51 protein-coding genes and 1 pseudogene (1 of these 52 only partly in view) are annotated in these 56,421 nt (G+C 72.8%); 30 read left to right on the forward strand and 22 right to left on the reverse strand.

Annotated features, from left to right (window positions below; genetic code table 11):
- Both PU704_RS12210 and PU704_RS12215 read left to right on the forward strand, forming a co-directional pair.
- Window positions 1-368: superoxide dismutase (locus tag PU704_RS12210; RefSeq protein WP_277551536.1), on the forward strand; the 368-nt coding region annotated here is incomplete at its 5' end.
- 317 nt (window positions 369-685) lie between these two features.
- Window positions 686-1,207, forward strand: a complete 522-nt coding sequence (locus tag PU704_RS12215) for a hypothetical protein (protein WP_277551537.1) — start codon at window positions 686-688, stop codon at window positions 1,205-1,207.
- Between the two features lie 9 nt (window positions 1,208-1,216).
- Here PU704_RS12215 and PU704_RS12220 read toward each other — a convergent pair whose 3' ends face one another.
- Genes PU704_RS12220 through PU704_RS12240 form a run of 5 tightly spaced genes read right to left on the reverse strand, consistent with a single transcriptional unit; the run spans window position 1,217 to window position 7,101 of the window.
- Window positions 1,217-2,386: a cysteine desulfurase family protein gene (locus PU704_RS12220; RefSeq protein WP_277551538.1), complete on the reverse strand. Its 1,170-nt coding sequence runs from the start codon at window positions 2,384-2,386 to the stop codon at window positions 1,217-1,219.
- Between the two features lie 2 nt (window positions 2,387-2,388).
- Window positions 2,389-3,300 carry a carboxylating nicotinate-nucleotide diphosphorylase gene (gene nadC, locus PU704_RS12225; RefSeq protein WP_277551540.1) on the reverse strand — a complete coding sequence of 304 codons (912 nt, stop codon included), beginning with the start codon at window positions 3,298-3,300 and terminating at the stop codon, window positions 2,389-2,391.
- Window positions 3,294-5,105 (reverse strand): L-aspartate oxidase, encoded by a 1,812-nt coding sequence (locus PU704_RS12230; RefSeq protein WP_277551541.1) that lies wholly within the window; start codon window positions 5,103-5,105, stop codon window positions 3,294-3,296. Before PU704_RS12230 ends, nadC begins: the two co-directional genes overlap by 7 nt.
- Window positions 5,102-6,397, reverse strand: coding sequence for a quinolinate synthase NadA (gene nadA, locus PU704_RS12235; RefSeq protein WP_075871854.1), 1,296 nt, complete (start codon window positions 6,395-6,397; stop codon window positions 5,102-5,104). The genes PU704_RS12230 and nadA overlap by 4 nt, the downstream gene beginning before the upstream one ends.
- The gene (locus tag PU704_RS12240) at window positions 6,394-7,101 is read right to left on the reverse strand and encodes an NUDIX hydrolase (protein WP_158041212.1); all 708 of its coding nucleotides are present in this window, start codon (window positions 7,099-7,101) and stop codon (window positions 6,394-6,396) included. The genes nadA and PU704_RS12240 overlap by 4 nt, the downstream gene beginning before the upstream one ends.
- Before the next feature lie 266 nt (window positions 7,102-7,367).
- Here PU704_RS12240 and PU704_RS12245 point away from each other — a divergent pair, with 266 nt between their 5' ends.
- Window positions 7,368-8,012, forward strand: a complete 645-nt coding sequence (locus tag PU704_RS12245) for a DUF6318 family protein (RefSeq protein ID WP_139318487.1) — start codon at window positions 7,368-7,370, stop codon at window positions 8,010-8,012.
- Between the two features lie 187 nt (window positions 8,013-8,199).
- Window positions 8,200-9,096 carry a PKD domain-containing protein gene (locus PU704_RS12250; protein ID WP_255396187.1) on the forward strand — a complete coding sequence of 299 codons (897 nt, stop codon included), beginning with the start codon at window positions 8,200-8,202 and terminating at the stop codon, window positions 9,094-9,096.
- A 63-nt stretch (window positions 9,097-9,159) separates the two neighbouring features.
- Here PU704_RS12250 and PU704_RS12255 read toward each other — a convergent pair whose 3' ends face one another.
- Window positions 9,160-9,915 carry a FadR/GntR family transcriptional regulator gene (locus PU704_RS12255; RefSeq protein ID WP_075871853.1) on the reverse strand — a complete coding sequence of 252 codons (756 nt, stop codon included), beginning with the start codon at window positions 9,913-9,915 and terminating at the stop codon, window positions 9,160-9,162.
- A 107-nt stretch (window positions 9,916-10,022) separates the two neighbouring features.
- On the opposite strand from PU704_RS12255, the gene PU704_RS12260 reads away from it, so the two are divergent.
- From PU704_RS12260 to PU704_RS12290, 7 genes are all read left to right on the forward strand, one after another.
- On the forward strand, window positions 10,023-10,934 hold the full coding sequence (locus PU704_RS12260) for a proline iminopeptidase-family hydrolase (RefSeq protein ID WP_075871852.1): 912 nt from the start codon (window positions 10,023-10,025) through the stop codon (window positions 10,932-10,934).
- A gap of 81 nt (window positions 10,935-11,015) precedes the next feature.
- Complete coding sequence (locus PU704_RS12265; RefSeq protein WP_277551543.1) at window positions 11,016-12,428, forward strand: APC family permease; 1,413 nt, start codon at window positions 11,016-11,018, stop codon at window positions 12,426-12,428.
- 41 nt (window positions 12,429-12,469) lie between these two features.
- Entirely contained in the window at window positions 12,470-13,390 is a 921-nt protein-coding gene (locus PU704_RS12270; RefSeq protein ID WP_277551544.1) for an acetamidase/formamidase family protein, read from the forward strand.
- A 237-nt stretch (window positions 13,391-13,627) separates the two neighbouring features.
- Entirely contained in the window at window positions 13,628-14,008 is a 381-nt protein-coding gene (locus tag PU704_RS12275) for a hypothetical protein (RefSeq protein WP_277551545.1), read from the forward strand.
- 26 nt (window positions 14,009-14,034) lie between these two features.
- Complete coding sequence (locus tag PU704_RS12280; RefSeq protein WP_277551546.1) at window positions 14,035-15,393, forward strand: M4 family metallopeptidase; 1,359 nt, start codon at window positions 14,035-14,037, stop codon at window positions 15,391-15,393.
- Window positions 15,394-15,469: 76 nt separating this feature from the next.
- On the forward strand, window positions 15,470-15,802 hold the full coding sequence (locus tag PU704_RS12285; protein ID WP_139318485.1) for a protealysin inhibitor emfourin: 333 nt from the start codon (window positions 15,470-15,472) through the stop codon (window positions 15,800-15,802).
- 92 nt (window positions 15,803-15,894) lie between these two features.
- A complete protein-coding gene (locus tag PU704_RS12290) occupies window positions 15,895-16,764 on the forward strand; it encodes a fructosamine kinase family protein (RefSeq protein WP_277551547.1) in 870 nt (289 codons plus the stop codon).
- 279 nt (window positions 16,765-17,043) lie between these two features.
- Here the strand turns inward: PU704_RS12290 and PU704_RS12295 are convergent, their stop codons facing one another.
- Window positions 17,044-17,568 (reverse strand): VOC family protein, encoded by a 525-nt coding sequence (locus PU704_RS12295; protein WP_277551548.1) that lies wholly within the window; start codon window positions 17,566-17,568, stop codon window positions 17,044-17,046.
- Window positions 17,569-17,648: 80 nt separating this feature from the next.
- Here PU704_RS12295 and PU704_RS12300 point away from each other — a divergent pair, with 80 nt between their 5' ends.
- The 6 genes from PU704_RS12300 (at window position 17,649) to PU704_RS12325 (ending at window position 21,900) form a co-directional block, all read left to right on the forward strand.
- Entirely contained in the window at window positions 17,649-18,464 is an 816-nt protein-coding gene (locus tag PU704_RS12300) for a helix-turn-helix domain-containing protein (RefSeq protein WP_277551549.1), read from the forward strand.
- Window positions 18,465-18,601: 137 nt separating this feature from the next.
- The gene (locus PU704_RS12305; protein ID WP_047802338.1) at window positions 18,602-19,699 is read left to right on the forward strand and encodes an alkene reductase; all 1,098 of its coding nucleotides are present in this window, start codon (window positions 18,602-18,604) and stop codon (window positions 19,697-19,699) included.
- Window positions 19,700-19,976: 277 nt separating this feature from the next.
- Window positions 19,977-20,228 (forward strand): DUF3253 domain-containing protein, encoded by a 252-nt coding sequence (locus PU704_RS12310; RefSeq protein WP_222844982.1) that lies wholly within the window; start codon window positions 19,977-19,979, stop codon window positions 20,226-20,228.
- A gap of 34 nt (window positions 20,229-20,262) precedes the next feature.
- Complete coding sequence (locus tag PU704_RS12315) at window positions 20,263-20,991, forward strand: hypothetical protein (RefSeq protein WP_277551550.1); 729 nt, start codon at window positions 20,263-20,265, stop codon at window positions 20,989-20,991.
- Window positions 20,992-21,000: 9 nt separating this feature from the next.
- Window positions 21,001-21,516, forward strand: a complete 516-nt coding sequence (locus PU704_RS12320) for a methylated-DNA--[protein]-cysteine S-methyltransferase (RefSeq protein WP_047802336.1) — start codon at window positions 21,001-21,003, stop codon at window positions 21,514-21,516.
- 33 nt (window positions 21,517-21,549) lie between these two features.
- Window positions 21,550-21,900 carry a cupin domain-containing protein gene (locus tag PU704_RS12325; RefSeq protein ID WP_047802335.1) on the forward strand — a complete coding sequence of 117 codons (351 nt, stop codon included), beginning with the start codon at window positions 21,550-21,552 and terminating at the stop codon, window positions 21,898-21,900.
- Window positions 21,901-21,941: 41 nt separating this feature from the next.
- Here PU704_RS12325 and PU704_RS12330 read toward each other — a convergent pair whose 3' ends face one another.
- Window positions 21,942-23,009, reverse strand: coding sequence for a spore photoproduct lyase family protein (locus PU704_RS12330; RefSeq protein ID WP_277551551.1), 1,068 nt, complete (start codon window positions 23,007-23,009; stop codon window positions 21,942-21,944).
- A 187-nt stretch (window positions 23,010-23,196) separates the two neighbouring features.
- Here PU704_RS12330 and PU704_RS12335 point away from each other — a divergent pair, with 187 nt between their 5' ends.
- Window positions 23,197-24,696 (forward strand): FAD-dependent oxidoreductase, encoded by a 1,500-nt coding sequence (locus PU704_RS12335; protein ID WP_277551552.1) that lies wholly within the window; start codon window positions 23,197-23,199, stop codon window positions 24,694-24,696.
- A gap of 98 nt (window positions 24,697-24,794) precedes the next feature.
- Here the strand turns inward: PU704_RS12335 and PU704_RS12340 are convergent, their stop codons facing one another.
- Entirely contained in the window at window positions 24,795-25,016 is a 222-nt protein-coding gene (locus tag PU704_RS12340; protein WP_047802332.1) for a hypothetical protein, read from the reverse strand.
- A 334-nt stretch (window positions 25,017-25,350) separates the two neighbouring features.
- On the opposite strand from PU704_RS12340, the gene PU704_RS12345 reads away from it, so the two are divergent.
- Window positions 25,351-26,259 carry a PIG-L deacetylase family protein gene (locus PU704_RS12345; RefSeq protein WP_277551553.1) on the forward strand — a complete coding sequence of 303 codons (909 nt, stop codon included), beginning with the start codon at window positions 25,351-25,353 and terminating at the stop codon, window positions 26,257-26,259.
- A gap of 35 nt (window positions 26,260-26,294) precedes the next feature.
- Here PU704_RS12345 and PU704_RS12350 read toward each other — a convergent pair whose 3' ends face one another.
- From PU704_RS12350 to PU704_RS12380, 7 genes are all read right to left on the reverse strand, one after another.
- Window positions 26,295-27,650 carry a glucose-6-phosphate dehydrogenase gene (locus tag PU704_RS12350; protein WP_277551554.1) on the reverse strand — a complete coding sequence of 452 codons (1,356 nt, stop codon included), beginning with the start codon at window positions 27,648-27,650 and terminating at the stop codon, window positions 26,295-26,297.
- Between the two features lie 28 nt (window positions 27,651-27,678).
- The gene (locus tag PU704_RS12355) at window positions 27,679-29,214 is read right to left on the reverse strand and encodes an AMP-binding protein (protein WP_277551555.1); all 1,536 of its coding nucleotides are present in this window, start codon (window positions 29,212-29,214) and stop codon (window positions 27,679-27,681) included.
- Between the two features lie 31 nt (window positions 29,215-29,245).
- Window positions 29,246-29,698, reverse strand: coding sequence for a MaoC family dehydratase (locus tag PU704_RS12360; protein ID WP_047802328.1), 453 nt, complete (start codon window positions 29,696-29,698; stop codon window positions 29,246-29,248).
- Window positions 29,699-29,806: 108 nt separating this feature from the next.
- On the reverse strand, window positions 29,807-30,565 hold the full coding sequence (gene fabG / locus PU704_RS12365; protein ID WP_047802327.1) for a 3-oxoacyl-ACP reductase FabG: 759 nt from the start codon (window positions 30,563-30,565) through the stop codon (window positions 29,807-29,809).
- Window positions 30,566-30,701: 136 nt separating this feature from the next.
- On the reverse strand, window positions 30,702-31,094 hold the full coding sequence (locus PU704_RS12370; protein WP_277551556.1) for an SDR family oxidoreductase: 393 nt from the start codon (window positions 31,092-31,094) through the stop codon (window positions 30,702-30,704).
- The gene (locus PU704_RS12375) at window positions 31,091-32,305 is read right to left on the reverse strand and encodes an acetyl-CoA C-acetyltransferase (protein WP_277551557.1); all 1,215 of its coding nucleotides are present in this window, start codon (window positions 32,303-32,305) and stop codon (window positions 31,091-31,093) included. Before PU704_RS12375 ends, PU704_RS12370 begins: the two co-directional genes overlap by 4 nt.
- 39 nt (window positions 32,306-32,344) lie before the next feature.
- Window positions 32,345-33,559, reverse strand: coding sequence for an acyl-CoA dehydrogenase family protein (locus PU704_RS12380; RefSeq protein ID WP_047802325.1), 1,215 nt, complete (start codon window positions 33,557-33,559; stop codon window positions 32,345-32,347).
- Window positions 33,560-33,709: 150 nt separating this feature from the next.
- On the opposite strand from PU704_RS12380, the gene PU704_RS12385 reads away from it, so the two are divergent.
- Both PU704_RS12385 and PU704_RS12390 read left to right on the forward strand, forming a co-directional pair.
- Complete coding sequence (locus tag PU704_RS12385; RefSeq protein WP_083665031.1) at window positions 33,710-34,981, forward strand: PucR family transcriptional regulator; 1,272 nt, start codon at window positions 33,710-33,712, stop codon at window positions 34,979-34,981.
- An 8-nt stretch (window positions 34,982-34,989) separates the two neighbouring features.
- Window positions 34,990-36,918: a glycoside hydrolase family 15 protein gene (locus tag PU704_RS12390; RefSeq protein ID WP_277551558.1), complete on the forward strand. Its 1,929-nt coding sequence runs from the start codon at window positions 34,990-34,992 to the stop codon at window positions 36,916-36,918.
- 62 nt (window positions 36,919-36,980) lie between these two features.
- Here PU704_RS12390 and PU704_RS12395 read toward each other — a convergent pair whose 3' ends face one another.
- Complete coding sequence (locus PU704_RS12395; protein WP_277551559.1) at window positions 36,981-37,865, reverse strand: tryptophan-rich sensory protein; 885 nt, start codon at window positions 37,863-37,865, stop codon at window positions 36,981-36,983.
- Between the two features lie 109 nt (window positions 37,866-37,974).
- Between PU704_RS12395 and PU704_RS12400 the strand changes: the two genes are divergently transcribed.
- Window positions 37,975-39,258 carry a saccharopine dehydrogenase NADP-binding domain-containing protein gene (locus tag PU704_RS12400; RefSeq protein WP_277551560.1) on the forward strand — a complete coding sequence of 428 codons (1,284 nt, stop codon included), beginning with the start codon at window positions 37,975-37,977 and terminating at the stop codon, window positions 39,256-39,258.
- A gap of 128 nt (window positions 39,259-39,386) precedes the next feature.
- Here PU704_RS12400 and PU704_RS12405 read toward each other — a convergent pair whose 3' ends face one another.
- Together PU704_RS12405 and PU704_RS12410 are read right to left on the reverse strand one after the other, a co-directional pair.
- On the reverse strand, window positions 39,387-40,562 hold the full coding sequence (locus PU704_RS12405) for a zinc-dependent alcohol dehydrogenase (protein WP_075871837.1): 1,176 nt from the start codon (window positions 40,560-40,562) through the stop codon (window positions 39,387-39,389).
- Window positions 40,563-40,640: 78 nt separating this feature from the next.
- Entirely contained in the window at window positions 40,641-41,390 is a 750-nt protein-coding gene (locus PU704_RS12410) for a hypothetical protein (protein ID WP_277551561.1), read from the reverse strand.
- 237 nt (window positions 41,391-41,627) lie between these two features.
- Between PU704_RS12410 and PU704_RS12415 the strand changes: the two genes are divergently transcribed.
- The 5 genes and pseudogenes from PU704_RS12415 to PU704_RS12435 form a co-directional block, all read left to right on the forward strand.
- Window positions 41,628-43,691, forward strand: a complete 2,064-nt coding sequence (locus tag PU704_RS12415; protein ID WP_277551563.1) for a primary-amine oxidase — start codon at window positions 41,628-41,630, stop codon at window positions 43,689-43,691.
- A gap of 3 nt (window positions 43,692-43,694) precedes the next feature.
- A complete protein-coding gene (locus PU704_RS12420; RefSeq protein ID WP_277551565.1) occupies window positions 43,695-45,311 on the forward strand; it encodes an APC family permease in 1,617 nt (538 codons plus the stop codon).
- Complete coding sequence (locus PU704_RS12425; RefSeq protein WP_047802319.1) at window positions 45,308-45,796, forward strand: hypothetical protein; 489 nt, start codon at window positions 45,308-45,310, stop codon at window positions 45,794-45,796. The genes PU704_RS12420 and PU704_RS12425 overlap by 4 nt, the downstream gene beginning before the upstream one ends.
- 81 nt (window positions 45,797-45,877) lie before the next feature.
- The gene (locus PU704_RS12430; protein WP_277551566.1) at window positions 45,878-46,843 is read left to right on the forward strand and encodes an AraC-like ligand-binding domain-containing protein; all 966 of its coding nucleotides are present in this window, start codon (window positions 45,878-45,880) and stop codon (window positions 46,841-46,843) included.
- Window positions 46,844-46,873: 30 nt separating this feature from the next.
- Window positions 46,874-47,179 (forward strand): annotated as a pseudogene (locus tag PU704_RS12435) (NAD-dependent dehydratase); the annotation flags it as partial.
- A 13-nt stretch (window positions 47,180-47,192) separates the two neighbouring features.
- Here PU704_RS12435 and PU704_RS12440 read toward each other — a convergent pair.
- From PU704_RS12440 to PU704_RS12450, 3 genes are all read right to left on the reverse strand, one after another.
- Window positions 47,193-48,494, reverse strand: a complete 1,302-nt coding sequence (locus PU704_RS12440) for an Nramp family divalent metal transporter (RefSeq protein WP_047802316.1) — start codon at window positions 48,492-48,494, stop codon at window positions 47,193-47,195.
- Window positions 48,495-48,687: 193 nt separating this feature from the next.
- Window positions 48,688-50,472, reverse strand: a complete 1,785-nt coding sequence (locus tag PU704_RS12445; protein WP_075871834.1) for an N-acetylglutaminylglutamine amidotransferase — start codon at window positions 50,470-50,472, stop codon at window positions 48,688-48,690.
- A 74-nt stretch (window positions 50,473-50,546) separates the two neighbouring features.
- Window positions 50,547-51,236 carry a TetR/AcrR family transcriptional regulator gene (locus PU704_RS12450; RefSeq protein WP_277551567.1) on the reverse strand — a complete coding sequence of 230 codons (690 nt, stop codon included), beginning with the start codon at window positions 51,234-51,236 and terminating at the stop codon, window positions 50,547-50,549.
- Between the two features lie 152 nt (window positions 51,237-51,388).
- Between PU704_RS12450 and PU704_RS12455 the strand changes: the two genes are divergently transcribed.
- The 3 genes in view from PU704_RS12455 to uca are tightly spaced (at most 31 nt apart) and all read left to right on the forward strand, a layout consistent with a single transcriptional unit that may run on beyond the window.
- On the forward strand, window positions 51,389-52,240 hold the full coding sequence (locus tag PU704_RS12455; RefSeq protein WP_047802313.1) for an urea amidolyase associated protein UAAP1: 852 nt from the start codon (window positions 51,389-51,391) through the stop codon (window positions 52,238-52,240).
- A 31-nt stretch (window positions 52,241-52,271) separates the two neighbouring features.
- Window positions 52,272-52,967, forward strand: a complete 696-nt coding sequence (locus PU704_RS12460; RefSeq protein WP_082157231.1) for an urea amidolyase associated protein UAAP2 — start codon at window positions 52,272-52,274, stop codon at window positions 52,965-52,967.
- 2 nt (window positions 52,968-52,969) lie between these two features.
- On the forward strand, window positions 52,970-56,421 hold the 5' portion of the coding sequence (gene uca, locus PU704_RS12465; protein WP_277551568.1) for an urea carboxylase. 310 nt of this gene lie beyond the right edge of the window; only the first 3,452 of its 3,762 coding nucleotides appear in the window; it begins with the start codon at window positions 52,970-52,972; its stop codon lies off the right edge, out of view.

Here is a 56,421-nt window from a genome sequence, read left to right on the forward strand (position 1 = left end):
CCCCGGAGGGCGGCGACAAGCCGACCGGTGAGCTGGCCGCGGCGATCGACGACCACTTCGGGTCCTTCGACGCCTTCCGCGCCCACTTCACCTCCGCGGCGACCACGATCCAGGGCTCCGGCTGGGCGATCCTCGCCTTCGAGCCCATCGGCGGCAACCTCGTCATCGAGCAGATGTACGACCAGCAGAACGGCGTGCCCGTCGCCACGATCCCGCTGCTGCAGCTGGACATGTGGGAGCACGCCTTCTACCTCGACTACCAGAACGTCAAGGCCGACTACGTCAAGGCCTTCTGGAACATCGTGAACTGGGCCGACGTCCAGCAGCGCTTCGAGAAGGCGCGCACCGGAGGCACGTCGATCGTCTGATCCCCACCCCGCTCGGTCGGCGCGGAGCGCGCCGCCCACCGCGAGCAGGACCCCCGGACCGCACGGTCCGGGGGTCCTGTGCTGTCTGCGCGGCCCCGGCCGGGCCCACGGACCCCGGCCGGGCTCCGCCTCTCCCGCCGGAGGCGGCGCCCCGCGGCCGGTCGTCCCCGGGCGCGGCCGCACGGCCGGGCATGTCGTCCCATGTCATGGCGGGGTCACAGGTCGATCACGGAACTCGATCCACCCCCGCCCATCCATTAGCGTTCGGAAAGGCGCCGGGGGAGCGGCGCCGGGGACCAGGGGAGACGGGGCGGCACATGCAGAAGGTCATCGCGGTACTGGCGGCCCTGGCGGGGGTGGCCCTCGGGGCGGCGGCGCCGCCGTGGGCGGACGCGGGACTGCGCGAGGACGGCACGGGGTTCGTGACCGGGAACGCCGTCCGGGCCGCGCTGGGCTGGGACGACGCGGCCCTGCGGGCCGAAGCCCCGTCGCTGGAGTTCGTCGCCGAGTCCGAGTCGGTCACCGGCATCTCCTGGTCGTGCGTCCACACCGGGACGGCGGAGGTCGTCCCGCAGCGGACGGACCTGGTCGTCACCGAGTCCCGGGCGGTCACGAGCCGGCCGCAGACCACGTGGTGGGGGACGGTCACCGGCTTCCGGCTGCAGGGCTTCGACGGCCGCGGCGCCTCGAGTGCCGTGCCCGAGGGGCCGGCTCCCGGCTCCTGTCCCACGGGTCCGTGGTCACCGGTCGAGGGCAGCACGCGGACCGTGGAGACGACCGGCGAACCGGTGCTCATGGTGCGCCACGACGGGGCGCAGCACCCGGTGCCGGTGGGCTGAGCCGCGGGCTCAGCCGTGCGGGGAGCCCAGTCGTCGCACGACGTCCCGCGTGGCCGCGACGATCCCGTCCACCTGCTCCGGCGTGATGTCGGCGGAGAGGGTGAAGCGCACCGCGGTGGTGGCGACCTCCGGCGGGTAGCCCATCGCCGTGAGCACGTGCGAGGGCGCGGTGTCCCCGGCCGAGCAGGCCGACCCCGAGGAGACGAGCAGCCCCCGCGACTCCAGGTCCACCAGGACCGTCTCGCCGTTGACCCCGGGGAAGCAGAAGGACACGTGCCCGGGCAGCCGGGACTCCGGGTGCTCCCGCGGGTCGGGGCCGGTCAGCAGGGCCGTGGGCACCTCGGCCAGGACCCCGGTGATCAGCCGGTCCCGCAGCCCGGCCAGGCGCACCGCCTTCGCCGGCCGCTCCTCGGCGGACAGCCGCAGGGCCGTGGCGAGACCGACGGCGCCCGCCACGTCGGAGGTGCCCGAACGCCGGCCGCGCTCGTGCCCGCCTCCGCTCATCAGGGGGCGCAGGGGCGTGCCCCGGCGCACGTAGAGCGCTCCGACGCCCTTCGGCGCCCCGATCTTGTGCCCCGCGAGGCTCAGCGCCGCCACGTCGAGCGCTTGTACGTCCAGCTCCAGCGACCCGGCCGCCTGGACCGCATCCGTATGGAACGGGACTCCCCGTGCCCGAGCCACCGCAGCCAGCTCGGCGACCGCCTGGACCGCACCCGTCTCGTTGTTCGCATACATCACGGATACCACCGCCGTGCCCGGACGAACAGCCCCGGCCAGGTCGGCGGGGTCGACGAGGCCCTCGGCCGAGACGCCCAGCTCGGTCACCTCGAAGCCGTCCCAGCGGGCCAGGTCGCGCCCGGAGTCCAGCACGGCGTGGTGCTCCACGGCGCTCGTCACCACGTGGGTCGTCGAGGCGTCCCGGTCCCGGCGGGCCAGGGCGATGCCCTTGACCGCCAGGTTGTCCGCCTCGGTCCCCCCTGAGGTGAGGACCACCTCCGCGGGCCGGCAGTTGAGCACCTCGGCCACGGCCTGCCGAGCCGCGTCCAGCCCGGCCCGTGCCCGGCGGCCCACCTCGTGGTGGCTGGAGGCGTTGCCGAACTCCTGGGTGAGGTAGGGCCACATGGCCTCCAGGACCTCACGCCGCACGGGAGTGGTCGCGGCCGCGTCGAGGTACAGCACGGTCAGCCCTCCCGGACGTCCAGGACGACGTCGAGGCCCAGGTCCAGATTGCGGGCCGAGTGGGTGAGCGCGCCCACCGAGATGACGTCGACCCCGGTGGCGGCGATCTCCCCGACGGTCTCCAGACTCACCCCGCCGGAGGCCTCCACCGTCGCGCGGCCGTCGATGATCGCCACGCCGCTCACGAGGTCGTCCACCGAGAAGTTGTCCAGCAGCACGGTGTCCGCGCCTCCGGCCAGTACGGCCTCGATCTGGTCCAGCCGGTCGACCTCGACCTCGAGGTGCACCGTGTGGGGCAGACGACGGCGCAGCTGCCGCAGCGCGCCGGTCAGGTCGGTCCCGTCGGCGGTGAGCAGCGCCAGGTGGTTGTCCTTGGCCATCACGGCGTCGGAGAGCGAGTGCCGGTGGTTGTGCCCGCCGCCGCTGCGCACGGCGTGCTTCTCCAGCGCCCGGAGCCCCGGGGTGGTCTTGCGGGTGTCCGCCACCCGGGTCCGGGTGATCGTGCCGGGCGGGAGGTTCGCCGCCTGCTCGACGCGGGAGACGGTCTCCTCGACGGCGGCGACGTAGCGGGCCGTCAGCGTGGCGATCCCGCACATCCGCTGGGTGATGTTCAGGGCCACGCGCTCGCCGGTCAGCACGGACCGGGCGGGGCCGGCCACCACGGCCAGCGTGTCCCCCGCGGCGAAGGAGTCCCCGTCGGCGGGAATCAGCTCCACGGCCACGGCAGGGTCCACGGCGGCGAACGCCGCGGCGAAGACCTGGCCGCCGGAGAAGACGCCGTCCTCGCGCGCGACGAGCTCGGCCCGCGCGAGGGCGGTGGCGGGAATGAGCAGCTCGGACGTGATGTCGCCCCAGGGCGCGTCCTCGGCGAGGCCCCGTTCCACGACCTCGGTGATGGCGGCTCGGGTCAGCATGCGGAGATCCTCTCGAACATGTCGTTGTGCGTATATGAACTCGGAGTGGGCAGATGGCCGTTGCGGGGTGCCGACCGCGCCCGGCGCCAGAAGGTGCGCCCGGCGCGGGCGGGCTCGGGAACCGGGCAGTCCTCCCGGAAGTGGGCGCCCCGGGACTCGGTGCGGTGCAGGGCCGCGGCGGCCACGGCGCGTCCCACGGTGAGCAGGTTCCGGTCCTCGACCGCGGGGCGGGAGAGCGCGCCCGGCGGCCGGAGCGCGGCCAGCCGGTGGACCAGCGCCTCGAGGCCGGAGCCGTCCCGCAGGACGCCGGCGCCGGCCCACATCGCGGCCTGGAAGGCCTGCCGGTCGAACGGCACGCCCGCCCCGGCGGGGTTCGGCAGGGTCAGCACGCCACCGGGCGCGAGCCGGGCGGGGTGCCGCCGGACACCGCGGGTCGGAGCGGGATGCGTCCGGTCGGTGCCGTCGGCCCGGAGGTCCGCGGTCGCCGCGGCGCCCGCCCGGGTCGGGCGCGGCCGGGTCCAGTGCGGCCGACGGACGTCGTCGGGCCGCAGGTCCCCGGCCAGGGCCTCGGCGGTGCGGGCGCCGAACACGGCGCCCTCCAGCAGCGAGTTGGAGGCCAGCCGGTTGGCGCCGTGCACGCCCGTGGCCGCGCACTCGCCCACGGCGTACAGGCCCGGGACGCTCGTGCGGCCGCGGTCGTCGGTCGCGATCCCGCCCATCAGGTAGTGCGCCGCCGGGGTGACGGGCACCGGTTCCCGGGACCAGTCCAGGCCGTGCGCCCGCACGGCGGCGTCGATCGTGGGGAAGCGGCGCGCCAGGTGCTCGGCGGTGTCCGGCTCCGCGTGCCCGGCGCCGGCCGGAGCGGTCATGGCGGTGCAGTCGAGCAGCACCGGCACGCCTCCCTGGGCGAGCGACCGGCGGACGATCTCCCGGGCCACCACGTCCCGCGGGGCGAGCTCGGCGAGCGGGTGCGCGCCCTCCAGGAAGCGCCGTCCGGTGGCGTCCCGCAGCACCGCCCCTTCACCGCGCACGGCCTCGGAGACCAGGAAGCAACCGGGAGCGGCGAGGGCGGTGGGGTGGAACTGCACGAACTCGAGGTCCGCGACGACGGCTCCCGCGCGCAGGGCCGCGGCGATGCCGTCGCCCGTGGCCACCGCGGGGTTGGTGGTGTGGGGATAGAGCTGCCCGGCCCCGCCGGTGGCCAGCACCACGGCGTCCGCCCGCAGCTCGCGCAGCCGGTCGCCGTCGAGGACGAGCGCCCCCCGTACGCTCCCGTGGTGGTCCGCGACCAGGTCCACGAGCATCGTGTGCCGGAGGACGTCCAGGCGCCCGGAGGCCTCGGCGTCCAGCGTCGCCGCCACGAGGGCGCGCTGGATCTCCCGCCCGGTCGCGTCCCCGCCGGCGTGCAGGATGCGGGGCACGGAGTGGGCACCCTCGAGGCCCTCGACCCACGGGGAGTCCGGGCCGTCAGCGCGGTCGAACGCGACGCCGTGCTGCACCAGGGCGGTGATGGCGGCGGCCGAGTCCTGCACGAGCACGCGCACGGCGTCATCGTCGCAGGTGCCGGCCCCGGCTCCGAGGGTGTCCCGGACGTGCAGGGCCACGGAGTCCCGGGCCTGCCCGCCCGGCAGGTCCGCCGTCATGGCGGCGATGCCGCCCTGGGCTCGGACGGTGTTCGTCTCGTCCAGGACGTCCTTGCTCAGCAGCACCACGTCGAGCCCGCGGCCGGCGGCCGCGAGGGCGGTGGTGAGCCCGGCGATGCCGCTGCCCACCACGAGCACGCGCGGGAACGGGGGCGCGCTCACCGCGGAAGCGCCGCCAGCATGCGCTCGAGCGCCACCTCGGCGTCCCGGGCGGTCGCGGCGTCCACCGCGATCCGGTTGATCACCCGGCCGGCCACGAGCTCCTCGAGCACCCAGGCGAGATAGCCGGGGTGGATCCGGTACATCGTGGAGCACGGGCAGATCACCGGGTCCAGGCAGAAGATGGTGTGCTCGGGGTGCTCGTCGGCGAGCCGGTTGACCAGGTTGATCTCGGTGCCGATCGCGAAGGTGCTGCCGGGCTCGGCGGCCTCGACCGCCTTGCGGATGTGGTCCGTGGAGCCGGACTCGTCCGCGGCGTCGACCACGGGCATGGGGCACTCCGGGTGCACGATCACCCGCACGTCCGGGTGCTCGGCGCGGGCCTGCTCGATCTGGGCCACGGTGAAGCGGCGGTGCACCGAGCAGAAGCCGTGCCACAGGATGACCTTGGCGTCGGCCAGCTGGTCCGCGGTGCTGCCGCCCAGGTCGTGGCGGGGGTTCCACATCGGCATCTGCTCCAGCGGGATCCCCATGGCCTTGGCGGTGTTGCGGCCCAGGTGCTGGTCCGGGAAGAAGAGCACCCGCCGGCCGCGCTGGAACGCCCACTCCAGCACGGTGGCGGCGTTGGAGGAGGTGCAGACGATGCCGCCGTGGCGGCCGCAGAACGCCTTGAGCGCCGCGGACGAGTTCATGTAGGTCACCGGGATCACGCTCTGCCGACCGTCGTCGTCGGTCTCCCCGAGCACGTCCATGAGCTGCTCCCAGGCCTCCTCGACGGAGTCCTCGTCGGCCATGTCCGCCATGGAGCAGCCGGCGGCGAGGTTGGGCAGGATCACGGACTGGTGGTCGCCGGAGAGGATGTCGGCGGTCTCGGCCATGAAGTGCACGCCGCAGAAGACGATGGCCTCCGCCTCGGGGCGGCTGCGCGCGGCGCGGGCCAGCTGGAAGGAGTCGCCGAGGAAGTCGGCGTGCTTGACCACCTCGTCGCGCTGGTAGAAGTGGCCGAGCACCACCACGCGGTCGCCGAGGGTGGCCTTGGCGGCGGCGATGCGGCGGTCGAGCTCCTCCGCGGACGCCTGCTGGTACTCGGCGGGGATGACCGGCTGGGCGGGCGAGCCGGCGGGCACGGCGTCGTCCTGGGACGCGCCGGGGCCGTAGCCGGCCGAGACGGTGGGGGCGAAGTCCCACGGGCTCGTCCCGAGGGCGGTGCTGCACGTGCTCGGGGCCGGGGTGGCGCCGGGCAGGTTCGCGGGCTTCTCGGTCAGCAGGTCGATGCGGGTGGCGACGGAGGTCATGTCTGCTCCTGGGTGCTGCGGCCGGCCGGGGTGCGGTCGGCGAGGTCGAGGTCGGAGTCGTGGCGGTAGAGCCGGGGCGGGCGGTGCCGGGTGCCCTCCAGGCGGGTGCCGGTGTCGAGGACGGCGCCGGAGGCCAGCACCTGGCGCCGGAAGTTGGCGGGGTCCAGGACGGTGCCGAGGATGGCCTCGTGCACCTCCCGGAGCTCGGCGAGGGTGAACGTCTCGCCGAGGAACGAGTGGGCCACGCGGCTGTAGGTGATCTTGTTGCGCAGCCGGTAGATCGCGTAGTCCACGATGTCGCTGTGGTCGAAGGCCAGCGGCGGCAGGTCCGCCACGCGCATCCACGTGACGTTGAGGTCGACGTGCAGGTCGGCGGCCTGGTCGGCGCGGATCGAGGCCCAGTAGACGATCGAGACCACCCGTTCCTCGGCGCTGGCCGAGCGGGTGAGCCCGCCGAAGGCGTAGAGCTGCTCGAGGTAGCCCGGTTGCAGGCCGGTGGTGAGCTGCAGGGAGCGGGCGGCGGAGGCCTCGAGGTCCTCGTGCTCCTGGAGCGGTCCGCCGGGCAGGGCCCACATGCCCCGGAAGGGGTCACGGATGCGGCGGACCAGGGGCAGCCAGAGCTCCTTGCGGCCGTCGGGTCCGGTGTCCCGGGCGGCGAAGATGACGGTCGACACGGCCAGGGCCACGTTCTGCGCGGTCAACATCACCTCCAAGCACCTCGAACCTTCAGGTTGCAGTGACTATAACACCGTTCTGGTCAGTCTGACGTTAACGGAGCTGTGACCATATCGCTCCTGACCAGGCCGCATGCAAACGCGTCTTGATTGCCTCCACAGGGGTTGCTCGAGCACAGCGCGCGCGGTCTAGCATCTGACCCATCCGACCGGGGCGTCCGGCCACGGCACAGCGAAGCGGGGAATCCATGGTGCGGTCCTGTCCACTCCCGGCGGCAGCCGGCGGAGCCCTCCTCGTGGCCCTCGTCCTCACCGGCTGCGTCCCCGACGACGACGGCGCCGCGGCGTCGCCTTCCAGCCCGGCATCGGCAGGTGTCGCCGCGGAGGAGACGGGCGGTGGTTCGCCGCCACCGTCGTCCACGTCCGGCCCCGCCGACGCGTCCGCCGAGTACGTGCCCGCCTCGCTGGACGGGCCGGCGCAGAACGTGCCGAAACCGGTCATGCCCGAGCTCGCGCGGGAGGAGTCCCGGGAGGGGGCGCAGGCATTCCTCGACTACTGGTCCGACGCGATGTGGTACGCGAATCAAACCGGCGATACAACGTATGTGCGTGCCATAGTGAGTGAATCGTGTGAAGTGTGTATCGACCAGTTCAATGTAGTCGAAGATGTTTATGAGCAAGGGGCGTGGTTTGTCGGAGGCAGGGAAAGCATATTATTGCAGGAATCGGTTATCACACCAACGAGTGACGGAGTTTACAAGCCTATTGCTTTGTCTGATTCCGAAGGCATAAAGCTGGTTGAACAGGGGCGGGTGACTTATGAGGCTCAGCCGCGAACGGGGAAGGGAGATCCATTTCCGATCTACCTTGACTTCGACCAGGATGCTTGGATCTACATCACTGCGGCAAATATGCCCGGAGTAGGCGTGTCAGATGAATAGACCTTTTCATGTCTGGGTTCTCTTGATGGGCCTCATGTGTATTCCTGTCGATTTAGCCTCGGCGAACTCTGCACCTCCGTCAGAACTGGCAGATCGAGTATCTCGGGCAGGGAGCGGTCATTCCGTTCCCAGTCAGCGCGGCGTAGACCTGTCGAGGGAGACGACGGCTGTTGCGGACGGAAATAAGATGAAATTGGAAGTCAGAATCGAGGAGGGGCCCCCGGTTGTCGCCGACAGCAGCGAAGAGGCCGTAGTCGCAGTGGGAGCCGGCCCGGTCGCCTATGACCCCGACGAAGATCCTGCCTTCCAGAAAGCGCTCCGCCAGTACCTGAGCGACCAAGGGATCGACCGGCCGTTCAACCCGGACACGATCGCGCAGTCGAAGTCGCAGACGTTCGGCCTGCAGAACCCGTGCACCAACCGGAGGGGCGCGGTCCTCGACGACTGCCTCGCCGAGCGGGTCTGCACCACGGACGGGGGTGGCGAAGGCGTCTACATGAACGTCGTCGTGCGCCAGGGGGAGGGCCCCAGCACACCGTGGGGAGAGCCCATGTGCGTGGCGGCCGCCGAGGCGGAGGGCGACGAGGAGATCGTGGAGCTGCCGACCTTCACCCTGCAGGATTTCAGGACGCTCGCCGTCGCGCCTGCGGCCAGCGCGGTCCAGCCGGCGCCGGACACCTTGAAGGGCATGCACACCAATGTCTACGCGGAGGCCCAGGGCCAGCAGTTCGCGACCGAACTGGGTGGTTTCCCCGTGCAGGTGCGTGCCGTCCCGGTGCAGTACGCCTGGGACTACGGGGACGGGGGCGCGCTCGGGCCCACCGAGCTGAGCGGCGCCCCGCTCGAAGAGGGGGCGTGGGACGTCGAGACCGACACGAGCCACGTCTACACCGAGACCGGGGACTACGCGGTCACGCTGACCACCTGGTTCTACGGCGAGTACTCCGTGGCGGGTGGGCCGTGGTTGCCCGTGGCCGGGTTGAACGACGTCGCGAGCGCCCCCGTCCCGATCAGCGTCTGGCGCTCCACGGTGCGCAACTACGCGGACGACTGCCTGCAGAACCCGCAGGGCGCCGGCTGCTGATTCCAGATCCGAGACGGGTCGCCGCCCCACGGCCGGATCACCGCGGCCGTGGGGCGTCCGCTGCTAGGCCCGCGCGCGGAAGCGCTCGAGCAGGTCGAGGTCGATGCCCGCGTGCCGCCGCGCCAGGTGCCCGGCGGCATCGGCGTCACGGGCGGTGATCAGTGCCACCAGCTGTTCGTGGTCCTGCAGGGCGCGCTCTTCCATGTCGGCCTGGTCCTGAGGATCGCCCCACAGGTGCACCGGCGCCGAGAGGGCGAGCTGCTGCTCGGCCCGGAAGAGGATGTCGGCCAGCACCGGGTTGCCGGCGGCCTCTGCGATCGCGAGGTGGAGAGCGGCGTCGGCAGCCTGCTTGGCGCGCCCGGACGGTGCGGCGCGGAACTCCTCGAGCCGCTCGTGCAGCAGGTGCACGTGCTCCTCGGTGCGGTTCTCGGCAGCGGCGCGCACGATCGTGTCCTGGAGGCGGCACATCGCATCGGAGGCGTGCACCAGGTCCTGCCAGGACGTGCCCAGGACACGGACCGCGACGTCGCGGAACTGCTCGTGGGAGTTGCCGGTCTCGGCCACGAAGGAGCCACCCGTCCTGCCGAGACGCTTGATGAGCACGCCGGTCTCCTCGAGCTGGGCCATGGCCTCGCGGAGGGTGGCCCGGCTGACTCCGAGGGTCTGCGCCAGGTCACGCTCGGGGGGCAGCTTGGTGCCAGGAAGGTACTGGCCGACCGCGATGGCAGTGATCAGGCGCTCGCGGACCGCGTCCGCTTTGCACTGCGGGGCCAGTGGCCTGTCCAGGGGGCCGGGGGCGCCCGGGCTGGATCCGGTCATGCCACCTCTTTCAGGGCTCGATGCTCGACGGAACACAGATTTAACAAAAAGGTCTACTTTTCAGACCTTTTGGTGGCTACGATGACCGCAACGAAAGGAGGGACGCTGTGTCTGTTGTCACCTCACTGGACGTTCCGTTCACCGACGGGTCCACCTGGGTCCAGGTTACGACCCCGGATGCTCCCCGACCGGGGGCCCTCCCACTGGTCGTCCTGCATGGAGGGCCAGGCTTCTGTCACGACTACCTGCGCAGCCTCTCCGCGCTCGCGGACGAGACCGGCCGGACGGTTGTCCTGTACGACCAGTTCGGGTGCGGCCGATCCTCCCACCGCCCGGAAGCTTCCCCGGACTTCTGGACTCCCCAGCTGTTCGTGGACGAGTTCTTCACGGTGATCGATCATCTCGGTCTGGAGGCCTACCACGTGCTCGGGCAGTCCTGGGGCGGGATGCTCGGGGCCGAGATCGCCGTGCGTCGTCCCCAGGGCCTGGCAGGTCTCGCAATCTGCAACTCTCCGGCCTCCATGGAGCTGTGGGCGCAGGCGGCTGAGCGCCTGCGGGCCGACCTGCCCGACGACGTCCGCACTGCGCTGGAGTCCCACGAGGCGACCGGGGCCTTCGACCACCCTGACTATGTCACGGCCACCAAGGAGTACGACCGCCGCCACGTGCATCGGACGGCGGAGGTGCCCGAGGACTATCTGGACTCGGAGCGCCTCGTGGAGCAGGACCCGACCGTCTACCACACCATGAACGGCCCCAACGAGTTCCATGTCATCGGGACCCTGCGGAACTGGTCGATCATCGACCGTCTTGCTTCCGTCGACGCGCCCACTCTCGTGGTCGCCGGGGAGTTCGACGAGGCAGCTCCCGAGACGTGGGCACCGTTCGTCGAGCGCATCCCAGATGTTCGTTCGCACGTGTTCGCCGGGGCGAGCCACTGCACGCACCTCGAGCAACCACAGGAGTTCCGGGCGCTGATCGCCGAGTTCCTGAAGGAGCACGACGCGCCCCCGGAGTGATCCTCCGCCCGTTGCTCAGCGGTTCTCCGCACACCTCTTCCTGTTCTTCCTCGTACTCCTCCTCTGTTCTAGGAGCCTGCCGTGTCCGAACCCGTCATCTCCACCGCGCTCTCCTCGCAGCAGCAGCTCGAGCGCCTGGGCTACAAGCAGGAGCTCAGCCGCTCCGTCACCACCTTCGACCTCCTCGTCTACGGCCTGATCTTCATGGTTCCGATCGCTCCCTGGGCGATCTTCGGCACCGTCTACAACGAGGCCCAGGGCATGGTGCCGCTGGTCTACCTCGTCGGACTGGTCGCCATGATCTTCACGGCGCTGTCCTACGCCCAGATGGCCAAGGCCATCCCGCTCGCCGGATCCGTCTTCTCGTACGTCGGCAAGGGGATCCACCCCAACCTGGGCTTCTTCGCCGGCTGGCTCATGCTCCTGGACTACCTCCTGGTGCCCACGCTGCTGTACGTCTTCGCCGCGGAATCCATGATCGGCATCTTTCCCGGCAGCGAGCGCTGGATGTGGGCGCTGCTCTTCGTGGCCGTCAACGTGGTGATCAACATGTCGGGAGTCAGCTCACTGAAGTGGATGAACCGGGTCTTCCTCGTCATGGAGCTCGCCTTCATCGTGGCCTTCTTCGTGATCGGCATCCGTGCCCTGACCGACGGGGCGACTCCGGGCTCCTCGTTCAGCATCACGCCGCTGTGGGATCCCGCGACCGTCAGCGCACCGCTGCTGGCCACGGCCCTGTCGATCGCCGTGCTCAGTTTCCTCGGCTTCGACGGGATCTCCACCATGGCGGAGGAGTCCACCGGTGGACGCGGCTCCGCCGGCCGCGCCATGGTCCTCGCCCTGGTCATCGTCGCGACCCTGTTCATCACCCAGACCTGGCTGGCCAGCCTGCTCGCCGGGCCGTACCAGCCCATCCCCGAGGACAGGGTCGGCAACGCCTTCTTCGACATCATCGGCACCATCGCCTCCACCCCGGTGATGAACGCGTTCTTCGTCTGCAACGTCCTGGCGGTCGGCATCGCCAACGCCATGGCCGCCCAGGCCGCCACGAGCCGTCTGCTGTACTCGATGAGCCGTGACGGCCAGCTGCCGAAGTTCCTGCGGCACATCAACAGCCGCAAGGTCCCCAGCTACGCGATCCTCTTCGTCGGCGGTCTCTCTGCCGTGCTCGTGCTGTTCTTCGTGGGCCAGATCAGCCTGATCTCCTCCATGGTGAACTTCGGCGCGCTCACCGGATTCCTGCTGCTCCACCTGTCCGTGGTCGTCTTCTGGATCGGCCGGCGGAAGTCCCGGAACTACCTCGTCCACCTGGCCTTCCCGGTGATCGGGTTCGCCATCATCGGCTACGTCCTGCTCAACGCGGAGACCCAGGCCAAGATCGCGGGGCTCGTGTGGATCGGGGTGGGCGCGCTCGTCTCCGCCTACTACCGCAGGACCGGGCGCAGCACCGAGCTCGCCGAGGACCACGAGGACATCACCGTGTCCAGCCACTGACGCCCACGACGACGACCCCTCAGCACGAAAGGCACCCTCTCATGGACCACTTCCTCAGCAAGGCGCACGGCCGAACCTCCTTCTCCGCCGAGCACGAACCGGTGCTGCGGGTCCGTCCGGGCACGGGCGAGGTGATCGGGTTCGAGACCAATGACGCCGAGTACGAGGAGATGGACCGGTTCAAGGACCTCGACAAGGTCACCACTCCGTTCAATCCGGTCACGGGCCCGGTCCACGTCGAAGGAGCGCAGCCCGGTGACGCGCTCGCCGTCACGGTGCACGGCATCGACTTCAAGGAGTACGGCTGGTCGGTGTCCATCCCGGGTTCCGGGGCGCTGACGGACGTGATGGGCGAGGAGATCTTCACCCGGAAGATCCCCATCGACGAGGCCGGCGCTCACCTGACGGACACGCACGTGGTTCCACTGGCTCCCATGATCGGCTGCATCGGCACCGCTCCCGCGACCGGGGGCAACGACACCGTGATGCCGTCCTACGCGGAGGGCGGGAACATCGACATCACGGACGTCGGGCCGGGATCGACCGTCTACCTGCCCGTGCGGGTGGAGGGGGCGTACCTGTTCATCGGAGACCTCCACGCCGTGATGGCCCAGGGGGAGTCGACCTTCGTGGCCATCGAGACCGAGGGGGTGGCGAAGGTCAGCGTCGACGTGGTGAAGGACCTGCCGCTGCGCGCACCGCGGATCGAGACGGCGACCGAATGGATCTTCGTGGGCATCGGAGACACGGTGCAGGAGAGCATCAAGCGCGGTTACGAGGACGCGTTCTGCTTCCTCACACAGGAGCACGGGTTCAGCAAGGAGGACACGTACGTGCTCATGAGCGCCACTGTGCACTCCCAACTGGGTGGGCCCACGGGATCGCAGGACCCGGACCCGCTGCACCCCTTCCAGGCGATCGGCAGCGTGACCATCCACCGGGTGCCCAAGAGCATCCTCTGAGTTCCCACGGCGGGACAGGGCGCCGGCTGCTGATCCGCGCGGCGGCTGTTGGGCCGTCCGACCCGAGTGGCACGATCGGTGCACAGCGGTTCCCGGCCCCGCCGACGAACCGGTGACCGGCCCCCGGACGGACGCCCGGGGGCCGCCACGGCGACGCAGTGGTGCCACGGGTGGCGAGGTCCAGTGACCGGCAGCCGCTCCAGCACTCCTGTGCCACAGGAGGAAAGGGGTGGGACGGTGGCGATCTCCGGTACCTGGGTGCTCCACTACAGCTGGGGCTGCACCGGGAACTACGGGCGGACGAGCCTCGACTTCCGAACCGAGGGCACCTTCTCGGGCGGCGGCTTCTCGGGTTCCTGGCGGCAGCTGGACGGGATCCTGCTGCTCCGCTTCACCGACGGGCCGGCCCAGTACGGCGGGACGGTCACCGGCCGTGTGGGCACGGGCGCCATGTCCACCCTCGACGGTTCGCTGAACGGCTGCTGGTACCTGATCGAGGAGGGCGCGGCGGAGCCGTCGGACCGCGGCGCCGAGCAGCCCGCCGACGTCGCCGGCCGGAGGGCCGAGCCCGGCGAGGCCGCACCCGGCGAGCTGGACGCCGCGGGGAACCGGATCTGATGCGCGAGCGTCGGGAGGAGAGCGCGATGCAGCACGCACACGGAGCCCTCTGCGGTGTCATTCCGCCGTTCGTGCACGAGCACATGGCCGAGCACGGTGACGAGCAGACCCGCAGGAACGCCTTGTCCGCCCTGTCCGTGGACACGACCGTCCGGGCCGAGCGGCTGATCACCGATCTGACCGCGGGCGGTGTCGTGGCGCGAGTGGCGGCCCACACGGGGCGCACGGTCCACACGGCCCGCAACACCGGGGAACTGCCGGGCACGCCGGTGCGCTCCGAGGGGGAGCCGCCCACCGGGGACCTCGCCGTCGACGAGGCGTACGACGGGCTGGGTGCCACGGTCGACCTGCTGCGCGAGGTCTTCGGGCGCCACTCGCTCGACGACGCCGGCATGCCGCTGCTCGCCACGGTCCACTACCGGGAGAGGTACAACAACGCGGCCTGGGACGGTCGGCAGATGATCTTCGGCGACGGGGACGGCCAGTACTTCAACCGCTTCACGGCCGCTGTGGACGTCATCGGCCACGAGCTGGGCCACGGTGTCACCACGCACGAGTCCGACCTCCTGTACATGCACCAGGCCGGGGCGCTCAACGAGCACTTCTCCGACGTCATCGGGGCCATGGTCAAGCAGTACGTCGCGGTGCCCCGGCAGACCGCCGCGGAGGCCGACTGGGTCATCGGGGCCGGGCTGTTCACGAGCGCCGTCAACGGCGTCGGCCTGCGCTCGATGAAGGCGCCCGGAACGGCGTTCGACGACGCCGTGCTCGGCAAGGACCCCCAGCCGGACCACATGTCCCGTTTCGTGGAGACGCTCAGCGACAACGGCGGCGTGCACATCAACTCGGGCATCCCCAACCGGGCCTTCTACCTGGCCGCGGCCGGGCTGGGCGGATACACCTGGGAGAAGGCCGGTCGCATCTGGTACGCCGCGATGCGGGACCTCGAGCTGCGGCGCCTGCGCCGGGTCGCCCGCTTCCAGGACTTCGCGCGGCTCACGATCAAGCACGCCGCCGCGCTGCACGGACCCGCCGAGCGGGCGGTGGTGGAGGGCGCCTGGCAGCAGGTCGGCATCGCGGCGGAGATCGCGCCCGCCGCGGAACCGGCCGCGGACGTGTGGGTGCTGCACTACAGCTGGGGCTGCACGGGCTCCTACGCACGCGCGTCCCTGGTGTTCCACGAGGACGGCTCCTTCAGCGGTGATCTCACGGGCAGATGGCACCAGCAGGACGGCACGCTGCTGCTGCGCTTCGACGACGGTCCGGCCCAGTACGCCGGCACCCTGGCCGGTGACGCCGCCACCGGTGCCATGTCCACCTTCACGGGGGCGGACGGGTGCTGGCACCTGACCCGGCAGGGTGCCGCGAGTAGACTCGGGAAGTGATCCGGCCCGCGCTCGCCGGCCCTCCACGGGGAGGCGCCGGGCCCCATCCGCGTCCGAGGAAGGGACGGTGCCCTCCATGGCGAGAGTGCGCTACCACGTGGAAGGCGGCATCGCCTACTTCCCGGGCCTGGCCGCGGAGCGGGCCTTCGAGACGGAAGCCCTGCCCCCGGCCCGGCGCGACGAGCTGCTCGGCCTCTTCGACACCGTCTGCACGCACCGGCTGTCGTCGGCCGGCCCGACCATCCCGGACGGCGCGGCCGACCAGCAGACCTATGTCATCGAGATCCAGGAGGACTCCGGGGTGCGACGCCTCGTGGTGGGCGAGTTCGACCAGGACCCCGTGGCCCGGGAGCTCCTGGCGCGGCTGCGCGACTGCGCCGACCAGTGCGAGGCCGGCGGCGAGCAGTGAGGCGGTCCCGGACGGCCCGGCGCACCAGCGTGTGCACCACCTCCGGACACCACTGCTGCGCCAGGCAGCCGCCCATGCAGTAGAACGGGGTCATGACTTCCTTGGACCTGCCCCCTGACCTCGTCGACGACCTCGGCGTCCGCCGCGCGCGCCCGCTCGGCGGCGGCGACACCGCCGCCGCGTTCCGCCTCGAGACGGCCCGCGGTCCCCTGTTCGCGAAGACGATGGCGGACCCGCCCGCCGGGATGATGGCGGTGGAGGTCGCCGGGCTGCAGGCCCTGCGGGAGCACGCACCGGAGTCCCTCGGGGTGCCGGAGGTGGTGCGCTGGTCGGAGGACGGCATCGTCCTCGAGTGGATCGAGGAGTCGACCGGCCCCCGCGGGGCCGGGACCGAGGAGGCCTTCGGGCGGGGTCTGGCGGACCTGCACCGCGTCCACGGACCAGCATTCGGCGCGCTGGCCCCGGAGCTGCCCGGGCGGATCGGCTCCTTCGAGGTGGACCTGTCCCCGACGCAGGACTGGGCGGAGTTCCTGCTCGAGCGGCGGATCCGTCCGCTGATGCAGGACGCGGTCGCGTCCGGCCGGATCGACAAGCGTGCCGCTGACCTCCTGGAGGAGCTCGCGCCGCGGGCCCGCGAGTTCGCCGGGCCAGAGGAGCCGCCGACGCTCGTGCACGGCGACCTCTGGGCCGGCAACCGGCTCGTGGACGCCGCAGGGCGCAACTGGCTGATCGACCCGTCGGCGTACTGGGGGCACCGGGAGATCGACATCGCGATGATGCTGCTCTTCGGCGGCTTCGGCGAGGACTGCCTGGCCGCCTACCACGCGCAGCACCCGCTCGCCCCGGGCTGGGAGGAGCGGGTGCCGTGGTACCAGCTGCCCCCGCTGCTGGTGCACGCCGTGCGGTTCGGCGGTGGGTACGGGGACGCGACGACGAGGGCGCTGCTGCGGCTGCGCGGCTGAGCAGCGGCGTGGCAGGAGACCCGTGACGTGCCGCTTCAGGTGCGCTTCAGCCCGCGGTGGTTGTCTGGGTCCTGCGGGGGTTCCCCGGGACACCAGGGAGTGCTGGTGGTCGCCGATCGCGGGCTGGAGGGCCGGTGGCCGGTGATGCGTCCCGGGAACCGGGCCCCGTGGGCGGTGCTGAGGAGTCCGCGCACGGGGCCCGGACCCGGTGCCCGGCGGAAGGGCCCGGTGCCCCGCGCCCCCGCCCGGACACGATGTGCCCGGGAACGGGTGTCGGGGTCACTCCTGGCCGGAGGACGCCGCCCACTCGGCCACGCGAGCGTTGCTCTCCTCGTCGGAGAGGTCCTCGACGCGCGTCATGATCGACCAGCGGATGCCGAACGGGTCGCGGATGCTGCCGTACCGGTCCCCGGAGACGAACGTGCTGACGGGTTCGCGCACCGTGGCGCCGGCCGCGACGGCACGGGCCACCACGTCGTCGACGTCCGGGACGTAGAGGCCCAGCGAGCAGCACGCCTCGTCGCCGCCCGGCGGCGGGACGAGGTGGAAGGCGGGGTTCGCCTCGCCGAGCTGGAAGCGCCCGTTGCCGAGGTCGAGGGTCGCGTGCACCACGACGGGCGTCCCGTCCGGGCCGGGCATGTCGGTGCGGTCGACGAGGACGGCCCCGAAGACGCTGGTGCAGAAGTCGATCGCCGCGGCGGCGTCCACCACGGCGAGGAACGGGGTGAGGGACGTGAAACCGTGCGGAGTGCCGTCGGTCGTGTGCGTCCCGGTGACGCCGCGGACGCCCTGTTCTGTGCTCATGCCGCGAGCCTAGGACGCGGGTCCGGCACGGTCTTGAAGATTCCCGACATCCCGGAGGGAGCGGTGGCTACGCTCGGGTCATGAGCGAGCCGCCCACCACGCGGGGCCACCTCACCCCGGGACCGCACGCCACGGTGACGCGCCTTCCCGCGCCCGACGACGTCGCCCACCTCGTCCGGCAGCTGTGGATCCCCGAGTGGAGCCTGCCGCCGGGGGAGCGCGTCGAGCAGCTGGTGCTGGGGTATCCGGCGAGCAACGTGGTGGTCGAACCCGACGGGGTGGCGCTGCACGGGCCCACGACCCGCGCGTCCACCCGGGTGCTGACCGGGCAGGGCTGGGCGGTCGGCGCGCTGCTGCGCCCGGCGGGGGTCCTGCTGTTCACGGAGCGCCCGGCCGGTCTGCTCGACGGATCGGTGCCGCTCGAGGCGCCGGGACTGCACCGTGCCGTGGCGGAGTCGATGGCCGGTGCGGGGCCGGGCCGGGACGCCGCCGCCCGGCGGGAGCGCGCCGCGGCGCTGGTCGTGGAGCACGTCCGTGCCCGGGCGGCGGGACTGCCCTCGGAGGCCGCGCGGGACGGCGTCCTGGCCAACCGGCTGGTGGATCTGGTCGAGTCGGGCACCGGGGCACGGAGCCCGGACGACCTGGCGCGGGAGCTGCACGTGTCCGTGCGCTCGCTGCAACGGCTCGCTGCCCGGTTCGTGGGGATGCCGCCGCAGCTGCTGCTGCGCCGTCGTCGGCTCCAGGAGGCCGCCGAACGGATGCGCGCGGACCCGGACACGGACCTGGGGGTGCTCGCCGCGGAGCTCGGGTTCGCGGACCAGGCCCATCTCACCCGGGAGTTCCGCTCGGTCCTGGGGGCCACGCCGCGCGGCTACGGCCGATCGCGCGCGGGATAGGACGTGTTCGCGGCGTCGCACCCCGCCGGAGTCCGCCCCCGGTGACGGTCACCGACCGGGAATGTGAGGCAGGAGACACCGGAGGCGAAAATATCTGGGCCCCCGATCCCGTTGACACGGAAAGAAGCAGTTCCCTGATGAAAGGTTTCCCCGTGCCGAAGTCCTCCCTGACCACCCCGCTCGATCTCGGTTCCCTGCGGCTGCCGAACCGTCTCGTCATGGCCCCGTTGACCCGGATGCGCTCCGGCCGCGACGGCGTCCCCGGCGAGCTCAACGTGGAGCACTACACCCAGCGCGCCTCGATGGGCCTCATCGTCACCGAGGGCACCTACCCCGACGTGGTCGGGCAGGGCTTCGCCTTCCAGCCCGGCATCCAGACGCCCGAGCAGGTCGAGGGCTGGCGGCGCGTGGCCGACAGCGTGCACGACGCCGACGGGCGGATCTTCATGCAGGTCATGCACGCCGGCCGGGTCTCCCACCCGGACCTCAACGGCGGCGCCCAGCCGGTCGCGCCCAGCGCGGTCGCCATCGAGGGCGAGATCCGCACCTACCGCGGCAAGTCCGCGCTGCCCGTGCCGCACGCCCTCACCACCGAGGAGCTGCCCGGCGTGGTGGACTCCTTCGTGCGGGCCGCCCGCAACGCGGTCGAGGCCGGGCTGGACGGAGTGGAGCTCCACGGCGCCAACGGCTACCTGCTGCACGAGTTCCTCGCCCCGGGCGCCAACCAGCGCACCGACGAGTACGGGGGCACCCCCGAGAACCGCGCGCGCTTCGTGCTCGAGGTGGTGCGTGCCGTGGTCGACGAGATCGGCGCGGAGCGGGTCGGCCTGCGGATCTCCCCAGAGCACAACATCCAGGACGCCTGGGAGCTCGAGCACGAGGACGTCGTGGCCACCTACACCGCCCTGGCGACCGGCCTGGCCGATCTGGGCCTGGCGTACCTCTCGGTCCTGCACCGTGAGCCGGAGGGCGAGCTGGTGCAGGGGCTGCGCCGCGCCTTCGGCGGGGTGTTCCTCGCCAACAGCGGCTTCGGGACCCCCACCAGTCGTGAGGAGGGTGTCCGGCTGCTCGAGGAGGACGTGGCGGACGGCGTCGTCGTCGGCCGTCCCGCGATCGCCAATCCCGATCTGGTCCGCCGGTGGGCCGAGGGCCTCGCCGAGAACGAGCCGAACCCGCGGACCTTCTACTCCCAGGGCGCCGAGGGCTACACCGACTACCCGTTCGCGGAGGCCTGAGCCGGAGGCGGCGCCCGCCCTGTGACGGGCCGGCGCCGCTGAGCCTCTCCGTTCGGTGAGGCGGATCGCGGCTCGGGCTGTCCGAGCGGCCTGGGACCATGAACCATGACCAGCACCACCGCCGGGCAGCGGAGCCTGGAGAACGCCCTCCGCGGGGAGACGGACCGGGCCGAGATCTGCCGGGAGTTCTCCGGGGGAGTGCGAGAACCGGTCCAGGAGTCCCGTGCCGAGGCCCGCGCCGGTACCATGAGCCGTCCCACAGGGAGAGGAGCCTCTCGTGACCACCCCGTCGCCCGCCGAGATGCGCTCGGTGCTGCTCGATCTGGTGCGCCGCCGCGGCGCGGAGAAGACCGTCTGCCCCTCCGAGGCGGCCCGAGCACTGGCCCCCGTCGGCTGGCGGGACCTGATGGAGGACGTGCGTCAGGAGGCGTACCGGTTGGCCGACGACGGGCTCGTGGACATCACCCAGCAGGGCCGCGTGGTCGACGGCCGGTCGGCTCGCGGACCGATCCGCGTCCGTCTCCGCTGACCGCCCGGACGTCCACCGCGGGTACCGTGTGCCCATGACGACCGTCCCCATCAGTGCCCTGCTCGGTTCCGCACTCCGCGTGCCGTTCGTCCTGCTCAAGCAGTTCCGGCCGCAGCGGCCCATCCACTCCGAAGGCGTCGGACTCGAGGGGGTCCTGACCCGCACCGGCGGCGGATCCAGCGGCATCCGCTGGATCGACGAGGCCGGCGAGGACCCCATGCGCGTCCGGTTCTCCCGCTCCGCCGGCCTCCCGCACGGGTGGCCCGACATCCTGGGCCTCGCCCTGCGCTGCCCGGTGCCGCCCTCCGGCCAGATCGACGGCCGCAGCGACGGCCGCGCCGACATCCTTCTCGCCACCGCCGGCAGCGGGCGGCTCTCGCGGTTCGTGCCGACCCTCCACCGGTACGTCCCGGAGAGCCCGTTCACGTCCTTCATGCCCTACCGCGGCCTGAACGGCCCGGTCCTGCTGGCCGCGCACCCCGAGCCCCGTGCGGAGCGGCTTCCTGCCCGCCCCGACCGGTTCCGGGCCTCCGTCACGGCCGAGCCGTGGCGACTCAGCCTGTCCTGGGCCACCCCTCTCGGTCCGTGGCGCCGCTTCGCCACCGTGGAGCTCTCTCCGGGCGTGCCGTTCGGGGACGACGAGCGCTTCGACCCCCTGCTCAACGTCCCCGCGGGCGCCGAGAACTACGACTGGACCTGCCGCCTGCGGGAACCGTCCTACAGCCTCGCCCGCAAGCCGCGGGAGGAATTGCGTGCGACATAGAATTGCGCCATGGGACTGAGACTGAGCCCGGCATCTTCCGCCTCGACCACCCGCCGCCATGCGCTGGTGGAGTCACCCATCGGCCCGCTGGCTCTCGTGGAGGAGAACGGTGCGCTTGCAGCGCTGTCCGTCGAGGGGGCGCGGCAGGGGCCCGTCCCCGACTCCTTCGGTGCCCGGGACGACGACGTGCTGCCGCACGTGCGCGAACAGCTGGACGACTACTTCGCCGGCCGGCTGCAGGAGTTCGACGCCGATGTCGTGCTCCACGGCACCCCGTTCCAGGTGCGGGTGTGGAACGCCCTCGCGCAGGTCCCGTACGGGACGACCGGCACCTATGGACAGCTCGCCCGCACGATCGGCGCGCCCAGGGCGGCCCAGGCGGTGGGCGCGGCGAACGGCCGCAATCCCGTCAGCCTGCTCGTCCCCTGCCACCGGATCATCGGCGCCAACGGCCGGCTCACCGGCTACGCCGGAGGCATGGCACGCAAGGAATACCTGTTGCGCCTCGAGGGCGCTCTGCTCTGACCACGCCCGGCCGCCGCCCCACCAGGAGGACCCATGCCCCGCCTCGACGACCTTGTCGGCACCAACCTGGCGAAGGCCCGCACGGCCGGCAGCGGACGCAGCACGGAACTGGTGGTCCACGACGGCGTCCTGCGCCAGACGATCATGGCGCTGTGCGCCGGCCGGGAGCTCGCCGAGCACGTGGCCCCACCGGCCGCGACGCTCCAGCTGCTGCGCGGGCGGATCCGGGTGCTCAAGCGCGGCCAGCTCGCCGAGGAGCTCACCTCCGGGGACCTGCTGTCCCTCACCGACTCGCGGCACTCCGTGGAGGCCCTGGAGGACTCGGTGTTCCTGCTGACCACGGTCTCCCGGCCCTCGGACGGCTACGACCCCCGGGTCGCCTGACGCCGGGTCGCTCCCGGCGCCAGAGGCTCGGCACGCGCAGCTCAGAACGCGTAGCGGACCTCGCAGTACGGCAGCCTGTGGTGCAGCAGGTCGAGGAACTGCTCCAGGCAGCGCTGTTTGTCCCGGAACCGGTAGCGCACGTTCAGCGCCCCGTTCTGTGACCGCTTCGCCTCCTGGAGGTCCGGGCGCCACAGCACCTCCTCGGCCTTGGGGTGCCACTGCGTGTTGACCTCGTGCAGCTGGGCGTTGTGGGTCAGGAAGATGACCTCCGAGGCGAGCTGCTCCTTGGCCGCCGGGCCCAGGCCGGCGTCGAGCTGATCGAAGAGCTCGGCCCAGTCCTCCAGCCAGGTGTCCGTGACGATCACCGGGGAGAAGTTCACGTGCACCTCGTACCCGGCCGCCACGAAGTCGTCGATCGCCGCGATCCGTTCGCGCACCGGGGTCGTGCGGATGTCCGTGAGCTTGGCCAGACGCTCCGGCATCAGCGAGAACCGCACCCGGGTCCGTCCCTGCGGGTCCCAGTCCAGCAGCTCGCGGTTGACGTACTTCGTGGCGAACGAGGCCTTCGCCGTGGGGTGGCCGCGGAACAGGTCCACGAGGTCGTGCACGTTGTCGCTGAACAGCGCGTCCGCCGAGCAGTCGCTGTTCTCCCCCAGGTCGTAGACCCACGCGGCCGGATCGCACTGGTTGGGCTCCGGCTTCACGCCCTGCCGGCGGATGTGCCGGTCCAGGTATCCGCTGATCTGCTCGATGTTGGCGAAGACCGTCACCGGGTTGCTGTACCCCTTGCGGCGGGGCACGTAGCAGTAGGCGCAGGCCATGGCGCACCCGTTGGCCGTGGACGGCGCGATGAAGTCCGCCGACCGGCCGTTGGGCCGCGCCGCCAGCGACTTCTTCACGCCCAGGACCAGTGCCTCGCGCTTGATCCGCACCCACCGCCGCACGTTGGTCTCGTCCCCGTGCAGCTCCGGGATCTGCCAGTGGCTGGGCACCTCCACCAGGGTGGCGTCCGGCCACCGTTCGAGCACCTCCCGGCCGCGGGGCAGCTCGGCCGCCGCCGGTTCGTAGTAGATGCGGGTGATGTCGACCAGTGACGGATCCGGGGGCATGCGGACGAGTCTAGGGGCCCCCTCCGACAGTGGACTTACCACTCCGAGGCGGACAGGATGGCACCATGGCCGCCCGCGAGAACGGCCGTGCCGTCCGCACGGCCTCCTCACGGGCGCCGCGCCGACCCGGGGCCGGCCGCCCCGCGGCCCGTCCGCCGACCCGCACCGACCACGAGGGAGCAACCCCATGAAATCCGTATGGCTCGACACGTACGAGGTCCCGTCCGCGGCGTCGGACCAGTTCGTCCCCGGCGCGCACTACGACACCGTCGTCGCCGGTGCCGGGCTGACCGGGCTGACCACCGCGGTCCTGCTGGCCCGCGCGGGTCAGCGCGTCGCCGTCCTCGAGGCGCGCTCCGTGGGCGCCGTGACCACGGGCAACACCACGGCGAAGCTGTCCCTGCTGCAGGGCACCACGCTCTCCCAGATCCGCCGGCACCAGTCCGACAAGGTGCTCCGCGCCTACGTGGAGGGCAACCGGGAGGGCCAGTCCTGGCTGGTCCGCTATCTGGAGGAGCGCGGCGTCCCCTTCCAGCGTCGTGCCGCCTACACCTACGCCACGACGTCGCAGGGCGCCGAGCAGCTCCGCAAGGAGCTCGAAGCCGCCCGTGCGGCGGACCTGCACGTGAACTGGACCAGCGACACCGGTCTGCCCTACGAGGTCTCCGGGGCGATCACGCTGCCGGACCAGATCCAGTTCCACCCCATGGAGGTGCTCGGCGCCCTCGTCGCCGAGCTGCGGGAACGCGGCGGCACGCTCGTGGAGGGCGTCCGGATCACGGGCGCGGGACTCCGCTCGCCCCTGACCGTGCGCACCTCGGAGGGCTCGGTCCGGGCCGACCGGCTCGTGCTCGCCACCGGCATCCCGGTCCTGGACCGCGGCGCGTACTTCGCGAAGGTGTCCCCGAACCGGTCCTACGCCCTGACCTACCGGGTCCCCGGCGCGCCGGGCTCCATCCCGGAGGGGATGTACATCACCGCGGACAGCCCCACCCGCACGCTGCGCACCGTGCCGATCGACGGCCAGGAGCTGCTGCTCGTGGGCGGCAACGACCACGTGGTGGGACGTTCCGCCTCTCCGCAGGCGGCGGTCGACGACCTCGAGGAGTGGACCCAGCGGCACTTCCCGGGCGCCGAGCGCACCCACGCGTGGGCCGCCCAGGACTACGAGTCGATCAACGTCATCCCGTTCATCGGCGCCCTGCCGCGCGGCGGCGGCAACATCTACCTGGCCACGGGCTACAACAAGTGGGGGATGAGCAACGCCGTCGCCGCCGCGATCGCGCTCAGCAGCGAGATCCTCGGCGGGAACGTCCCGTGGGCACGGACCCTCGGCCGGCGGGTGACCTCGCCGTCGGACGTGCTCACCGCCCTGAAGTTCAACGCGAGCGTGGGCTTCAACGCCCCGAAGGACTGGCTCAAGGCCGAGCTGAAGGAACTGCCCGCGGAGACGCCGGCGGAGGGGGCCGGCATCGTCGGCCGTGAGGGCGGGCGGCCCGTGGCCGTGTCGACGGTCGACGGGACCACCTGCCGGATCTCCGGGGTGTGCACCCACCTCGGCGGTGTGCTGCGCTGGAACGACGCCGAACGGTCCTGGGACTGCCCGCTGCACGGCTCCCGCTTCGCCGCTGACGGCGCCCTGCTGGAGGGCCCCGCGGTCAAGGACCTCCCGCGGATCGACGGCTGACGCCCTCGCGCGGACACGACGACGGCCCCCACCTCGCTCGGTGGGGGCCGTCGGTGCTCCTGCGGGCGGCGGGAACGGTGCCGCGCCGGACGGGGAGCCTACTTCTTGGAGGAGCTCTCCTCGAGCTTCAGGGCGATGCCGATCGCGAAGAAGGTCGGCGTCCACTCGCCCACGAACAGGCCCCAGCGGTCGGCCTGCGGCTTGGACTTGCTCTTGCCGAGGCTGGCTGCCCAGGACAGGACGGACAGGCCGATGGACGCGAAGCCTGCCGCGTAGGCGTGCTCGCTGCGGACACCAAGGTTCTGGATCGTGCTGATCATGGAAATACCTCTTTCCTGTGGTGGTCACCATCGAGGGTGAGCTCGTCGAGCCGTGTTCGCCCAGTCTCACACGAAACAGGTGAATAGCAAAGCAGGCTGACGATAAAAGTGGTGGCCGCCCGCGGGGTCCACCCCGGTTGTGGACAGTTTTGTGGTCCCCGGAAACCCCGTTAACCGATGCAAAAATGTGTTTCCTCATGCAAACTGATCGGTACCCGACGCACCGGTCACCACCGGCGTCGGGTGGACGCCGAACCGGTCGGGGGGCCGGTGGCGTCGACGGCCCGGGCGCGACGGAGTGCCCGGGTCGCGCTGATGATTTCTGGGGGGAAACATGCTGCCATCCGTCGTGGGCGCTCTGCTGAGTGCCATCGTCCTCGCCTACGTGCTGCCGGACGCGAACTACAAGCGCCACAAGCGTTTCATCGTCGGCGCCAGGGGGCTGCGCCGGGCGATCGTGATCGTCTACTCCGTGCTGCTGGCGCTGAACCTGTGGTGCGCCACGATCATGCCCGTGACGCTGGTCTGCGACGCGATCGCGGTCTCCACGCTGGTCGCCACCGGCGTCTTCGGCTTCGCCATCGCCGAGCGGCGGATCCCGGCGGCCACCGTGGTGCAGCGCCGCCGGGTGCTGGCCGTGGGCGCGCACCCGGACGACCTCGAGCTGGCCTGCGGGGCGACCCTGGCCAAGCTGGTCGACACCGGCCACGAGGTCCGCGGACTGGTGATGAGCTCCGGGGAGGTCGGCGGCAACGCCGGCCTGCGCCCGGTCGAGGCCCAGCGCGGCGCCTCGTTCCTCGGGCTGTCGGGACTGCGGGTGCACGACTTCCCGGACACGAAGCTGGAGACGGTGACCAACGACCTGGTGCGCGCGATCGAGGCCGCGATCAAGGAGTTCCAGCCCGATGTGATCTTCACCCACTCGGCCCACGACCAGCACCAGGACCACTACGCGGTGCACCAGGCCACCCTGCGCGCCGCACGGGCCCACCACTCGATCCTGTGCTTCGAGTCCCCCTCGGTGACCCGCGACTTCGACCCGTCCGTGTTCGTGGACATCGACGGCTACGTGGACGTCAAGGTCGAGGCCGTGCTCTCCCACCGCGACCAAGCGGGCAAGCCCTACATGACCCCGGGACGGGTGCGGGGCATGGCCGCCTTCCGCGGCGCTCAGGCGAAGAACACCAACGCCGAGGCCTTCGAGCCGGTCCGCCTGCTCGGCTCCGCCATCGGCGACCTGTGACCGGGTCTTCCGGGCGGTGAACTCCGGGCCGGCGCTCAGACCGGCCCGGAGCTGCCCGCGGGGTAGTCGAGCAGCGGCACGCGGCCGTCCTCGAAGGCGGCCAGCACCTCGTCGACGATCCGCCACCCCTGCTCGGCCGCGTCACCGCGGACACTGAAGGTGTGGTCGCCCTCGAGGATGCCGCGCAGCACGCTGCCGTAGGCGGTCAGTCCCGGCCGGGCCATCCCCGAGGAGAGCGTCACCCGCGTCATCCCGCGGGAGTCGAAGGGCCCGCCCACGTTCAGCCCCAGGGACAGCTGCTCCTCCTCGAGACCCATGCGCAGCACGTTCGGCGCGACGTCCCCGGAGTGCGGCAGCTGCTCGTAGTCGTGCGGCGGGCGGTGGAACGTGATGGCGATCTCCTGGCGCGGGTTGCCCACGGCCTTGCCCGAGCGCAGGGTGACCGGCACGCCGTTCCAGCGCCAGGTGTCGACCTCGAGGACGACCTGGGCGAACGTCTCCGTGCCGCGGCTCGGGTCCACCCCCTCCTCGGCCGTGTAGTCGGGCAGCTCCCGGCCGTCCACGGTGCCGGCGGTGTACCGGCCGCGGACCGCGGCCCCGGCGGGGTCGCCCCGCCAGGGCTTCGCCGCCCGCAGCACGTGGCTGGTCAGCGTGGGGATCTCGACCTGGTCGAAGGAGGACGGCGGCTCCATCATGACCAGGGCCATCACCTGCAGCAGATGGGACTGGACCATGTCCCGCAGCGCCCCCGTGGAGTCGTAGAACCCCGCGCGCCCCTCCAGGCCCAGGGTCTCGTCGAACACGATCTCCACGGACTCCACGTGCTCCCGGCTCATCAGCGGCTCCAGCAGCCGGTTGGCGAAGCGCAGCCCCACGAAGTTGAGCACCGCCGGCATGCCGAGGAAGTGGTCCACCCGGAAGGTGCGCTCCTCGGGCACGAGCCGGCCCACGAGACGGTTCAGCTCCCGGGCGGTCTCCGTGTCCGAGCCGATCGGCTTCTCCAGGGCCAGCACCAGGTCGTCCGGCAGGTCCATCCCGGCCATGGCCTCGCAGGCCCGGGCGGTGACGGCCGGCGGCAGGGCGAAGTACAGGCAGACCGGGCCCTCCGCGCCGTCGAGCAGAGCGGCGAGGTCCCCGGCGTCGGTGACGTCGCCCGCCACGTAGCGGGCCGTCTCCCGGGTGTGCGCGGCGGCGGGCCCGGAGGCGCCGACGGCGTCGAAGGCCTCCGCCACCACCTGCGCCCACCCGTCCTCGGATTGGCGGGAGGAGCCGACGACGTCGATCCGCAGCTCCGGCTGCGAACTGAGCAGCGTGCCCAGCCCCGGCAGGAGCAGACGGGAGGTGAGGTCGCCGGTGGCGCCGAGAATGATCAGGGTCCTGATGGGCGTCATACCAGCACGCTACCCCGGCGCCGCGCGGTCACGCCTCCGCGGCCACGTCCGCGGCGAGGTCCCGCTTGCGGATCTTGCCCGTGGCCGTCTTCGGCAGCTCGGCGAGGACGACGACCTCCCGGGGGTACTTGTAGGCGGCCAGCGAGCGCCGGGCGTGCGCCACGATCTCCTCCGCGCTGACGGCCGTGCCGGGGCGGGGGCTGACGACCGCGACGATCTCCTGTCCGTGCCGGGGGTGCGGCCTGCCGACCACGGCCACCTCGAACACCGCGGGATGCGCGGCGATCACCTCCTCGACCTCCCGGGGGTAGACGTTGTACCCGCCGCGGATGATGAGCTCCTTCTTGCGGTCCACCACGAAGACGAAGCCGTCCTCGTCCATCCAGCCCAGGTCCCCGGTGTGCAGCCACCCGTCCCGCAGCGCCGCCGCCGTGGCCTCGGGGTCCCCGTAGTAGCCCTTCATGATCGTGGGCCCCCTGTAGAGCAGCTCGCCGACGTGCTCGGGGCCGGGAGGCAGGACGGCGCCCTCGTCGTCGACCACGCGGCACTGCGTGCCCCACAGGGGCCTGCCGATGGAGAGCGCCTTGCGCTCCTCCCGCGAGACGTTGACGGAGACGGAGCTCGTGGACTCGGACAGCCCGTAGCCCTCCAGGACCGTGGCGTTCGGGAACTCGGCCTCGAAGCGGCGCAGGACCTCACCCGGCAGGGCGGCGCCCCCGGAGGTCACCCGCTCCACGCTGGAGAGGTCCCGGCCCGCGGTGCCCGCCTCCAGCATGGCGACCAGCATGGTGGGGACGGCGGAGAACCGCACCACCCGGTGCCGCTCGATCAGGTCCATCGCCGCGACGGGATCGAACCGTGGCAGCAGGACCAGCGTCACCCCGTGGCGCACCCCGATGTTGAGCACGCTGGTGAGCCCGTACACGTGGAAGAACGGCAGGACCGCCAGCACCGTGCCGTCCGGGTCCACGGGCACGCGCTCCGCGGAGGCCGTGGAGTTCATGTAGATCCCGAAGTGGGTCAGCTCCGCGCCCTTGGGCGCGCCGGTCGTCCCGCTCGTGAAGACGATCACCGCCGTGTCGTCGGCCGCGGTCGCCGCCGTGTCCACGGGCGGGCGGCGCTCGAGCAGCTCGGCGAAGTCGCGGGTGCCCTCCGGGCGGGGACCCGCACCGGTGCCCACGACGTACACGGCGACGTCCCCGGCCCCGCGGGCACCGGCGAGGGCCTCGGCGGCCACCGCGTCCGTGGTCACCAGCAGCTCGCAGTCCGCGGTGCGCAGCTGGTGGGCGACCTCGCGGGCCGTGAGCAGCGGGTTCATGGGGACCATGACGCAGCCCGCCCGGGTGATCCCGAAGTACGCGAAGAGGAACTGCGGGACGTTGGGCAGCTGGACCCCGACCGCCGTGCCCGGTGCGAGCCCGAGGGCGCGCAGGTTCGCGGCCACGAGGTCGGCGGCCGCGTCCACCTCGTGGAAGCTCCAGCTGCGCCGCCCGAGCACCACGCACGCCTTCTCGGGCGTGGCCGTCGCGGTCTCGCGCAGCATCACGGACACGTTGAAGCTCATCGGCTGCTCCTGACGTCGGTCGAGGGATCGGTCACGGGCGCAGCAGCGAGACGATCTCCGCCACGCAGGCGGGCCGGTCGGAGTCCTCGACCTCGACCGTGACCCGCACGGTGGCCCGCGCTCCCTGGGGGCCGCGCTCGAGGCCGATCAGCTCCGCGCCCGCGCGGACCCGGCAGCCCACGGGCACCGGGCGGGGGAATCGGACCGTGTCGGAGCCGTAGTTGACCACCATGGACAGGCCCTCCACCCGGTAGATCTCGCGCAGGAACGCCGGCACCAGCGAGAGGGTGAGGTATCCGTGCGCGATCGGCCCGCCGAAGGGCCCGGACCGGGCCCGCTCCGGGTCGGTGTGGATCCACTGGTGGTCGTCGGTGGCGTCGGCGAAGAGGTCCACCTGCTCCTGCGTGACGGTCCGCCACGGGCTGTGGCCCAGGTGCGTGCCGAGCGCCGCGGCGTACTCGTCGATCCCGGTGTAGGTCTGCATCTGCTCTCTCCTGCTGTCTGGACAGTGTGTCGTCTGGACGGTCTGCCGGTGGCACGGCCTGCGACCGGTGCCGCGGTGGTCGGTGCCGCTGCGGCCGGGGGCCGGTCGTCAGGCGCGGGGCCCGCCGGCGACGTAGAGCACCTGCCCGGAGACGAAGGACGCGTCCTCGCGGGCGAAGAAGGACGCCGCCGCGGCGATGTCCTCGGGGGTGCCCGTCCGGGCCACCGGGATCTGCTGGGCGGCCTTCTCGACGAACTGCTCGTAGGGCACGCCCATCCGCTCCGCGGTGGTCCGCGTCATCGCGGTCTCGATCAGCCCCGGGGCGATCGCGTTGACGGTGACGCCGAACTTCCCGAGCTCGATCGCGAGGGTCTTCGTGAAGCCCTGGATGCCGGCCTTGGCGGCCGCGTAGTTGGCCTGCCCGCGGTTGCCCAGGGCCGAGGTCGAGGAGATGTTGACGATCCGCCCCCAGCCCTGCTCCGTCATGTGCGCCTGCACGGCGCGGGACATGAGGAAGTGCCCGCGCAGGTGCACGTTCATCACCGTGTCCCAGTCGTCGGCGCTCATCCGGAACAGCAGGTTGTCCCGCAGCACGCCGGCGTTGTTGACGAGCACGGTGGGCGGGCCGAGCTCGGCGGCCACGGCCTCGACGAGCCCGGCGACGGACGCCTCGTCGGCGACGTCCGCGGCGTAGGCCCGGGCCGTGCCCCCGGCCGAGGTGATGGCCTCGACGACGTCGGAGCACGCCTCGGCGGAGAGGTCGACGGCGGCGACGGCCATCCCGTCGGCGGCGAGCCGCTGTGCGAGCGCGGCGCCGATGCCGCGGGCCGCGCCGGTGACGACGGCGGTGCGCTGGTGCGTGGTCATGGGTCCTCCTGGAGTCGGCCGGACGTGCCGGTCGGGTGGGTCCGTCGGTTGAGTCCGGCGGGTGGGTCCGGCATGGTGGTCCGGCGGGGTGGTCCGGCCGGACGACCGCGGTGGTCGATCGGCGCGGTGTGGGCGCTCAGAGCGGGCCGTTGAGGCCCGGTCCGCCGTCGAGCACGAGGGTGCGCCCGGTGATCCAGGACGCGTCCTCGGAGAGCAGGAAGGCGGTGGCGGCGGCGACGTCCTCGGGGGTGCCGATCCGGCCGAGGGGATAGCCCGCGGCGACCTGCTCCTCGCCCCCGGCCAGCAGCGCCGCCGCGAACCGGGTGCGCACGATCGCCGGCGCCACCGCGTTGACCCGCACCTGCGGGGCCAGCTCGAGGGCCAGCTCCTCGGGCTTCCGGGCGGTCAGGCAGAACCGGGCGCCCTCGGCCACGAGACGCTCGACGATGCCGAGGCCGATGCCCCGGCTCGCGCCGGTGACCACGGCGACCCGGTCCTCGAAGCGCCGGCAGCCGGCCGTCCCGCTCACGAGAGCCGCTCCACGATCATCGCCATGCCCTGGCCGCCGCCCACGCACATCGTCTCCAGGCCGATCTGCCGGTCGTGCTGGCGCAGGCCGTTCAGCAGCGTGGTGGTGATCCGGGCGCCGGTCATGCCCCACGGGTGGCCGAGCGCGATGGCCCCGCCGTTGACGTTGAGCTTGTCCTCGGGAATGCCGAGGTCCTCGGCGGAGGGCAGCACCTGGGCCGCGAAGGCCTCGTTGAGCTCCACGAGGTCCACGTCGTCGATGCTCATCCCCGCCCGGGCCAGCGCCTGCCGGGACGCCTCGACCGGGCCCAGGCCCATGATCTCGGGCGAGAGGGCGGACAGCCCCGTCGAGACGATCCGGGCGAGCGGGGTGAGCCCCAGCTCCTTGGCCCGGGTGTCGCTCATGATCACCAGCGCCGCGGCGCCGTCGTTCATGGGGCACGCGTTGCCGGCGGTGACCGTCCCGTCGGGCCGGAACACCGGGCTCAGCTGGGCGACCGCCTCGAGCGTGGTGCCGGCGCGGGGGCTGTCGTCGCGCGTCACGAGCGTGCCGTCCGGCAGGGTGAGGGGGGCGATCTCCCGGTCCCAGAAGCCGCTGTCCCGGGCCTGCTCCGCGCGGTGCTGCGAGCGCACCGCGTAGGCGTCCTGCGCCTCCCGGGACACGCCGCGCAGCTGGGCGACGTTCTCCGCGGTCTGGCCCATGGCGATGTAGATGTCCGGCACCTCGCCGTCGTCCCGGGGGTCCTGCCACGTCCCGGCGCCGCCCGCGGCGCGCCGGTCCGAGCGCTCCCACGCCTGCCGGAACCACGGGTTGCGGGTGTCCTCGTCGGAGCGGCCCCGGCCGAGGCGGCTCGTGGCCTCCACCCCGGCCGAGAGGAACACGCTGCCCTCACCGGCCCGGATCGCGTGCATGGCCATGCGGGTGGTCTGCAGGCTGGACGAGCAGAAACGGGTGATCGTGGTCCCCGGGACCTCGTCGAGCCCGGCGCGGACGGCCACGAGACGGCCGAGGTTCTGTCCGGACTCGCCCTCGGGGACGCCGCAGCCCAGGATCAGGTCGTCGATCTCCGAGGGGTCGAGCTCGGGCACCTCGGCGAGGGCGGCGCGGACCATCTGGGCCGCCATGTCGTCGGCGCGCATCTCGCGCAGGGAGCCCTTGCGGGCGCGCCCGATGGGGGAGCGGACGGCGGAGACGATGACTGCTTCGGGCACGGGGTTCCTTCCGGTGGGATGAGGGGGGGGCGGCGGCGCTCAGGCGAAGGCCGAGACGCCGGTGATCGCGCGGCCGACGATGAGGGACTGCATGGAGTCGGTGCCCTCGTAGGTGTAGACCACCTCCATGTCGGTGAGGTGGCGGGCGACGTCGTTCTCGAGCAGGAGCCCGTTGCCGCCCAGGACGTCGCGGGCGGTGGAGACGACCCAGCGGGCCTTCTTGGCCGCCGTGAGCTTGGCCAGGGAGGCCATGGGGCCGGTGAGGGCGCCCTCGTCCTGGAGCTCGACGAGCCGGAAGCAGATCAGCTTGATCGCCGTGGTCTCGGCGAGCATGTTGGCCAGGTTGTTCTGCACGAGCTGGTAGCTGCCGATCGACCGGCCGAACTGCTTGCGCTCGCCGGCGTAGCGGACGGCGATCTCGTAGGCGGCGATCGCGTGGCCGAGGGCCTCCCAGGCCACCCCGCCGCGGGTGGCGTTGAGGACCTTGTTGACGTCCTTGAAGGAGTCGCAGCGCTGCAGACGGTTCGCCTCGGGAACGCGCAGGTCCTCGATGACGATGTCCGGCTGCAGGATCGCGCGCTTGCCGATCTTGCCGGTGATCACGGTGGGGCGGAACCCGGCGGGGAACTCCGCGTCCGGTTCGCGTTCGAGCACGAAGGCCTTGACCTGGCCGTCCTCGACGTCCCGGGCGTAGATGACCACGACGTGGGCGTAGGAGGCGTTGCCGATCCAGCGCTTCGCCCCGTCGAGCACCCAGGTGTCGCCCTCGCGGCGGGCGCTGGTCTCGAGGGCCACGGAGTCCGAGCCGTGCTCCGGCTCGGTGAGCGCGAACGCGCCGATCCGCTCGAGGCGGGCCATGGCCGGCAGCCACCGCTGCTTCTGCTCCTCCGAGCCGAGGGTGTTGATCGAGCCCATGGCCAGGCCGGAGTGCACGCCGAAGAACGTGTTGATCGAGCCGTCCCCGCGGGCCAGCTCCAGGGACACCTGGGCCCCGGCCATCCGGCTCATCCCCGGGCAGCCGTGGCCCTCGATGACCGTGCCCGCCACGCCGAGCTCGGCGAGCTTCGGGACGAGCTCGAAGGGGAACTCCGCGCGCTCCCAGTAGTCGTTGATGACGGGGCGGACCTCCGCGTCGACGAAGGCGCGCACCCTGTCGCGGATCGCGCGCTCCTCGGCGGTGAGGCGGGCGTCGAGCCGGTAGATGTCGTGGTCCTCCAGCACGGAGGTCCTGGGTGCGGTCGCGGTCTGGGTCATGGGGTGCTCCTGGGCTCGGGCGGGCATCGGCGCTCGCCACCATCCTGTGCGCCGCGTCACAGCGGGTACATGGGCGCGGTGCACGAAGATCCTTGTGCAGCAGCGGCCGTTCTGCGGTCCGGACTGTGCACCGCGTGCGATCGTGGAGGAATGGAGCACAGCGAGGCGCAGGACACGGCGCAGGAGCCGGCGCGGCCCGGCGGGCAGGACCGGCTCCGCCGGGCCTGGACCGGGATGCTGGCGGACGCCGACCGGATCGCCGACGGGATCACCGCGGTGCTGCTCGGGAAGGGCCCGGCCGGCGGCGGCTGGTCCACCCCGGAGCTGCAGGCGCTGCTGCGCCGGAGCACCCGCGAGCACGTCGGCCGGGGCCTGCGCATCCTCGCCGGGCGCGCGGACGACGACGGCGGCACGGCCCGCGCGGTCGACGTGTGGCGGGACACGGGCATCGAGCGGGCCCGCCAGGGTGTTCCGCTGGAGGCGGTGCTGTCCGCCTACACCACCGGCAACCTGCTGCTCTGGGAGGCGATGACCGACCGGGTGCGGGACGGCCGGGCCGAGATCACCGCCGAGGAGCTCGTCACCGCCGGCCGCCGGCTGTGGCACGACCTGGGGGTGCAGAGCGAGGTCATGAGCGAGGCCTACCGGCGCGAGACCGCCCGGCAGGAGCTGCGGGACCTGCGCCGGCAGGAGAACTACCTGGCGGGCCTGCTCGAGGGCCGCGCCGCCGACCCGGAGTTCGCCGGCCAGGCCGAGCAGATCCTCGGGATCCGCGCTGACGCCCCGGTCGCCTGCGTCGTCGCGGTCGTGGAGGACCCGCACAGCGAGCCCCTGCACCACCCCGAGGACCGGGTGGAGCGGATGGGCGGGACCTCCCGCTGGGGCGTGCGCGACGGCGCCCTCTACGGGGTGGTCGCCATGCAGGGCGCCGACGAGGCGTGGCTGAGCGACCTGCTGCGCCCGGCCGTCGAGGGCCGGGTGGGGGTGGCCCTCGCCCGGCAGGGCATGGCGGACACCGCGGCCGCCTTCCGGCTGGCCGCCCGGGCCGCCGCGACCCTGCCGGTGGGGGCGCGGCGGCTCGTGTGGGCCTCGGCCCGCCTGCCGGAGCTGCTGCTCGAGACGAGCCCGGAGGTGGGCTCGATGATCGTCGAGCAGGTCCTGGCCCCGGTGCTCGCCCTGCCGGCCCACCAGCGCACCACGCTGCTGGACACCCTGCGCGCGCTCCTGCGGCACAGCGGCTCGCCGACGTCCGCGGCCGAGGAGCTGTTCTGCCACCGCAACACCGTGATCTACCGCAGCCGCCGGCTCGTGGAGCTGACCGGGTGCAGCCCGCAGGAGCCGCGGGGCCGGCTGCTGCTCGAGCTCGCCGTGCTCGCCCACGACCTGGCCGTTTCGGGGGGCCGGAGCGCACCGGCTGGTTGAATGGGCCCATGAGCGACGAACCCCCGCGGCCCCCGTCCACGCCCCTGGAGGACTACGCCCTCCTCTCCGATCTGCACACCGGTCCGCTGGTGTCCCGCGAGGGCAGCATCGACTGGCTGTGCTTCCCCCGGTTCGACTCCCCGTCGGTCTTCGCCGCCCTGCTCGGCGGCCCCGAGGACGGGCGGTGGAAGCTCTCCGCCGTCGGCGGCGAGGTCGTCTCCCGCCGCTACCTGCCCCGCACCTTCGTGCTCGAGACCACGTGGCGCACCCCCACCGGCACCGCCGTGGTCACCGACTTCCTGCCCCCGGGTGGGTCGGAGGGCCACCCCGACCACGCCGACCTGGTGCGCCGGGTCGAGTGCACCGCCGGGACGGTGGAGGTGGAGCACGACCTGCGGATCCGCTTCGACTACAACCGCGCCCTGCCCTGGACCCGACGGGTCGAGGTGGACGCGGACGGCACGTGCGGGCTGCTCTCGATCGCCGGCCCCGACGCCCTGCTGCTGACCGGGCCCATGCTGCACGCCCACGGGGCCGCGCCGGCCGAGCCGCCGCAGGATGCGGCACCGGAGGAGCCCGGCCGGCCCGACGACGACGCGGGAGGGGTCTCCGACCGGCTGGCCGGGCGCTTCGCGCTCTCCGCCGGGGAGTCCCTGGACTGGGCGCTGACCTGGTACGAGTCCCACCACCCGCTGCCCCGGGCGGTGGACCCCGCCCGGGCCCTGGACCAGGCCGTCACGTTCTGGACCGAGTGGTCCTCGCACGTGAGCACGCACAAGCGCCACGAGCAGGCCGTGCTGCGCTCCCTGCTCGTGCTGCGGGCGCTCACCCACCGGGGCACCGGCGGGATCGTGGCCGCCCCCACCACCTCCCTGCCGGAGGAGTTCGGGGGAGTGCGCAACTGGGACTACCGCTACACCTGGCTGCGCGACGCGGCCCTGACCATCGAGGTGCTCGTCGCCCACGACTTCACCGACGGCGCGCTGCACTGGCGCAACTGGCTGCTGCGGGCCGTGGCCGGGGACCCCGACCAGGTGCAGATCATGTACGGGCTGGCGGGGGAGCGGCGGCTGGCCGAGAACGAGCTGGGCCATCTCGCCGGGTACGAGGACTCGGCCCCGGTGCGGATCGGCAACGGGGCCGTGGGCCAGTACCAGGCCGACGTCGTGGGCGAGGTCATGCTGGCGCTGGCCGCCCTGCGCGACGCCGGGATCGAGGAGGACACGTCCTCGTGGGAGCTGCAGAAGAACCTGCTGCGCTTCTGCGAGCGCAACTTCGAGCGCCCCGGTCACGGCATCTGGGAGATGCGCGGGGACCCGGCCTTCTTCGTGCACGGCCGGGCCATGATGTGGGCCGCCTTCGACCAGGGCATCCGTGCGGTGGAGGAGCACGGGCTCGGCGGGCCGGTGCAGCGGTGGCGCGAGCTGCGGGAGCAGCTGTGCACCGAGATCATGGAGCGCGGCTTCGACGCGGAGCTGAATACCTTCACCCAGACCTACGGCAGCACCGAGGTCGACGCCTCGCTGCTCCAGCTGCCGCACACCGGGTTCGTGGCCTACGACGACCCGCGGATGCTCGGCACCGTGGCCCGGATCGAGGCGGACCTGCGCGGCGAGCACGGGCTGGTGCACCGGTACCGGACGGCCTCCGGGCTGGACGGGCTGGAGGGCGGGGAGTACCCGTTCCTGATCTGCACGTTCTGGCTCGTGGAGCAGTACGCGCGCAGCGGGAGGGTGGACGACGCCGGGGCGCTGCTGGAGCAGCTGGCCGGCTACGCCAACGACCTGGGCCTCTACGCCGAGGAGTTCGACCCCGACACCGGGCGGCTGGCCGGGAACTTCCCGCAGGCGTTCAGCCACCTGGGCTTCATCCGCGCCGTGGACGCCGTGGTGCGGGCGCGGGCCGGGGAGGACCTCCAGGAGCGGTCCGCGTCCTGACCCTGGGCGGTCCGCGTCCTGGCCGCGTGCGGGTGCCGCTCCAGCCTCGTGCGGGTGCCCTCCTAGCGCCGCGCGGTCACCGCCGGCGCACCCTGATCCGTGCGCCGCGCCGCGTGCGGGGCCGCCCCGGGTGCCGGGGCGCGGCCGCGCGCGAACGCCGTGGCGAGCACCACCAGCACGGCGGCGAGGACCGCGCCGTAGGCCAGGGTCAGCGACTGGGGCTCGTCCAGGGCCCGGCCGACCGCGATCCAGGACAGGCCCCACGCCGAGGCGGCGGCCACGGCCCAGCGCCCGCCGACCCGGTGCTGGATCCACGCCAGCACCGCGGCCAGCACGAGCACCACGGCCACGCCGATCCACTCGGCGCCCGGCCCCTCCTGGCGCACGCCCGAGGCGACGAGGGCGGCCGCGACGTTGGCCGCCGTCGCGACGGCGACCCAGCCCAGGTACAGCCCGAAGGTGCCGTCCACCACGAGCTGGTCCAGCCGGGTGCCCGGGTCCGGCAGCTCGGCCAGGCGCTGCACCAGCAGGCCCAGGACGAGGGCCAGGACGACGATGACGCCGACGCTGACCCAGATCCACCCCTGCTGGGTGACCAGCAGCCAGCCGGCGTTGAGGAGCATGGAGACCGCCGCGAGCCAGCCGGTGGCGCGGGCGCGCGGGTCCGCGGCGCGCGAGGGCAGCCACTGCCAGACGGTGTACGCGAACAGGCCCAGGTAGATCACCGACCAGATGGAGAACGCGGTGCCCGCCGGGGCGAGCAGGGTGGCGTCCGCGGCGAGGCTGCCCCCGGAGGACTCCTCGACCCGGGTGCCGAACAGGCCGATCCCCACCAGGGTGCCCAGCACGCACGCGATCTCGCTGACCGTGACCACGACCTGGCGGGTGCGGTCCGCGGCGGTCGGCCGGGCGGGTCCGGCGGGTGCGCGGACGGGGGAGGTGCTCACGGGAGGACCTTTCTCGAAGGGCGCGGATCCTTGCCCACCAGGGTAGGAGACGGACCTGGGAGCCGGCTTCGGAAGAGGTCCGCCCCGGAGGGTCCCCTAGAGTGACCGGATGGACTCCACCCAGAACCCCCGGCCCGTCGTGGGCCTGCTCGGGGCCACCGGCATCACCGGGCGCGTGGCGCTGGCCCACCTCGTGGCGCGGGCGGCCGAGGCGGGGGTCGGCGTCGTCGTCGGCGCCCGGGACCCCGAGCGCGTGCGCGCCCTGTGCGCCGAGCGCGGGATCCCCGTTCCCGAGATCGTGCCCGCCGACGTGACGGACCCCGGATCCCTGCGCGCGTTCGTGCGGCGCAACGACGTCCTGGTCAACCTGGCCGGCCCCTACACCCGGCTGGCCCCGCCGGTGCTGGCCGCGTGCGTCGCGGAGGGCGCCCACTACCTGGACCTGACCGGGGAGTCGCAGCTGGCCCACCGCACCGACCGTGACCTGGACGCGCCCGCGCGGGCCGCCGGGGTGGCTCTCGTGCACACGGCCGGCTTCGAGGCCCTGCCCGCCGACGTGCTCGTGGACGCCGCCCGCCGGCACGCCGCCGCCCACGGCGAGACCCTGCGCACCGCGGACCTCGTGACCTCCGTGCGCACCCCACCGGGGACAGGGTTCTCGGAGTCGGTCTCGGGCGGGACCCTGCAGAGCCTCGTCGAGGTCCTGCGGGACCCCGACCCCGCCCGGATGGGGGACGTGGCCGCACGCCTTCCCGCGCCGGCGCCCGGCACCGGCACCGCCGCCGACCCCGGTGCGGTGCGCCGCACCAGCCCGCTGCGCCTGCGCGCCCGGACCGCCGGCGGCCGGGTGCTGGCCCCCATGAGCCCCCTCGCGGCGATCAACCCGCCGGTGGTCCACCGCACCCAGGCCCTCAGCCCCGTGCCGGGGGCCGCCGCGCACCCCCTCGCGTTCCGGGAGGCCGCGGACCTGGGCCGATCGGGAGGACTCCCGGGCGCCGGGCGGTTCGCCGCGGCCACGGCGGTCGCCGCCGTCCAGTTCCTGGCCGGGCTCGCCGGCCGCCTGCCGCACCCGGTGCGCGCCCGTCTCGCCGGCGTCCTGGCGGCGCGGCTGCCGCAGGCGGGCACCGGCCCGACGGGGGACGTCCTCACCGGCTGGTCCTGGACGACCCGTGGCGTCTTCACCACCCACCAGGGCAGCACCTTCCCCGCGGTGCTGGAGGCGCAGGGCAACCCCGGCTACGGGACCACCCCCTGGCTGACCACGGAGCTGGCCCTGCGGATGGCGGTGCACGGCGTCCCGGACGCCGCGCTCGGCTCCTCCACCCCGGCCCTCGCCCTGGACGGGGATCTCGACGCGCTGCTGCCGGCCCGGGTGCGCATCACGGTCGGCTGAGCAGGACCGGCCGGGCAGGACCGGCCGGGCAGGACCGGCCGGGCGCAGGGCACGACACCGCCCGGGCACGCAGCGAGCCCCGGCCCTCGGAACGAGGACCGGGGCTCACCGGGACGGCGCGCGGGGCGCTACGGCTTGAGCACCACCTTGATGCACCCGTCCTGCTTCTTCTGGAACTTCTCGTACATCTCCGGCGCCTCGTCCAGGGAGGCCGTGTGGGTCTTCAGGTCCAGGACGCCCAGCGGGTCCGAGGGGTCGTCCACCAGCGGGAGCAGGTCGTCGATCCACCGCTTCACGTTGCACTGCCCCATGCGGAACTGGAGCTGCTTGTCGAACATCGTCAGCAGGGGCAGCGGGCTCTTCGAGCCGCCGTACACGCCGCTGAGCGAGATCGTGCCGCCGCGGCGGACCGCGTCGATCGCGGTGTAGACGGCGTTGAGCCGGTCGCTGCCGGCGGTCTCCATGGCCTTGCGGGCCAGCGGGTCCGGCAGCAGCCCCACGGCCTGCTGCGCCAGGCCCGCCACGGGCGAGCCGTGGGCCTCCATGCCGACCGCGTCCACCACGGCGTCGGGTCCGCGGCCGTCCGTGCTCTCGCGCAGCTCGTCGGCCACCCCCGAGTGCGAGTCCAGCGTCTCCACCCCGTGGCGCTCGGCCATGGCGCGGCGCTCCGCGACGGGGTCCACCGCGATCACGCGGTAGCCCAGGTGCCGGCCGATCCGCGCCGACATCTGGCCGATCGGGCCCAGCCCGAGCACGGCCAGGGAGCCGCCCTCCGGGGGCGCGGCGTACTGCACGGCCTGCCACGCGGTGGGCACCACGTCGGAGAGGTACAGGTAGCGCTCGTCCTCACCGGTGTCCGGGACCTTGATGGGCCCGTAGTCGGCGTGCGGCACCCGCAGGTACTCCGCCTGACCGCCGGGCACGGACCCGTACATGCGGGAGTAGCCGTAGATGGCGCACCCGCTGTTGTACTCGCGGACCTGGGTGGTCTCGCACTGGGACTGCAGGCCGTGCCGGCACATGAAGCAGTGCCCGCAGGAGATGTTGAACGGGATCACCACGCGGTCACCGGGCTTGAGGTCCGTGACCGCGGAGCCGACCTCCTCCACGATGCCCATGGGCTCGTGGCCGACCACGTCGCCCTTGTCCATGAACGGGCCCAGCACCTCGTACAGGTGCAGGTCCGAGCCGCAGATGCCCGACGAGGTGATCCGCACGATCGCGTCCGTGGGCTCCTGGATCCTCGGGTCCGGAACCTCCTCCACGCTCACCGAGCGCTTTCCCTGCCATGTCAGAGCCTTCATCGATCCTCCTTCTCAGGGCCGGGGTCGCCGCCGTCGACGGGACCGTCAGCCTGCTGATCTGTTCGGTCGGGACCGATCCTACCCGCCGGGCTCGTCCCGGGGATAGGCCGCGGCCTGCCGGGGGGCGTTCCCGTCCCGCAGGAAGTAGGCCCCCACGGAGCCGGCCAGGGTCGCGAAGACGCCCACCGAGTACACCGCCAGCACGACCTCCAGGACCCGGGGGAAGCCGCCCTGCGCCCCGAGCTCCCGCCCCGTGATCGTGGACATCGCGGCGTCGGAGAGCGCCGGCCCGTAATCCGGGTAGGCGCCCAGGACGTAGAGCAGCTGGCTCGAGACCAGGACGACGACGCCGGTCAGCGCCGCGAGCCAGCCGATCCTGCTGGACAGCAGCCGCCCGGCGGAGCGGGAGCCGCGGACCCCGGCCGAGAGCACGCTGCCGGCCCGGGTCAGGCGGGTGAGCCGGATCAGCCGGGCCGCCTGCAGCGCCCGGAAGAAGCGCAGGAAGGGGAGCAGGAGGAAGAGCACCTGCCACCAGTTGCGCTTCCAGAACGCCGCCGAGAACCGGGCGACGTAGGCGCGCAGCAGGAACTCGCTCACGAAGACCGCCCAGAACACCCACCCGACCACGTTGAGGAAGGCCAGCAGGCCGGGGTCCTCCGCGAGCAGCTGGCCGAGCACCACGAACAGGAAGAGCACCCCCAGGATGCCCATCGGCCGGTCGAGCCGCCGGGCGAGCCCCTCGGCCAGGCCCAGCTGCTCCGCCTCCCGCGCGGCCGCGCCGGTGGAGCCCGTCCCCGGGGCCCGCTCCTCGTCCTCGGATCTCGTCACGTCGCCCGCCTGTCCCGTTCCCGTCGCTGGTCCCTTCCGCGGTCCACGCTATGCGACCGGGCGTGCGGGGGCCGGTCTTGACCCACAGCGCAGGCCGGTTGCCAGCGGGTGCACCCCGGTGCCGGATCCGGTCCGCGCCGCCGTGACCTGCCCCACACTGATCGTCAACGGGTTCCGGCCCGCACCGATCCGCAGGGCCCGCCGCGCCCGCCTCCGGACCACCCGAGGAGATCCGCCATGCAGGAGACCACGCTCGCCACCCCGCCGTCCGCGCTCGGGGTCACCCACCCGCTCGACATGCTCACCCCGGCGGAGATCAGTGCCGCCCGCAGCATCCTCGAGTCCGCCGGCCTGCTGGGGCCGGACACCCGGTTCCCGCGGGTGCTGCCCGTGGAGCCGCCCAAGTCCGTGGTGCTCGGCCACCGGGAGGGCGCGGACGACTTCGACCGCTCGGTGGACGTCACCCTCCTGGACACGGGCACCGGCCGCACCCGCCGGGCGGTCGTGTCCGTGACGGCCGGGCAGGTCCGCTCGGTGGAGACCCTGCCCACGGGGGAGCACCCCTACGGGCAGGCGCAGTACCTGTTCGAGGAGTACGACCGGGCGGCGGAGATCGTGAAGGCGGATCCGCGCTGGCAGGAGGCCATGGCCCGCCGCGGCATCGAGGACACGACCCACACGTTCGTGGCCCCCCTGGCTCCGGGCTTCTTCCCGCGGGAGGACGAGACGGGCAAGCGGGTGATCCGCTCGCTGACCTTCCACCGCCGCTTCGAGGGGGACAACCCGTGGGGGCACCCGGTGGAGGGCCTGATCGCGCACGTGGACCTCACGGCCGGGGAGGTCGTCCGGTTGGAGGACGAGGGCGACGTGCCGGTGCCCATGGCCGACGCCAACTACACCCCCGAGCACGTGGGCCCGGCCCGCACCTCGCTCAAGCCGCTGGACATCGTCCAGCCGGAGGGCCCGTCCTTCCAGGTGGAGGGCTCCCACGTCACGTGGGAGAACTGGAAGCTCCGCATCGGCTTCAACGCCCAGGAAGGACTGGTGCTCAACCAGGTCACGTTCCGCGACGACACCGGCGAGGAGCCCGAGGACCGCTCGGTGCTCCACCGCGGTTCCGTGCCGGAGATGGTGGTTCCCTACGGCGACACCACGAACACCCGCTTCTGGATCAGCTACTTCGACGCCGGGGAGTACCTGCTGGGCAAGAACGCCAACTCCCTGAAGCTGGGCTGCGACTGCCTGGGGGTGATCCGGTACTTCGACGCGTTCGTGGCCGACGACGAGGGCCACCCGATGGAGATCCCGCACGCCGTGTGCATGCACGAGGAGGACTACGGGATCCTGTGGAAGCACACCGAACCGGGGGAGGCCCCGCAGGTGCGCCGCTCCCGCCGGCTGGTGATCAGCTACTTCGCCACGATCGGCAACTACGAGTACGGCTTCTTCTGGTACTTCTACCTCGACGGCTCGATCCAGGTGGAGGCCAAGGCCACCGGCATCGTCTTCGCCGGGGCGTGCGAGCCCGGCCGGCCCAACCGGCACGCCGCCGAGGTCGCCCCGGGCGTGCAGGCCCCGGTGCACCAGCACCTCTTCTGCGCCCGTCTGGACGTCGCCGTCGACGGCACGGGGAACACCGTGCAGGAGGAGAACCTCGTGGCCCTGCCGATGGGGGAGGACAACCCCTACGGCAACGCCTTCACGTGGTCGCGCACCGATGTGACCCGGGAGTCCGAGGGGATCCGGGACGCGAACACCGAGACCGGGCGGAAGTGGTTCGTCACCAACCCGAACCGCCGCAACCACGTGGGAGAGCCCACCGCCTACCACCTGATCCCCATGCCCGGTCCGCGGCTGCTGGCCGCCGAGGGCTCCTCGGCGCGCCGGCGCGCGGCGTTCGCCACCCACCACCTGTGGGTCACCGCCTTCGACGCCGAGGAGAGGTTCCCGGCCGGGGACTTCCCCAACCAGCACGCCGGGGGCGGCATCGCCGACTGGGTCGCCCAGGACCGGCCTCTGGAGAACACCGACGTGGTGCTGTGGCACACCTTCGGCCCCACCCACATCCCGCGCACCGAGGACTGGCCGGTCATGCCGGTGGACTACTACGGCTTCTGGTTCAAGCCCTACGGCTTCCTCGACCGCAACCCGGCCCTGGACCTGCCCGACTGGTCCACCGCCGGCGGACGCTGCTGCGGCACCGAGGTCGGCCACGCCGATCCGGTCCCTGCCACGGAAAGCGCCCATGCCGTCACCGGCACCGGCGACCACCCGTCCCACGACTGCCACTGCGAGGGCTGAACCATGAGCACCAGCACCACATCGTCCGGAAACCTGCACGCCTCCGGCGGGGCACCAGCACAGGGCCACCTCAGCGAGCACGGGGGCCTGGACCGTCGGACGCTCACCGTCCCCGCCCTGGTCTTCCTCATCATCGCCGCCTCGGCCCCGCTGACCGTGCTCGCCGGTGGTGTTCCGACGACCTACGCCGTCGCCGGCCTGACGGGGGTGCCCCTGGCCTATGTCCTGCTGGGGGTGCTGCTGGCCGTGTTCGCGGTGGGGTACGGGGCGATGTCCGCCCGGATCACCAACGCCGGCGCCTTCTACGCCTACATCGCCGACGGCCTGGGCCGGCGTCAGGGCATCGGCGCGTCCTGGCTGGCGCTGGTCAGGTACAACGCCATGCAGATCGGGCTCTACGGGCTCTTCGGCTTCGCCCTGTCCTCCTTCCTGGAGGCCCGGCTGGGCCTGACCCTGCCCTGGTGGGCGGCCGCCCTGGCCGGGCTCGTGCTGGTCGGTGTGCTCGGGGTCAGCAGGGTGGACCTCTCCGCGAAGGTGATCGCCGTCCTGGTGGCCCTGGAGTTCCTGGTGGTGATCGTCGTCGACGTCGTCTCCCTCACGGTGGCCCCCGAGGGGATCAGCGCGCAGCCGCTGACGCCCTCCGAGTTCCTCGCTCCGGGCATCGGGGCGTTGCTGGCCTTCGGGATCGCGGCGTTCATGGGCTTCGAGTCCGGCGCGATCTACAGCGAGGAGGTCAAGGACCCTGCCCGTTCCGTGCCGAGGGCCACGTTCATCGCGGTGCTGATCATCTCGGTGTTCTATGCCGTGTCCGCCTGGGCCCTGGCCATGGGGGTCGGACCCGGTCAGATCGTGGCCGCCTCCCAGGAGCTCGGCCCGGACCTGGTCTTCGTGTTCCTGGGAGAGCACGGCGGGGTGCTGCTGACGGACATCGCCCAGGTCCTGTTCATCACCAGCCTGCTCGCCGCGCTGATCGCCTTCCACAACGCCGTGGCCCGCTACTTCTTCTCCCTGGGCCGCGAGTCCGTGCTGCCCCGCCGGCTGGGGGCCGTGGGGCGGCGCAACCACGCCCCGGTGGCCGGTTCGCTCGCGCAGAGCGGACTGGCCGTGGTGCTCGTGGCCGTGTTCGCCGTCGCCGGGCTGAACTCGGAGCTGGGCCCCCTGTTCCCGGTGCTGACGCTGTTCACCTGGCTCACGAACGCCGGGGCCTTCGGGCTGATCTTCCTCCTGGCCCTCACCTCCCTGGCCGTCATCGGGCACTTCCGGCGGGACCCCGGCGGGCACTCCGCCTGGGTGCGCTGGATCGCCCCCGCCGTCTCGGGCCTGGGCCTGGGCACGGTCTTCGTGCTCATCCTCGTGAACTTCGACGTCCTCATCGGTGCGGAGGGCCCCAGCCTGCTGGCGGTCGTCATGCCCGCGATCATCCTCGCCACCGGAGTCCTCGGACTGGTCTGGGGCGAGTACCTCAGGCGCCGTCGCCCCGCGGTGTTCGCCGGGGTGGGCTCCGGCCGCGCCGTCGGGGACGGCCGGTCGGGGACCGGCCCGCAGGAGGACGCGGAGCCCGGGCAGACGGTGCAGCTCGAGCAGACGGTGGAGCCCGAGCGCAGCGCGGAGCACGGGTGAGCGCGGCGGGGGCCGCGGTCGCGGTGCCGGCCCGGACGCCGCGCCTGCTGGGCGACCCCCTCCGGGGCGCGCTCGCCCTGGGGACCGGTGTCTCCGTGGTCCTGCACGCACAGATGGCCCTCGGCGGCACCCACGGGCGCGGGTGGTCCGTGCTCATGGGTCTCATGGCGGTGCTGTGCCTCCCCTGCCTGGTCGCCCTCGTCCGTCCGGCGGCCGTGCACCCGGCGGCCGGCACGGTGCGGATGGCTCTGGGGACGGCCCTGGCCATGGCGCTCGGCCACGTCCTGCTGCTGCCGCTGATGAGCGGCGTCGGTGGTCATGCCCAGCACGGCACCCCGTCCGCCGGGACGGTGCCGGCCGCCGCAGGAGGCGCCGCCCACGGGGCCGGAGTGCTGCTCGTGGTCGGCGTCGAGCTGGCCGTGGCCGTCCTGGCGGTCGTGTGGCTGCGCCGTTCCGAACGGCGGCCGGTCTGCCGCCCGGTCTAGGATGGGACCACCGTTGTGATTGCAGTCACGGCGGGCCGGCCCGGTGCGGCCCGCCGCCGTTCCGGAGAGGGGGACTCCCGCATGGCCTCGACACCGCTTCCGCCGCGCTCCGCGCCGGCGGAGCCCGTGCTGGCCGAGACGATCCAGGACTGGACTCGGCTCGCCTCGCAGTCCTTCGTGCCGCTGCGGTGCACCACCACGGCCCGGCGGACCTTCCGTGCGAGCCTCGTGGCGCGGGACGCCGGGAACCTGCACGTCACCCACATGCGGGTCGGCCCCCACGCCGTCGAGCGCGTGCCCGGCACGGCCGACGGCGAGGGGTGCTTCAAGGTGAACCTGCAGCTGGAGGGCCGCTGCTCCGTGGAGCAGGCGGGCCGCCGCAGCGTGCTGGCGCCGGGTGACCTGGCGCTCTACGACACCTCCGCCCCCTACCGGCTCGAGTTCACCGAGGACGCCCGGCTGCTGGTGCTCATGTTCCCGCACGGCGTGCTCGACCTGCCCCCGGCGGCGGCCGGGCAGCTGCGGGCGGCCCGGCTCGGGTCGGAGACCGCCGTGCACGGGATGGTCTCGAGCTTCCTCGCCTCGATGGCCGAGCGGATGGACGCCCTGACCGGCATGAACGGGCAGCGCCTGGGCAACTCGGCCTTGGACCTGCTCACCACCTCGTTCAACCTCGAGCTCGACGACCAGGTGGCGGCCTCGGCCCACGAGGCGGACCGGCTGCGCGCCACGGTGCACGACTGGGTCGAGGCGAACCTCTCCCGCCCGGACCTCGATCCCACGACCATCGCCCGCGCCCACTTCATCTCGGTCCGGCGGCTCCACCAGCTCTTCCACGAGGAGGGCACCACCGTCTCCGCGTGGGTCCGCACCCGCCGGCTGGAGCGGTGCCGGCGGGCCCTCGAGGACCCCGTGAGCGTCGGGGTGCCCGTCGGGCGGATCGCCGCCCGCTGGGGGTTTCCCGACGCCGCCCACTTCTCCCGCGTGTACAAGGCCGCCTACGGCGTCTCCCCGTCCGAGGCGCGCGCCCGGGCGCTCACCGGCTGACGCGCCCACCTGCCCGGCAGGCCGCACCCGCCGGCGCTCGCGGCGTGGTTCGGGCTGGAGTGGGAGGGCTTCCGGGACGCCCCGCGGCCCCTCGAGGAGCAGATGCGCGGCACCGAGGACCTCTGGGCGCGGATCGCCGAGCAGCACGGGCTGGTCGAGCCCGACCTCGCGCGGGTGGCCTCGTGGTGGCACACGGACGCGGACCTGGGCCGGCCGATCGAGGTCGTCGCGGACATGTCCAAGAGCCGGCCGGCCGGGTTCACGGTGTACCGCCGCACCCAGGACTGCTTCACCCGCCTGTTCGACCGCTACCGGGCCGAGCGCGTCATCCCCTGACTCGGTGGGGCCGTCAGCCGCCGAGGAGCGGTGCGACGGCCTTCACCAGCTGCTGGGCGCCCAGGATGCCGAAGAGCAGGGCGGTGATCCCCAGCGCGGTGTTGGTGTGCCACCTGTTGGCCCACTCCTTGGGGATCCGGCGGCCGTTGAGCAGGCCCAGCAGGGTGAGCGCCAGGAAGGGCATGAACAGCGAGCCCAGGACGCCGTAGGCGAGGATCAGGCCGATGGGCTGGCCCAGGGCGAAGAGGAGCATGGGCGGGAACGTCAGCCAGAGCACGTAGAAGCGGAAGTACTTGCCGCCGACCCGGGTGTCGGGGTGGCCGGACTCCTTGCCGCGGATGTTGCCCCAGAAGTCGGCGAACATCAGGGACACGCCGTTCCACACGCCGATGATCGAGGAGAAGGAGGCGGCCCAGAAGCCGACGAGGAAGCCGGTGCCGACCACGTCGCCGTACTCCGCGCGGAGCACGGCGTAGAGGTCCAGCAGGCCCTCGTCCCCGGAGCTGAGCGCCACGCCGGCGGATCGGACCACCTCGGCGCCGACGATCAGCATGGCGATGACGAAGATGCCCGTGACCACGTAGGCCACGGAGTTGTCGATCCGCATGACGCGCATCCACTTGGGCGTGTACCAGCCCTTCTCCCGCAGCCAGTAGCCGTAGGCGGCCAGCGTGATGGTGCCGCCGACCCCACCGGCGAGAGCCAGGGTGTAGAGCACCCCGCCCTCCGGGATGACCGGCACGAGGCCCCCGATCATCTCGGGGACGTTGGGGGTGGCGATGACCGCCAGCCCCACCACGGTGACGAACATCAGGCCGACCAGCGCGGCGGTGATCTTCTCGAAGGTGGCGTACCTGCCGAACCACACCATGACGAACCCGAGCAGGCCCATGACGATCGCCCAGGCCCACAGGGGCAGGACGGGGAAGACAGCGGCCAGCGGAAGGGCGGCGGAGGACATCGCGGTGGCGCCGTAGACGAAGCCCCAGATCATGATGTACGGCCCGAAGTACCACGTGGTCCACCGGCCCAGCGAGCGCCAGCCCTCGAAGATGGTGCGGCCCGTGGCGAGCGTGAAGCGCCCGGCGCCCTCCACCAGGATGATTTTCAGGACCACGCCGAGGACCACGGCCCACAGCAGCCCGTAGCCGTAGCGGGACCCGGCCACCAGGGTGGCGACCATGTCCGCGGCGCCCACGCCGGTGGCCGCGACGACCAGTCCCGGGCCCACGATCCGCCATTTGGCCGGCGACCCGCCGTCGTCGTCCGTGCGGGCGGCGTGCGCCCCGAAGCCGGGGTCGTTCTCTGTGCGCAATGCGTGTCCTCGTCGTCGCGTCCGATGCGCGTTCCGTGGCGGAACCGGACGGCGAGCGCGCTGCGGTGCCGACGTCCGCACCGGAGTCGCTGTGCTCCGAGACACAGTACATGGTGGGCGGCACCGGAGACGGCCGGCGCACCGGCCGACGGCCCCGGTGCGCCCGACCGCGGTGGAGCCGTCCGCGCCCGGGTCAGGAGATGCCGTTCTCCTGCAGCCACATCTCGAGCAGCCCCAGCTGCCACAGCACGTTGGAGCGCAGCGGCGTGTGGTGCCGGTTGGGGTCCGCCAGCAGGGACTCCACCACCTCGGAGTTGTAGAGCCCGCGCCGCACCGCCGCCGGATCGGTCAGCGCCGCCTCGACCCGGTCCAGGGTCCCGCCCTCCAGGGTGCGGATCGCCGGGACCGGGAAGTAGCCCTTCTTCCGGTCGATGACCTCGTCCGGGACGATCCCGCGCGCGGCGCGCTTGAGCACGCCCTTGCCGCCGTCGGCGAGCTTGAGCTCGGGCGGGATGCGCCCGGCGAACTCCACGAGCTCGTGGTCCAGGAACGGCACCCGGGCCTCGAGGCCCCAGGCCATGGTCATGTTGTCCACCCGCTTCACCGGGTCGTCCACGAGCATCACCGTGGAGTCGGTGCGCAGCGCGGCGTCGACGGCCGTCTCGGCCCCCGGGCGGCCGAAGTGGCGCTCGATGAACGCCGTGGGCGCGTCGTGGGTCGCCATCCACTCCGGGGACAGGACCTTGGCCAGCCGCGACCACGGGCGGTCGAAGAACGCCTCCGAGTAGGTCTGGCGCGCGTCGTCGCGCGCGACGTCGGCCAGCGGCGGGTACCAGTGGTAGCCGCCCAGCACCTCGTCGGCGCCCTGGCCGGACTGGACGACCTTGACGTGCTTCGAGACCTCCTCGCTGAGCAGGTAGAAGGCCACGCAGTCGTGGCTGATCATCGGCTCGCTCATCGCGGCCACGGTCCGGTCGATCGCCGGGACCAGCCGGGCGTCGTCGATCGCGATCTGGTGGTGGTCGGTGCCGAAGCGGCGCGCCACGCGGGAGGAGAACTCGAACTCGTCCCCGGACTCCTCGCCCCGGGACTCGAAGCCGATGCTGAACGTCTGCAGGTCCTCCTGCCCGCTCTCCGCGAGCAGGGCCACCACGAGGCTGGAGTCGATCCCGCCGGACAGCAGCACGCCCACCGGCACGTCCGCCACCATGCGCCGCTTCACCGCGGTGCGCAGCTTCTCGACGAGGCCGTCCTGCCAGTCCTGCGCCGACCAGTCCGAGCGGTCCTCGTCCCGGGTGAACTGCGGGTTCCAGTACTCGTGGTCGGAGGCCGACCCGTCCGGCTCGATCGTGCGCACGGTCGCCGGCGGCATCTTCCGCACGCCCTTGAGAATGGTGCGCGGGGCCGGGACCACCGAGTGGAAGGTGAGGTAGTAGGACAGGGCGGTGCGGTCGATCGAGGTGTCGACGTCGCCGGCGGCGAGCAGCGCCTGCACCGTGGAGGCGAACCGCAGCCGCGCCCCCGTGTGGTCGACGTAGAGGGGCTTGATCCCCAGCCGGTCCCGGGCGAGGACCGTGCGCCCGCTCGTGTGCTCGGTGATCGCGAAGGCGAACATGCCGTGGAAGTGGTAGACGCACTCCCTGCCCCAGCGGTGGTAGGCCTTCAGGGCGACCTCGGTGTCCGAGGTGGAGAAGAACTCGTAGCCCATGCCGCGCAGCTCCTCGCGCAGCTGCCGGTAGTTGTAGATCATGCCGTTGAACACGATCGACAGGCCCAGGCGGGAGTCCACCATCGGCTGCCCGCCCGAGGGGCTGAGGTCCACGATCTTCAGCCGGCAGTGGCCCATGGCCACCGCGCCCTGGGCCCAGACGCCCGATCCGTCCGGCCCGCGGCCGGACTGGGCGCAGGTCATGCGGTGGATCGTGCCCGGGTCCGCGGTCGCGCCGTCGAACCGGATCTCACCGGCGATGCCGCACATCAGCGCTCACCTCCGCCGCAGGTCCAGGAACTGGTCGGGTGGGACGAGCCGTGGCGGGAGAGCATCTCCCCAGTCTAGGCGTTCGGCGCGGATCGCCGGTCGGTGTCCTGCGCCAGACCGTCCACCAGTGCCAGGGCCCGGTCCCGGGTCGTCCCCGCGACGTGCTCGGGGGTGCCCGCGACCCGCAGGGCCGTGTCCGCGATGCGGTGCGCCGCGTCGTCGGGCAGGCGCGGCGCCCTGCGCTGGCGCTGCAGGATGACGTTCTCCACGAGCCCCATGACCACGGCCGCGTCGAACGGTGTCGCCGGGCGCCCGCTCGTGCGCTCCAGCAGGGTTCCGTAGATCCGCTCCAGCGCGTCCCGGTTCTCGTGGAACTCCTCGAACCCTTCGCCGCGCAACTCCGGGGCGAAGTAGAGCGCCCCGAGGTTCTGCGGGTCCCCGAGCAGCAGCCGGGTGTCCGCGAAGCACAGGGCCCACAGCAGCACGTGCCCGGGGGCGTCGGCCGCCAGCAGCCGCTCGGCGAGGCGGCGCGAGGGCACCACCGTGCCGAGCACCAGGCGCAGCAGGACCTCCTCCTTGGAGCGGAACCAGTGGTAGACGCTCGCCTGCTGCAGGCCCGCGGCCTCCGCGATCGCGCGGGTGCTCGTCCGGGCGAAGCCGTGGCGCACGAACAGGTCCCCGGCGGCGTGGAGGACGTCCTGCTCGGCCCCGCGCCCCGTGGGGGAGGCGGGATTCTTGCGCGGGCGTCCTCGGCTCTTCGTCACGGGACAGAACCTACCAATCCCGCCCGCCGCTCGGCGGGGCGAGCCGGGGGCGTGGAGTTACCTCCCCGAAACGCCCGCCTGACCCGGGGGAAATCCCGCCCTGCTCTAATACCTGTCAACCGACAGAAAATCCGTCCGAGAAGGAGCCGGCCATGACCGTCACCCAGACCACGTCCGCCACCGGGACGACCGCCGGGGCCCGGGCCCACGCCCGCGCCCAGGAGGGCACCGTCGTCGCGTGCAGCCCCACCGTGCCCGCCACGACCTACGAGGACGCCCCGGCCCGGGTGGCGCCGGAGGACATCGTGTGGGCCGAGCGCGTGGCGGGCGGCAACTACACGCACAAGGTCCTGGCCCGCGGCACCGCCGTCCGGCTCACGGACGTGACCGGCGACGCCTGCGCCTCGGTGCTGCTCTACAACGCCGCGGAGCCGTTCGAGCGGCTCAACGTGGCGGACACGATGAAGATCCAGTGGCAGGTCCGCAGCGGCGCCGGGCAGGTCCTGCTCTCCGACCAGGGCCGTGCGCTGGCCACCGTGGTGGAGGACAGCTCGGGCCACCACGACGCCCTCTACGGCGCCAGCTCCCGGGCCCGCAACGAGGAGCGCTACGGGGACGGGCAGCCCCAGGGCCCCAGCCCGGCCGGGCGCGAGCTGCTCGTCCTGGCGGGCGCCAAGCACGGGCTCTCCCGGCGGGACGTCCCGCCCTGCGTCTCGTTCTTCCAGGGCGTGGAGGTCGGCCCCTCCGGCCGGCCGGTGTTCACGGGCTCCGCCGGGGCGGGCGCCTCCCTGACCCTGGTCACCGAGATGCCGTGCGTGCTGCTGCTCGCCAACGCCGCCCACCCCCTGGACCCGCGTGAGGAGTACGTGAGCACTCCGCTCGACGTCGTCGCCTGGCGCGCCCGGGCGACCGCCCCCGAGGCCCCCGCCTGGAACTCGGCGCCCGAACGCCGCCGCGCCTACCAGAACACCGCCGAGTACCTCCGCGCCCGCGGCCTGGCCTGAGCTCCTGCAGCGACGAGGAAAGGAACCCACCATGACTGCTCCCACCACCACTCCGGTCCCCGCCGACCGCGCGGCCGACCTCGCGTCCCGGTTCGGCCCCGAGCTGCGCCGCGAGACCGTGGCCCCGCTCGCCCCCTGGTCCACCGTCCTGCGGGCCGGCCAGGTGCTCACCATCGTGGACGTGGACGGCAACCAGGCCGTCGACTTCCTGGTCTACGACGCCGCGGACACCGCCCGCGCCTACAGCGCGCAGGCCACCCTGCAGGGCCAGGACAGCGTCTACCTGAGCGCCGGGTCGATCCTGCGCAGCAACGAGCACGACCCGCTGCTGACCGTCGTCGGCACGGACGTCGAGCGCCACGACACCCTCGGCGGGGCCTGCTCGAAGGAGTCCAACACCCTGCGCTACGGCCACCACACCTGGTCCCAGCACGGGTGCGCGGACAACTTCCTGGCGGAGCTCTCCCGGTACGGCATGGGCAAGCGGGACCAGGTCTCCAACGTCAACTGGTTCATGAACGTCCCGGTGGACCCGGACGGCGCCCTGGGCATCGTGGACGGCATCTCCGCCCCCGGACTCTCGGTGAGCCTGCGGGCGGAGCGGGACGTGCTGGTGGTGGTCTCCAACTGCCCGCAGGTCAACAACCCCTGCAACGGCTTCGACCCCTCCCGTGCCGAGATGATCGTCTCTGCCGGCACGGCGGTCCCGGCCGGTCAGGAGGCGTGAGCATGAGCGTCTTCGACACCGTCCTCGTGGCCAACCGCGGCGAGATCGCCGTGCGGATCATCCGCTCCGTGCAGGCCCTCGGGCTGCGCGCCGTGGCCGTGTACTCGGACGCCGACCGCGGCTCCCTGCACGTGGCCGCCGCCGACGAGGCCGTGCACCTGGGGGCCTCGCCCGCCGCGGAGAGCTACCTGGACATCGCCGGGATCCTCGCCGCGGCCGAGCGCACCGGGGCCGGGGCGATCCACCCCGGCTACGGGTTCCTCTCCGAGAACACGGACTTCGCCGCGGCCTGCGAGGCCGCCGGGATCGTGTTCGTCGGCCCCACCGAGGAGCAGCTGCGCGTCTTCGGTGCCAAGCACACCGCGCGCGACGCCGCCGTGGCCGCCGACGTGCCCCTGCTCGCCGGCACCGGGCTGCTCGGCTCCCTCGAGGAGGCGCTGGCGCAGGCCGAGGGCATCGGCTGGCCGGTCATGCTCAAGGCCACCGCCGGCGGCGGCGGGATCGGCATGCAGGAGTGCCGCGACGCCGGAGACCTGCGCGCGGCCTGGGAGAGCGTCCGGCGCGTGGCCGGGGCGAACTTCTCCTCCGCCGGGGTCTTCCTGGAGCGGCTCGTGGACCGGGCCCGGCACGTCGAGGTGCAGGTCTTCGGCGACGGGCGCGGCGACGTCCTCGTCGTCGGGGACCGGGACTGCACCCTGCAGCGCCGCCACCAGAAGGTGGTCGAGGAGGCCCCGGCCCCGGACCTGCCCGAGCACGTGCGCGCCACGATCCACGACGCCGCCCGGCGGCTGTGCGCCTCCGTGGACTACCGCTCCGCCGGCACGGTCGAGTTCATCTACGACCCCGGCCGCCAGGAGGCGGCGTTCCTCGAGGTCAACACCCGCCTGCAGGTCGAGCACCCCGTCACCGAGGCCGTCTACGGCGTGGACCTCGTCGAGTGGATGCTCCGCCTGGCCGGCGGGGACCGCACCATGATGGACGCCGAGCTCACCGCCCGCGGCGCCGCCGTGGAGGCCCGGGTCTACGCGGAGAACCCCGACCGGGACAACCTGCCCAGCGCCGGCACCGTCACCGGCCTCGTGGTCCCGGACGGCGTCCGGGTGGACTCCTGGATCGAGGTCGGCTCCGAGGTCAGCGCCTTCTACGACCCCCTGCTGAGCAAGTTCGTCGCCCACGGCGCGGACCGGGAGCAGGCCTGGGCGCGGCTGGGCGAGGCCCTCGAGCAGGCCCGGGTGCACGGGGTGGCCACGAACCTGGGCGTGCTCCGGGCGATCCCGCAGCTGCCCGCGGTCCGCGACGTCGAGCACTCCACCGCCACCCTGGAGGGGGTGCGCAGCGCCCAGCCGCGCCTGGAGGTCCTGAAGTCCGGGCTGCTGACCACCGTCCAGGACCGGCCCGGGCGGATCGGGTACTGGCCGGTGGGCATCCCGCCGTCGGGCCCGATGGACGAGCTGTCCTTCCGGCTGGGCAACGAGGCGCTGGGCAACCCCGAGCGCGCCGCAGGCCTCGAGGTGACGATGGCCGGGCCGACCCTGCGCTTCCACACACCGGCCCGGGTGATGGTCACGGGCGCCCCGGCCGAGGTGCTGGTGAACCGGCGGCCGGCGGCGCAGTGGGCCGTGCTCGAGCTCGCCGCCGGGGACGAGCTGGCGATCGGGCGCGCCGAGCAGGGCATGCGCGCCTACCTGCTCGTCGAGGGCGGGCTGGACGTCCCGCTGGTGCTGGGCTCCGCGGCCACCTTCGTGCAGGGCGAGATCGGCGGGGCCGCCGGCCGCGCGCTCGCTCCCGGCGACGTCCTGGGGATCAGCACCCCGGCCGTGCCGCACGAGGTCGCCGACGTCCCGCTCGCCGAGCGCCCGCAGGTCGGCGCCTACTGGGAGGTCGGGGTGCTCGAGGGCCCCCACGCCGCCCCCGAGTTCTTCACCGCCGCCGACATGGAGGAGTTCTACGCCGCGGACTGGGAGGTCCACTTCAACTCCGACCGCACCGGCGTGCGCCTCGTCGGCCCACGGCCCCAGTGGGCCCGCCGCGACGGGGGCGAGGCCGGGCTGCACCCCTCCAACATCCACGACACCCCGTACGCCGTGGGCGCGGTGGACTACACCGGCGACATGCCCATCCTGCTCGGCCCCGACGGTCCCAGCCTGGGCGGGTTCACCTGCCCGGCCACGGTGGCCGAGGGGCAGAAGTGGAAGCTGGGCCAGCTGCGCGCCGGGGACCGGGTGCGCTTCGTGCCCATCACCCAGGCGCAGGCCGCGCAGCTGCGCCGTGAGCCCCGCGCCCGGGTGCTCGCCGACCGCGCGGCCGTGGTCGACGGCGGCGTGGTCACTGCTGTGGCCGCCACCGGCGACCGCCCGTCCCTGACCGTGCGGCGCAGCGGGGACGCGAACGTGCTCGTCGAGTACGGCGAGATGACCCTGGACATCGCCTCCCGGATGCGGGTCGAGGCGCTGCGCCGGGCCCTCCAGGAGCAGATCGACGACGGCGCGCTCCCCGGGGTGCTCGAGCTGACCCCGGGCATCCGGTCCCTGCAGATCCACCTCGACCCGGAGCTGCTCGGCCTGGACGAGGTCCTGGCGCGGGTGCTGGCCCTCGACGCCGCGCTGCCCGCCACCCACGACCTCCGGCTGCCCAGCCGCACCGTGCACCTGCCGCTGTCCTGGGACGACCCCGCCACCCGCGAGGCCATCCGCCGGTACGAGAAGGGCGTGCGCGACGACGCCCCATGGTGCCCCTGGAACATCGAGTTCATCCGGCGGATCAACGGCCTGGACTCGGTCGAGGACGTGCGCTCGGTGCTCTTCGAGGCCGAGTACCTGGTCCTGGGCCTGGGCGACGTCTACCTCGGGGCGCCCGTGGCCACCCCGGTGGACCCCCGGCACCGGCTCGTGACCACGAAGTACAACCCGGCCCGCACGTGGACGCCGCAGAACGCCGTGGGCATCGGCGGCGCCTACCTGTGCGTCTACGGGATGGAGGGCCCCGGCGGCTACCAGTTCGTGGGCCGGACCACGCAGGTGTGGTCCACCCACCGGCAGCGCGGGCCCTACGAGGAGGGCACCCCCTGGCTGCTGCGCTTCTTCGACCGGATCAAGTGGTACCCGGTCTCCTCCGAGGAGCTCGAGGGCATGCGCGCGGACATGGCCGTGGGCCGGCTGCCGCTGCGGATCGAGGAGGGCGAGTTCTCCATGGCCGAGTACGCGGCCTTCCTCGCCGAGCACCGGGAGGGCATCGACGCCTTCGAGGCGCGCCGCCGCTCCGCCTTCGACGCCGAGCGGCAGGCCTGGGAGGACGCCGGGGATTTCGAGCGCGTGGCCGCGCTCGCGGAGGTCGCCGCGGAGGAGGACGTCGCCGTGGAGATCCCGGACGGCTGCGAGGGCGTCGAGGCGCAGTTCGCCGCCAACGTCTTCCGGGTCGACGTCCGGGCCGGGGACCGGGTCCGGGAGGGCCAGAC

Origin of the sequence: Kocuria oceani (assembly GCF_029524215.1) — a bacterium.
Lineage (GTDB): Bacteria > Actinomycetota > Actinomycetes > Actinomycetales > Micrococcaceae > Kocuria > Kocuria oceani.

Excerpts from the sequence above, each read along its gene's own strand:
- PU704_RS12250 (WP_255396187.1), top strand. The coding sequence starts at position 8,200 with ATGAAATTGGAAGTCAGAATCGAGGAGGGGCCCCCGGTTGTCGCCGAC.
- PU704_RS12270 (WP_277551544.1), top strand. The coding sequence starts at position 12,470 with ATGGACCACTTCCTCAGCAAGGCGCACGGCCGAACCTCCTTCTCCGCC.
- PU704_RS12430 (WP_277551566.1), top strand. The coding sequence starts at position 45,878 with ATGGCCTCGACACCGCTTCCGCCGCGCTCCGCGCCGGCGGAGCCCGTG.
- PU704_RS12385 (WP_083665031.1), top strand. The coding sequence starts at position 33,710 with ATGGAGCACAGCGAGGCGCAGGACACGGCGCAGGAGCCGGCGCGGCCC.
- PU704_RS12455 (WP_047802313.1), top strand. The coding sequence starts at position 51,389 with ATGACCGTCACCCAGACCACGTCCGCCACCGGGACGACCGCCGGGGCC.
- PU704_RS12380 (WP_047802325.1), bottom strand. The coding sequence starts at position 33,559 with ATGACCCAGACCGCGACCGCACCCAGGACCTCCGTGCTGGAGGACCAC.
- PU704_RS12325 (WP_047802335.1), top strand. The coding sequence starts at position 21,550 with ATGCCCCGCCTCGACGACCTTGTCGGCACCAACCTGGCGAAGGCCCGC.
- fabG (WP_047802327.1), bottom strand. The coding sequence starts at position 30,565 with ATGACCACGCACCAGCGCACCGCCGTCGTCACCGGCGCGGCCCGCGGC.
- nadC (WP_277551540.1), bottom strand. The coding sequence starts at position 3,300 with ATGCTGACCCGAGCCGCCATCACCGAGGTCGTGGAACGGGGCCTCGCC.
- PU704_RS12355 (WP_277551555.1), bottom strand. The coding sequence starts at position 29,214 with ATGAGCTTCAACGTGTCCGTGATGCTGCGCGAGACCGCGACGGCCACG.
- PU704_RS12445 (WP_075871834.1), bottom strand. The coding sequence starts at position 50,472 with ATGTGCGGCATCGCCGGTGAGATCCGGTTCGACGGCGCGACCGCGGAC.
- PU704_RS12320 (WP_047802336.1), top strand. The coding sequence starts at position 21,001 with ATGGGACTGAGACTGAGCCCGGCATCTTCCGCCTCGACCACCCGCCGC.
- PU704_RS12240 (WP_158041212.1), bottom strand. The coding sequence starts at position 7,101 with ATGTTGACCGCGCAGAACGTGGCCCTGGCCGTGTCGACCGTCATCTTC.
- PU704_RS12330 (WP_277551551.1), bottom strand. The coding sequence starts at position 23,009 with ATGCCCCCGGATCCGTCACTGGTCGACATCACCCGCATCTACTACGAA.
- PU704_RS12280 (WP_277551546.1), top strand. The coding sequence starts at position 14,035 with ATGCAGCACGCACACGGAGCCCTCTGCGGTGTCATTCCGCCGTTCGTG.
- PU704_RS12460 (WP_082157231.1), top strand. The coding sequence starts at position 52,272 with ATGACTGCTCCCACCACCACTCCGGTCCCCGCCGACCGCGCGGCCGAC.
- PU704_RS12335 (WP_277551552.1), top strand. The coding sequence starts at position 23,197 with ATGAAATCCGTATGGCTCGACACGTACGAGGTCCCGTCCGCGGCGTCG.
- PU704_RS12405 (WP_075871837.1), bottom strand. The coding sequence starts at position 40,562 with ATGAAGGCTCTGACATGGCAGGGAAAGCGCTCGGTGAGCGTGGAGGAG.
- PU704_RS12315 (WP_277551550.1), top strand. The coding sequence starts at position 20,263 with ATGACGACCGTCCCCATCAGTGCCCTGCTCGGTTCCGCACTCCGCGTG.
- PU704_RS12420 (WP_277551565.1), top strand. The coding sequence starts at position 43,695 with ATGAGCACCAGCACCACATCGTCCGGAAACCTGCACGCCTCCGGCGGG.
- PU704_RS12390 (WP_277551558.1), top strand. The coding sequence starts at position 34,990 with ATGAGCGACGAACCCCCGCGGCCCCCGTCCACGCCCCTGGAGGACTAC.
- PU704_RS12295 (WP_277551548.1), bottom strand. The coding sequence starts at position 17,568 with ATGAGCACAGAACAGGGCGTCCGCGGCGTCACCGGGACGCACACGACC.
- PU704_RS12255 (WP_075871853.1), bottom strand. The coding sequence starts at position 9,915 with ATGACCGGATCCAGCCCGGGCGCCCCCGGCCCCCTGGACAGGCCACTG.
- nadA (WP_075871854.1), bottom strand. The coding sequence starts at position 6,397 with ATGACCTCCGTCGCCACCCGCATCGACCTGCTGACCGAGAAGCCCGCG.
- PU704_RS12340 (WP_047802332.1), bottom strand. The coding sequence starts at position 25,016 with ATGATCAGCACGATCCAGAACCTTGGTGTCCGCAGCGAGCACGCCTAC.
- PU704_RS12290 (WP_277551547.1), top strand. The coding sequence starts at position 15,895 with ATGACTTCCTTGGACCTGCCCCCTGACCTCGTCGACGACCTCGGCGTC.
- PU704_RS12300 (WP_277551549.1), top strand. The coding sequence starts at position 17,649 with ATGAGCGAGCCGCCCACCACGCGGGGCCACCTCACCCCGGGACCGCAC.
- PU704_RS12415 (WP_277551563.1), top strand. The coding sequence starts at position 41,628 with ATGCAGGAGACCACGCTCGCCACCCCGCCGTCCGCGCTCGGGGTCACC.
- PU704_RS12400 (WP_277551560.1), top strand. The coding sequence starts at position 37,975 with ATGGACTCCACCCAGAACCCCCGGCCCGTCGTGGGCCTGCTCGGGGCC.
- PU704_RS12345 (WP_277551553.1), top strand. The coding sequence starts at position 25,351 with ATGCTGCCATCCGTCGTGGGCGCTCTGCTGAGTGCCATCGTCCTCGCC.
- PU704_RS12285 (WP_139318485.1), top strand. The coding sequence starts at position 15,470 with ATGGCGAGAGTGCGCTACCACGTGGAAGGCGGCATCGCCTACTTCCCG.
- PU704_RS12350 (WP_277551554.1), bottom strand. The coding sequence starts at position 27,650 with ATGACGCCCATCAGGACCCTGATCATTCTCGGCGCCACCGGCGACCTC.
- PU704_RS12215 (WP_277551537.1), top strand. The coding sequence starts at position 686 with ATGCAGAAGGTCATCGCGGTACTGGCGGCCCTGGCGGGGGTGGCCCTC.
- PU704_RS12360 (WP_047802328.1), bottom strand. The coding sequence starts at position 29,698 with ATGCAGACCTACACCGGGATCGACGAGTACGCCGCGGCGCTCGGCACG.
- PU704_RS12305 (WP_047802338.1), top strand. The coding sequence starts at position 18,602 with ATGAAAGGTTTCCCCGTGCCGAAGTCCTCCCTGACCACCCCGCTCGAT.